Origin of the sequence: Streptomyces atratus (genome assembly GCF_014648655.1) — a bacterium.
In the GTDB taxonomy this organism is placed as follows: domain Bacteria; phylum Actinomycetota; class Actinomycetes; order Streptomycetales; family Streptomycetaceae; genus Streptomyces; species Streptomyces atratus.
On sequence record NZ_BMRN01000002.1, the window covers coordinates 285,479 to 342,606 of the forward strand.

48 protein-coding genes (2 of these 48 running past the window's edge) are annotated in these 57,128 nt (G+C 70.5%); 20 read left to right on the forward strand and 28 right to left on the reverse strand.

The features are described from left to right. From IEZ15_RS04285 to IEZ15_RS04295, 3 genes are all read right to left on the reverse strand, one after another. Positions 1-1,155, reverse strand: partial view of an ABC transporter substrate-binding protein gene (locus IEZ15_RS04285; RefSeq protein WP_189274354.1) — the 5' portion only. 180 nt of this gene lie to the left of the window's left edge; only the first 1,155 of its 1,335 coding nucleotides appear in the window; the start codon lies at positions 1,153-1,155; its stop codon lies off the left edge, out of view. 62 nt (positions 1,156-1,217) lie between these two features. After that, complete coding sequence (locus IEZ15_RS04290; protein WP_114244531.1) at positions 1,218-2,441, reverse strand: ROK family transcriptional regulator; 1,224 nt, start codon at positions 2,439-2,441, stop codon at positions 1,218-1,220. A gap of 274 nt (positions 2,442-2,715) precedes the next feature. Then, a complete protein-coding gene (locus IEZ15_RS04295; protein WP_189274356.1) occupies positions 2,716-3,783 on the reverse strand; it encodes a mechanosensitive ion channel family protein in 1,068 nt (355 codons plus the stop codon). A 329-nt stretch (positions 3,784-4,112) separates the two neighbouring features. Here IEZ15_RS04295 and IEZ15_RS04300 point away from each other — a divergent pair, with 329 nt between their 5' ends. Then, the gene (locus IEZ15_RS04300) at positions 4,113-4,649 is read left to right on the forward strand and encodes an HNH endonuclease (RefSeq protein WP_114244529.1); all 537 of its coding nucleotides are present in this window, start codon (positions 4,113-4,115) and stop codon (positions 4,647-4,649) included. 73 nt (positions 4,650-4,722) lie between these two features. Here the strand turns inward: IEZ15_RS04300 and IEZ15_RS04305 are convergent, their stop codons facing one another. Then, complete coding sequence (locus IEZ15_RS04305; protein WP_189274358.1) at positions 4,723-7,761, reverse strand: glycoside hydrolase family 84 protein; 3,039 nt, start codon at positions 7,759-7,761, stop codon at positions 4,723-4,725. Between the two features lie 311 nt (positions 7,762-8,072). On the opposite strand from IEZ15_RS04305, the gene IEZ15_RS04310 reads away from it, so the two are divergent. The 5 genes from IEZ15_RS04310 (at position 8,073) to alc (ending at position 13,113) form a co-directional block, all read left to right on the forward strand. Further along, entirely contained in the window at positions 8,073-8,345 is a 273-nt protein-coding gene (locus IEZ15_RS04310; RefSeq protein WP_114244527.1) for a hypothetical protein, read from the forward strand. Beyond that, positions 8,346-10,604, forward strand: a complete 2,259-nt coding sequence (gene malQ / locus IEZ15_RS04315; protein ID WP_189274360.1) for a 4-alpha-glucanotransferase — start codon at positions 8,346-8,348, stop codon at positions 10,602-10,604. A gap of 56 nt (positions 10,605-10,660) precedes the next feature. Beyond that, a complete protein-coding gene (locus IEZ15_RS04320; protein ID WP_114249006.1) occupies positions 10,661-10,891 on the forward strand; it encodes a hypothetical protein in 231 nt (76 codons plus the stop codon). A 103-nt stretch (positions 10,892-10,994) separates the two neighbouring features. Next, a complete protein-coding gene (locus IEZ15_RS04325; RefSeq protein WP_114244525.1) occupies positions 10,995-11,918 on the forward strand; it encodes a LysR family transcriptional regulator in 924 nt (307 codons plus the stop codon). Positions 11,919-11,973: 55 nt separating this feature from the next. Next, positions 11,974-13,113, forward strand: coding sequence for an allantoicase (alc, locus tag IEZ15_RS04330; protein WP_189274362.1), 1,140 nt, complete (start codon positions 11,974-11,976; stop codon positions 13,111-13,113). A gap of 374 nt (positions 13,114-13,487) precedes the next feature. Here the strand turns inward: alc and pepN (IEZ15_RS04335) are convergent, their stop codons facing one another. Then, positions 13,488-16,064: an aminopeptidase N gene (gene pepN / locus IEZ15_RS04335; protein ID WP_189274364.1), complete on the reverse strand. Its 2,577-nt coding sequence runs from the start codon at positions 16,062-16,064 to the stop codon at positions 13,488-13,490. Positions 16,065-16,164: 100 nt separating this feature from the next. Between pepN (IEZ15_RS04335) and IEZ15_RS04340 the strand changes: the two genes are divergently transcribed. Beyond that, entirely contained in the window at positions 16,165-16,389 is a 225-nt protein-coding gene (locus IEZ15_RS04340) for a ribbon-helix-helix domain-containing protein (protein WP_030921349.1), read from the forward strand. Continuing rightward, positions 16,382-16,729 (forward strand): type II toxin-antitoxin system PemK/MazF family toxin, encoded by a 348-nt coding sequence (locus tag IEZ15_RS04345; protein ID WP_114244521.1) that lies wholly within the window; start codon positions 16,382-16,384, stop codon positions 16,727-16,729. The genes IEZ15_RS04340 and IEZ15_RS04345 overlap by 8 nt, the downstream gene beginning before the upstream one ends. A gap of 58 nt (positions 16,730-16,787) precedes the next feature. On the opposite strand, the gene IEZ15_RS04350 is transcribed toward IEZ15_RS04345, so the two are convergent. The 4 genes from IEZ15_RS04350 to pepN (IEZ15_RS04365) form a co-directional block, all read right to left on the reverse strand. Then, positions 16,788-17,816 (reverse strand): aspartate-semialdehyde dehydrogenase, encoded by a 1,029-nt coding sequence (locus tag IEZ15_RS04350; protein ID WP_114244520.1) that lies wholly within the window; start codon positions 17,814-17,816, stop codon positions 16,788-16,790. A gap of 192 nt (positions 17,817-18,008) precedes the next feature. Continuing rightward, positions 18,009-21,314, reverse strand: a complete 3,306-nt coding sequence (locus IEZ15_RS04355) for a S8 family serine peptidase (RefSeq protein WP_189274366.1) — start codon at positions 21,312-21,314, stop codon at positions 18,009-18,011. A gap of 179 nt (positions 21,315-21,493) precedes the next feature. Further along, positions 21,494-22,564 (reverse strand): hypothetical protein, encoded by a 1,071-nt coding sequence (locus IEZ15_RS04360; protein ID WP_189274368.1) that lies wholly within the window; start codon positions 22,562-22,564, stop codon positions 21,494-21,496. A 199-nt stretch (positions 22,565-22,763) separates the two neighbouring features. Then, positions 22,764-25,379, reverse strand: coding sequence for an aminopeptidase N (gene pepN / locus IEZ15_RS04365; protein WP_189274370.1), 2,616 nt, complete (start codon positions 25,377-25,379; stop codon positions 22,764-22,766). A 131-nt stretch (positions 25,380-25,510) separates the two neighbouring features. On the opposite strand from pepN (IEZ15_RS04365), the gene IEZ15_RS04370 reads away from it, so the two are divergent. Continuing rightward, the gene (locus IEZ15_RS04370; RefSeq protein WP_189274373.1) at positions 25,511-26,161 is read left to right on the forward strand and encodes a mycothiol-dependent nitroreductase Rv2466c family protein; all 651 of its coding nucleotides are present in this window, start codon (positions 25,511-25,513) and stop codon (positions 26,159-26,161) included. A 55-nt stretch (positions 26,162-26,216) separates the two neighbouring features. Here the strand turns inward: IEZ15_RS04370 and IEZ15_RS04375 are convergent, their stop codons facing one another. After that, positions 26,217-26,750 (reverse strand): DUF4240 domain-containing protein, encoded by a 534-nt coding sequence (locus IEZ15_RS04375; RefSeq protein WP_189274375.1) that lies wholly within the window; start codon positions 26,748-26,750, stop codon positions 26,217-26,219. Between the two features lie 81 nt (positions 26,751-26,831). Between IEZ15_RS04375 and IEZ15_RS04380 the strand changes: the two genes are divergently transcribed. Then, positions 26,832-27,290: a GNAT family N-acetyltransferase gene (locus tag IEZ15_RS04380; RefSeq protein ID WP_189274377.1), complete on the forward strand. Its 459-nt coding sequence runs from the start codon at positions 26,832-26,834 to the stop codon at positions 27,288-27,290. Here IEZ15_RS04380 and IEZ15_RS04385 read toward each other — a convergent pair. Next, a complete protein-coding gene (locus IEZ15_RS04385) occupies positions 27,277-28,485 on the reverse strand; it encodes an MFS transporter (RefSeq protein WP_189274379.1) in 1,209 nt (402 codons plus the stop codon). The two genes, IEZ15_RS04380 and IEZ15_RS04385, sit on opposite strands and share 14 nt — an antisense overlap. A 61-nt stretch (positions 28,486-28,546) precedes the next feature. On the opposite strand from IEZ15_RS04385, the gene IEZ15_RS04390 reads away from it, so the two are divergent. Then, complete coding sequence (locus IEZ15_RS04390) at positions 28,547-29,524, forward strand: ArsR/SmtB family transcription factor (protein WP_189274380.1); 978 nt, start codon at positions 28,547-28,549, stop codon at positions 29,522-29,524. 798 nt (positions 29,525-30,322) lie between these two features. Next, complete coding sequence (locus IEZ15_RS04395) at positions 30,323-32,419, forward strand: LamG-like jellyroll fold domain-containing protein (protein WP_189274692.1); 2,097 nt, start codon at positions 30,323-30,325, stop codon at positions 32,417-32,419. Between the two features lie 168 nt (positions 32,420-32,587). Here IEZ15_RS04395 and IEZ15_RS04400 read toward each other — a convergent pair whose 3' ends face one another. After that, the gene (locus IEZ15_RS04400; protein ID WP_189274382.1) at positions 32,588-33,427 is read right to left on the reverse strand and encodes an MOSC domain-containing protein; all 840 of its coding nucleotides are present in this window, start codon (positions 33,425-33,427) and stop codon (positions 32,588-32,590) included. Next, a complete protein-coding gene (locus tag IEZ15_RS04405) occupies positions 33,424-34,074 on the reverse strand; it encodes a CatB-related O-acetyltransferase (RefSeq protein ID WP_189274384.1) in 651 nt (216 codons plus the stop codon). The genes IEZ15_RS04400 and IEZ15_RS04405 overlap by 4 nt, the downstream gene beginning before the upstream one ends. Positions 34,075-34,152: 78 nt before the next feature. Here IEZ15_RS04405 and IEZ15_RS04410 point away from each other — a divergent pair, with 78 nt between their 5' ends. From IEZ15_RS04410 to IEZ15_RS04420, 3 genes are all read left to right on the forward strand, one after another. Then, on the forward strand, positions 34,153-34,839 hold the full coding sequence (locus tag IEZ15_RS04410) for an O-methyltransferase (RefSeq protein WP_189274386.1): 687 nt from the start codon (positions 34,153-34,155) through the stop codon (positions 34,837-34,839). A gap of 66 nt (positions 34,840-34,905) precedes the next feature. After that, a complete protein-coding gene (locus IEZ15_RS04415) occupies positions 34,906-35,748 on the forward strand; it encodes an SCO4651 family lipoprotein (protein ID WP_189274388.1) in 843 nt (280 codons plus the stop codon). A gap of 159 nt (positions 35,749-35,907) precedes the next feature. Next, positions 35,908-36,780: an alpha/beta fold hydrolase gene (locus IEZ15_RS04420; RefSeq protein ID WP_229845735.1), complete on the forward strand. Its 873-nt coding sequence runs from the start codon at positions 35,908-35,910 to the stop codon at positions 36,778-36,780. 122 nt (positions 36,781-36,902) lie between these two features. Here the strand turns inward: IEZ15_RS04420 and IEZ15_RS04425 are convergent, their stop codons facing one another. The 4 genes from IEZ15_RS04425 to IEZ15_RS04440 all read right to left on the reverse strand — a co-directional run bounded on the left by IEZ15_RS04425 (position 36,903) and on the right by IEZ15_RS04440 (position 40,674). Continuing rightward, positions 36,903-37,544: a superoxide dismutase gene (locus tag IEZ15_RS04425; protein ID WP_114244510.1), complete on the reverse strand. Its 642-nt coding sequence runs from the start codon at positions 37,542-37,544 to the stop codon at positions 36,903-36,905. 97 nt (positions 37,545-37,641) lie between these two features. Further along, complete coding sequence (locus tag IEZ15_RS04430) at positions 37,642-38,574, reverse strand: serine/threonine-protein kinase (RefSeq protein WP_189274390.1); 933 nt, start codon at positions 38,572-38,574, stop codon at positions 37,642-37,644. Beyond that, positions 38,571-40,433 carry an ABC transporter ATP-binding protein gene (locus tag IEZ15_RS04435; RefSeq protein WP_114244508.1) on the reverse strand — a complete coding sequence of 621 codons (1,863 nt, stop codon included), beginning with the start codon at positions 40,431-40,433 and terminating at the stop codon, positions 38,571-38,573. Before IEZ15_RS04435 ends, IEZ15_RS04430 begins: the two co-directional genes overlap by 4 nt. 70 nt (positions 40,434-40,503) lie before the next feature. Beyond that, positions 40,504-40,674, reverse strand: a complete 171-nt coding sequence (locus tag IEZ15_RS04440) for a hypothetical protein (protein ID WP_189274392.1) — start codon at positions 40,672-40,674, stop codon at positions 40,504-40,506. Between the two features lie 198 nt (positions 40,675-40,872). Between IEZ15_RS04440 and IEZ15_RS04445 the strand changes: the two genes are divergently transcribed. Further along, on the forward strand, positions 40,873-41,454 hold the full coding sequence (locus tag IEZ15_RS04445) for an RNA polymerase sigma factor (protein ID WP_189274394.1): 582 nt from the start codon (positions 40,873-40,875) through the stop codon (positions 41,452-41,454). Beyond that, positions 41,447-42,151 (forward strand): anti-sigma factor family protein, encoded by a 705-nt coding sequence (locus IEZ15_RS04450; RefSeq protein ID WP_189274396.1) that lies wholly within the window; start codon positions 41,447-41,449, stop codon positions 42,149-42,151. The genes IEZ15_RS04445 and IEZ15_RS04450 overlap by 8 nt, the downstream gene beginning before the upstream one ends. Positions 42,152-42,201: 50 nt before the next feature. Here IEZ15_RS04450 and IEZ15_RS04455 read toward each other — a convergent pair whose 3' ends face one another. The 8 genes from IEZ15_RS04455 to IEZ15_RS04490 are packed head-to-tail and all read right to left on the reverse strand — an operon-like array spanning position 42,202 to position 50,877. Then, entirely contained in the window at positions 42,202-43,605 is a 1,404-nt protein-coding gene (locus tag IEZ15_RS04455; RefSeq protein ID WP_189274398.1) for an FGGY-family carbohydrate kinase, read from the reverse strand. 14 nt (positions 43,606-43,619) lie between these two features. Beyond that, positions 43,620-44,657, reverse strand: a complete 1,038-nt coding sequence (locus tag IEZ15_RS04460; RefSeq protein WP_373302490.1) for a 2-hydroxyacid dehydrogenase — start codon at positions 44,655-44,657, stop codon at positions 43,620-43,622. Beyond that, a complete protein-coding gene (locus IEZ15_RS04465; RefSeq protein ID WP_189274401.1) occupies positions 44,654-45,697 on the reverse strand; it encodes an ABC transporter ATP-binding protein in 1,044 nt (347 codons plus the stop codon). Before IEZ15_RS04465 ends, IEZ15_RS04460 begins: the two co-directional genes overlap by 4 nt. After that, complete coding sequence (locus tag IEZ15_RS04470; RefSeq protein WP_229845736.1) at positions 45,694-46,512, reverse strand: DeoR/GlpR family DNA-binding transcription regulator; 819 nt, start codon at positions 46,510-46,512, stop codon at positions 45,694-45,696. The genes IEZ15_RS04465 and IEZ15_RS04470 overlap by 4 nt, the downstream gene beginning before the upstream one ends. After that, positions 46,509-47,651, reverse strand: coding sequence for an ABC transporter ATP-binding protein (locus IEZ15_RS04475; RefSeq protein WP_229845737.1), 1,143 nt, complete (start codon positions 47,649-47,651; stop codon positions 46,509-46,511). Before IEZ15_RS04475 ends, IEZ15_RS04470 begins: the two co-directional genes overlap by 4 nt. After that, positions 47,648-48,478, reverse strand: a complete 831-nt coding sequence (locus IEZ15_RS04480; protein WP_189274403.1) for a carbohydrate ABC transporter permease — start codon at positions 48,476-48,478, stop codon at positions 47,648-47,650. Before IEZ15_RS04480 ends, IEZ15_RS04475 begins: the two co-directional genes overlap by 4 nt. After that, positions 48,475-49,446, reverse strand: coding sequence for a carbohydrate ABC transporter permease (locus IEZ15_RS04485; RefSeq protein WP_189274404.1), 972 nt, complete (start codon positions 49,444-49,446; stop codon positions 48,475-48,477). The genes IEZ15_RS04480 and IEZ15_RS04485 overlap by 4 nt, the downstream gene beginning before the upstream one ends. Before the next feature lie 3 nt (positions 49,447-49,449). Further along, positions 49,450-50,877, reverse strand: a complete 1,428-nt coding sequence (locus tag IEZ15_RS04490; RefSeq protein WP_189274406.1) for an ABC transporter substrate-binding protein — start codon at positions 50,875-50,877, stop codon at positions 49,450-49,452. A 160-nt stretch (positions 50,878-51,037) separates the two neighbouring features. Between IEZ15_RS04490 and IEZ15_RS04495 the strand changes: the two genes are divergently transcribed. Both IEZ15_RS04495 and IEZ15_RS04500 read left to right on the forward strand, forming a co-directional pair. Further along, a complete protein-coding gene (locus tag IEZ15_RS04495; RefSeq protein WP_114248998.1) occupies positions 51,038-52,465 on the forward strand; it encodes an FGGY-family carbohydrate kinase in 1,428 nt (475 codons plus the stop codon). Further along, positions 52,462-53,097, forward strand: a complete 636-nt coding sequence (locus IEZ15_RS04500) for a histidine phosphatase family protein (RefSeq protein WP_114244500.1) — start codon at positions 52,462-52,464, stop codon at positions 53,095-53,097. Before IEZ15_RS04495 ends, IEZ15_RS04500 begins: the two co-directional genes overlap by 4 nt. Here IEZ15_RS04500 and IEZ15_RS04505 read toward each other — a convergent pair. Continuing rightward, positions 53,087-54,508: an amino acid permease gene (locus IEZ15_RS04505; protein WP_189274408.1), complete on the reverse strand. Its 1,422-nt coding sequence runs from the start codon at positions 54,506-54,508 to the stop codon at positions 53,087-53,089. The genes IEZ15_RS04500 and IEZ15_RS04505 overlap by 11 nt on opposite strands. A 419-nt stretch (positions 54,509-54,927) precedes the next feature. Here IEZ15_RS04505 and IEZ15_RS04510 point away from each other — a divergent pair, with 419 nt between their 5' ends. Beyond that, positions 54,928-55,524 carry a biotin transporter BioY gene (locus IEZ15_RS04510; protein WP_189274410.1) on the forward strand — a complete coding sequence of 199 codons (597 nt, stop codon included), beginning with the start codon at positions 54,928-54,930 and terminating at the stop codon, positions 55,522-55,524. On the opposite strand, the gene IEZ15_RS04515 is transcribed toward IEZ15_RS04510, so the two are convergent. Next, on the reverse strand, positions 55,505-56,875 hold the full coding sequence (locus IEZ15_RS04515; RefSeq protein WP_189274412.1) for an FAD-binding oxidoreductase: 1,371 nt from the start codon (positions 56,873-56,875) through the stop codon (positions 55,505-55,507). The two genes, IEZ15_RS04510 and IEZ15_RS04515, sit on opposite strands and share 20 nt — an antisense overlap. A gap of 72 nt (positions 56,876-56,947) precedes the next feature. Continuing rightward, positions 56,948-57,128: the 3' end of an amino acid permease gene (locus IEZ15_RS04520; protein WP_189274413.1), read on the reverse strand. Its footprint extends 1,292 nt past the window's final position; only the last 181 of its 1,473 coding nucleotides appear in the window; the start codon falls outside the window, past its right edge; it ends in the stop codon at positions 56,948-56,950.

Here is a 57,128-nt window from a genome sequence, read left to right on the forward strand (position 1 = left end):
GAAGGTCTTGAACCGCGGGTCGTACTTCAGCTTCGGCGACTTCAGCGCCGCCAGGGTGGAGGGCACGTTGTGGATGGAGTTGGCGAAATTCACCACGGCGTCGGTGTCGGTCGTCATGAACTTCACCAGTTCCCAGGCCGCGTTCTGCTTCTTCGAGGTGGCGGCGATACCGGCGATGGTGCCGGTCAGATAGCCCTTGCCGTAGGTGTCGGCCTCGTCGTCGGCGACGGGCATCGGGGCGACGCCGATCTCGAACTTCGGCTTGGTCTCCTCGGCCATCCCGAGCCGCCACTCGCCGTCCAGCTGCATGGCCACCTGGCCGGTGTGGAACGGGTGCTTGGCGCCCCACTCGTCACCGAACGACGTGCGGTACTTCTCCAGCTTCTCGTATCCGCCCAGGTCGTCGACCAGCTTCTTCTGGGTCTTGAGCATGTCGGCGAACGCCGGGTCCTCGGCGATGTTCGACTTGCCGTCCGCGTCGAAGTACTTCGGGTCCCAGCCGCCGAGGTAGTGCTCGGTGGTCGACTCGTAGCCGTGGTAGTTCGGCATGAAGCCGAGCTGCTCGTACGAGTCGCCCTTGGTCTTCGTCAGCCGCTTGGCGGTCGCGGCCAGCTCCGACCAGGTCTGCGGGGGCCTCTTGATGCCGGCCTTCTCGAACGCGTCCTTGTTGTAGTAGAGGCCGTACGCGTCACCGAGCAGCGGCACGGTGCAGCGCACCCCGTCGAACTGGGTGTACTCGTTCATCGCCTTGGGGAAGGTCTTGTCCGGGTCGATCCCGTCCTTCTTCAGGAAGGGGTCGAGGTCGACGAACGCCTTCGACGAGCAGAACTTGCCGACGTTGTTCGTGGTGAACGACGAGATGACGTCCGGGGCCTTCGAACCGCCCGCCCGCAGCGCCTGGTTGATCTTGTCGTCGGTCATGTTGTCGATGACCTTCACATGGATGTTGGGGTGCGCCTTCTCGAAGGCGTCGACCGTCGCCCGGATTCCCGCGACCTCGTTCGGGGAGTTCCAGCCGTGCCAGAAGTTGATGGTCGTCTCCTTGGACGGGTCATCACTGGCACCGTTGCTCTGCCCCGTACAGGCCGAGGCGAGCAGAGATATGGCGGCGGTCGCGGCGAGCGCGGCGGCCGTCTTCCGGCGGTTTCCGGACATGGCGGTCTCCCGGTGAAGGAATGGGGCAGGGGTACGGAGGGAACGGGCGGGCCGAGAAGGGTTCAGCGGGACGTGTCGAAGACTTCGTCACGGGTGGTGGCGAGGGCGCTCTCCAGCGCGCCGCGCAGTACGGGCCGGTGGGTCACGTCACCGGCGATCAGCCGGGGCCGGGAGGCCGCCAGCTCGACAAGCTCGGACTCCACCCGGCCGCGCAGCGGTTCCCCGCCGGCCGCGATCAACTCGCCCGAGAGTACGACGAGTTCGGGGTCCAGTACGGCGACCATGGAGGCCAGGCCGGTCGCGAGTCCGGTGGCGAACAGATCGAGGAGCCGCGAGTACGGGCCGTCCTCGCCCGACTCCGCGGCCTCGGCGGCCCGGGCGACCAGCCGGGCCGCGACCTCGTGGTGGGTGCCGGAGCCGCGGCTCAGTGCGTCGTCGATGCCGAGCTCCCGGGCCAGCCTGGACAGCACCTGCGCGCCCGCCAGCTCCTGGAAGCCGCCGGCGTTCACCTTGGTGACCTGGCGGACCAGCGGGACGCCGGGCACCGGCAGGAAGCCGACCTCACCGGCACCACCGGTGAAGCCGCGGTGCAGCCGTCCATTGATGACGAGGGCGGCACCGAGCCCCTCCTCGTTCCACAGCAGCACGAAGTCGTCGTGCCCGCGCGCCGCACCGAGCCGTTGTTCGGCCACCGCGACCAGGTTCACGTCGTTCTCGTACTCGACCGGCATCGGCAAGAACGCGGCCAGCTCGTCCAACAGGGTGGGGGAGTGCCAGCCGGGCAGGTGCGAGGCGTACCGCAGCCGCCCGGTGCCGGGGTCGAAGGCGCCCGGGGTGCCGATGACGACCCGGTGCACATCGGAGCGGGTGAGCCCGGCGTCCTTGACCGCCCCGTCCAGCGCATCCGCCACCTGCCGCACCACGCAGTCGGCACGCCGCCCCGGGGTGCGAAGCTCGAACTCGCCGACCGTCTCACCGGTCACATCGGCGACGGCGGCGACGATCCGGTGGGCGTTCACATCCAGCCCCGCGACATGGGCTGCCCGCGCGTTCACCGCGTACAGCTGGGCATTGGGCCCCGGGCGCCCCGCCACGGTCCCGGTGGCGACGACCAGCCCGGCCGCCTCCAGCCGCGCGAGCAGCTGCGACGCGGTGGGCTTGGAGAGCCCGGTCAGTTTCCCGATCCTGGTCCGGGAGAGGGGCCCGTGCTCCAGCAGCAGATCGAGGGCGGCCCGGTCGTTCATGGCCCGCAGAACGCGGGGGGTACCTGGTGTGGTTCCGGCCATGAGCACTGCACCTGCCCTCTGTTAGGAAAGTTTCCTATTCGGTGAGAGGACGGTATGCGCACGTCACGAGGCCGTCAATGGGCAGCGCCCCGGTGGCTACCAAAGCGTTACCTGAAGTACTTCCGGAATGTGCGGGTCCTTGGTTGTGCATTCCCAACCGGGCCAATGGCGAACCGAGTTGAGGTCGCATCGACTCACTCACGAGTGAGGGGCGCCCCGCAGGCTCTGCGGGGCGCCCCTCACTCGTACGGCCGAGTCCTGCTTCGGCCGGGTCCTACTTCGACATGTTCGGCGGCGGGGTGATCGGTGTCGTGGCCAGGGACTGCGGTGACGTGGCCGACGCGTACGCCGAGGGAGCGGCCATGGCGGCCGTCGGGTCGGCCGACGAGGGCTCGTCCGCCTGGGCCGGAACGCCGCCGACCATGCGGATTCCGGCCTCGTCGAAGGACCGCTTGATCCGCCAGCGCAGCTCGCGCTCCACGCCCAGCGCCTTGCCCGGCATCGTCTTCGCGCTCACCCGGACCGTCATCGAGTCCAGGAGCACCGAGTCCAGGCCCAGGATCTCCACGGGGCCCCACAGCCGCTCGTTCCACGGGTCCTCCTTGGCCATTGCCGCGGCGGCCTCGGAGATCACCGTACGGACCTTGGCCAGGTCCTCCGTGGGGCGCACCGTCACATCGACACCGGCCGTCGACCAGCCCTGGCTGAGGTTGCCGATCCGCTTCACCTCGCCGTTGCGGACGTACCAGATCTCACCGTTGTCGCCGCGCAGCTTGGTGACCCGCAGGCCGACTTCGATGACCTCGCCGGAGGCGACGCCCGCATCGACGGTGTCGCCGACGCCGTACTGGTCCTCCAGGATCATGAAGACACCGGAGAGGAAGTCGGTGACCAGATTGCGCGCACCGAAACCGAGCGCCACACCGGCCACACCGGCGGAGGCCAGCAGCGGGGCCAGATTGATCTGGAAAGCGCCGAGGATCATCAGGGCGGCCGTGCCGAGGATCAGGAACGACGCGACCGAGCGGAGTACGGAACCGATCGCCTCGGAGCGCTGACGGCGGCGTTCCGTGTTGACCAGCAGCCCGCCCAGCGTGGTGCCCTCCACCGCCTGGGCGCTGCGGTTCATCCGGTCGATGAGCTTGGTGAGAGCACGGCGGACCGCGATGCGCAACACGATCGCGATCGCGGCGATGAGCACGATGCGCAGACCGATGCTCAGCCAGGTGGACCAGTTCTCCTCCACCCAGCTTGCGGCGTTGCCGGCCTGCTCGGCGGCCTCGTCCAGCGAGCCACCGGACCCGGGCGAGGGGGCTGCGGCCAACAGGGCGGACGGGAGCACGGCGGAACCTCCAGATGGACAACGGCGGACCAACCACACTAACGGGGTATCGGGAGTGTTCCGTTGCCACGATCGGGGTCGGAACGCGTCTCACACGGGGCGCGCGGGCGGCGTGTGGCCGATCGCACATCGGAGCGCGGCCGCTGCGAGAGAGGTCCAGAAGCGCCTGTTCCGGCGGGCGGCGAAGGTGTGAACGGCAGGAGGCGGAGAAAAATCCTCCCGGCCCGTTACTCGCACGTGGTGGCGCTTTGACCAGGCGTGAGTAGAGACTGAGATCGGATCGTCCCGGCGCGAGCCACGCGCCGCCGGCGTACAAGGAGGCATCCACCGTGCCGCATGTCCTGGTTCTCAACGCGTCGTACGAGCCGCTCGGCGTCGTACCGCTCCGCCGCGCGCTCGTCCTCGTGCTCGAAAACAAGGCCATCTGTCTTGAGGAGTCCGGCGCCTTCATGCACAGTGCCACCCGGGCCGTCCCGGCCCCCAGCGTCGTCCGCCTGAAGAGGTTCGTACGGGTTCCCTACCGGGGGCCCGTACCGCTGACCCGCAGGGCGCTGTTCGCCAGGGACGGGGGCCGCTGCATGTACTGCGGCGCCACCGCGACCAGCGTCGACCATGTCATTCCGCGCAGCCGCGGCGGGCAGCACGCCTGGGACAACGTGGTGGCGGCCTGCCGCCGCTGCAACCACGTCAAGGCGGACCGGCACCTGCCGGAGCTCGGCTGGCGGCTGCACCAGCAGCCCGCCCCGCCGACGGGTCTCGCCTGGCGCATCATCGGGACGGGACACCGCGACCCGCGCTGGCTGCCGTACTTGCAACCGTTCGGCGCGGACGACGCCATGGCCCGGATCGACGGCATATCAGCCTGAGAGATCCGGGCCTTTGTCGTCCCCGGGGCCGGACGGGGGCCTTCGGGGACGACAGCCGCGCGCGACCGGGGCGTTACTCCGTTGCGGCGACGGCGTACGCCTCAACCGACCAGAGCGAGTAGCCGAACTCGGTGGCCCGGGCATCGCCCTGCACCCTGAGGAAGCGGGTGTCCTTCGCGTCCATCCGGATCGACTCGCGCCCGCCCTGCCCGTTCCGTACGGTTGCCGCCGTGCGCCAGGTGCGGCCGTCCGCGGAGACCTGGATGCGGTAGCGGGACGCGTACGCGTCCTGCCAGTGCAGCACCACCTGGCCGACCCGGGCCGGCTGCGGCAGTTCCGCCTGCCACCAGGCGCCGTCCTCGGCCGGCGAGGACCAGCGGGTCTCCGGATCGCCGTCGGAGGCGGCCGTCGCCGGGAAGTCCGGGGTCTCGTCGCCGGACGAGGAGACGGCGGCGGTACGCACCAGGTCGGTGCCCGCGGTGCGCGGGTACGCCCGGACGGTCAGCGTGCTGCGCTCTTCGCCGAAGCCGATCGGCACCTCGTACTCGCCGGCCGGGGTGCCCGCCGGGACGGTGATCTCGACGGGGACGGCGGTACGGGAACCGCGCGGCACCCTCGTCTGCTTCGGGACGCGCACCTCGATGCCCTCGGGCGCCTCCGCGGTGAGCGTGCCCCGCACCTCGGCAGGACGCCGGGCGGCCAGCCGCGCCTCGACCCGTTGCGGCCCGCCGCCGATCTCGGCGTCCGTCTCGCCGCGTACGAGATCGAGCCGGGCGGCGGGCTCGTCGCCGAACCAGGGCACGAGCGCGCGCACCTGCGGAGCCCGGCCCCGCGCACTCCCCGAGGCACCGGTTCCGATGCTGCTTCCCATCGGGCTTTCCGGGACGATCGGCGGCATCGTGCCCGTGATGACCGGTGGTGTCGACGGACCGCCCGTGGGCCAGCTGATCCGGATCGCGTCGACCCGCAGCCCCCGGGCCGGCGTCTGGGTCCAGCCGGTGGGCGACACCGGGCCGAGGCTGCGCCAGCCCTCGCCGGGCACATGGGCCTCCAGCGTCGCACCGGCCCCCGCGCCGCTGCCGGGTACCGTCATCGCCGTCACGGTCTCCACAGGGCGGGAACGGTTCAGCCGGACCGTATGGCTGCCCGGGGCCTCGGTCACCGTACCGGCGTCGCGGTCCGCGCCCGTCCAGGCGTCCGCCTCCCGGCGCACCCGGTCCAGGAACGGGCCGAGGACACCCTTGCCGACCGTCGCACCGCTCGCCTTCGTGGCCTTGCGCACCGGCTCCAGCGCCAGCGAAGCCTGCCACGCGGCAGCGCCGTCACCGCGCGACTGGGCCTGCAGCAGATCGACGGCCAGCTCGCCCGCCCGGCCGTACCGGGACAACTGCTCCGTCCACGGCCGTACTTCGCCGTCCAGGCGCCCGTCGGCCGGCCCCTTCAGCCGCTGCGGGGTCTCCCGCATCACGGTGAACGCCGCCCGCAGACTGCGCGCCGCATCGGCCTGCGCCGTGGCGTCGGTCGTCGTACGGGACTGCCAGAACGCGGCCAGCAGCGGCTGCAGATACGCCGACTCGTCCCCGCCCAGCACGGACGTCGCACTGTTCCCGGCCAGCGCGCGCAACGCGTCCCTGGTGCGGGCGTCGTCGCCCGCCAGATCGTCGATCGCCGCCTGCCAGGACTCCTGCGGCCGGTAACCCTTCGGGTTCCAGGCGAAGTCGGCGGCGGTGAACAGCGGTATGCGGGACGCGGACGGCTGCTCCATGGCATTGGCGAGCAGTGCCGCGGAACCCATCGCCACCGCCGGGTCCCGGCCGGTGTACGGGCCGAGGAAGATGCGGTCCTGCGCGTAGTCGTTGACCGGGTAGTTGTCCATCGTGACCAGCGGATGCCGGAACGTGGCGCGGGCACCGGCCAGTTCGCCGCCCGTGATGGTCCTCGGTACGACCCCGACACCGGTCCAGGCGATCTGGACCCGGTCGTCCAGCTCCTCGGCGAGCGCCCTGCGGTAGTCGGTCGACCCGTCCTGGTAGAACTCCGTCGGCATGACCGACAGCGGCTCCGCGTCCGGATGGCGGTCCGCGAGATGCCGTGCCACCTTGCTCGCCACCCGCGCCTGCGCCCTGGCCGCCGCCTCGGGTCCGCTGCCGAAGGTGTCGGCGTCGCTGTCGCAGTGCCACTCGCTGTAGCTGACGTCCTGGAACTGCAGCTGGAAGACCCGCACACCCAGCGCCCACATCGCGTCGAGCTTCTTCGTCAGCGCCTTCACATCGTTGTCCGACGACATGCACATGGCCTGGCCGGGGGCGACGGCCCAGCCGAGCGTCACATGCTCGGCGCGGGCCCGCTCGGCCAGCGCCCGGAAGTCGGCGCGCCGGTCGGCGGGGTACGGGTCGCGCCAACGGGCCTGCCGGTACGGGTCGTCGCCCGCCGCGTACAGATACCTGTTCTGCTTCGTACGCCCCATGAAGCCGATCTGTGCCAGCCGCTCCGCACGGGTCCACGGCTGCCCGTAGAAGCCCTCGGTCATCCCGCGTACGGCGGTGCCCGGCCAGTCCCTGACGGTGACCCCGGCGACGCTCTCGTCCGTGATCAGCTGACGCAGTGTCTGCACGCCGTGGAAGAGGCCGTCCTCGCCGACGCCGTCCATGGCGACGGTGTCCCGGCCCGCGACCCGGCCCACCGCGATCCGGTAGCCACCGGACGGCAGATCGCCGCGGTCGGGGGCGTGCAGCGAGCGCAGGGCGCCCTGGGCGCCGTCGCCGCCGAGCCGGACGACGGGTCCGCGGCCCGGCAACGCCTCGTGGACGGTCCGCACGCCCGCGTCCCGCAGGATCTGCCGGAGTGCGTCGACGGCGTACGGATCCGCGTGCGCGCCGACCACGAGGGTGACCTCGGCAAAGAGCGGTACGGAGGGCCCGGACGCCTTGATGGACTGGGGCCGCGGCCATACGGCGGGCAGCGTGCCGTCGTCCGTGCGGTCGGAGGTGGCGACGGCTGGGGAGCCCGGCGCCGAAGGGGCCGCGACGGCAGCCGGTGTCCCGGCGGAGAGCAGCCCGCCGAGCACGGCGACCGCGACGGCCGTTGCCTGCTTTCTGCGCCTGAGCCGCATCGCTCTTCTCCTTCGCTCCCGCCGGTGGCCTCCGAGCCCACCACCCGCGCGCGAGGGTGTCAATGCGGGGGGCTGTTGTGCCGTAAATGCCCGATGTGGCGGGTGAGGTGAGGGGTGGTCGGCTGTCGACGGGCGACGCCAAGGATGACGCCGAATGGCCGAAAACAGCGGACAGATTACGGAGAACCGGCCTCCAGGGAACGAAATGTGACTCAGACCACGTTGAAGTCGTTGTGGTAACGCCTACGTCTGCGGTCGAGCCCGCTGGGTAGGTCTGCTGTGTCCTGTTCCCCCACGGCCGGGAGGCCACCATGCCCGCTGCCGCGCAGCTTCTGCTCTCCGCCCTCTCCAAACAGGAACCCGGTCCCGCCCCGCTGCCCGGTGCGGTCCCCGCCGCCGGGCCCGGCCCCGGTCCGCTGACGAGTGAGCCGCCGCTCGCCGATGCGATACCTCTCACCAGCGAGCCGCCGCTCGTCGACGCCACGCCACTGACCAGCGAACCCCCGCTCGCCGTCAACGCCCCGCTGACCAGCGAGCCGGCCACCTCCGGCGGCGCGTGGGGCATGGAGTTCCCAGGAGTCTGAATGGGCTTGTCCCGGCTCGCCGCTCTGCACGGCGTCGCCACCTCCTACTCCCCGTCCGCCGATGTCACGGTGTCCGTTCCCGACGACACCGTCATCGCCGTGCTCGCCGCGCTCGGTGTGGACGCCGCCACGCCCGAAGCGGTACGGGAATCGCTCGCCGCCGCCGAGTCCTCGGCCCGGTCCCGGCTGCTGCCGCCGACGCTGGTCGTGTGGACCGGGGAGCCACTGCCCCCGGCCCTGACCGCCCTGCCGCCCGGCACTTCGCTGGACATCGGACTCGATCGAGGAGGGGACGGCGGAGCGCCCCCGACCCGGCGGATGCACATTCCGGCCGACCGACCGGATCCGGCCGTTTCGGGACGGGGCGTCGCCGCCGCGGGCCCGGGTGCGGGCGGGGAGAGCGGGACGGGCGCGGCTGAAGCTGCGGGAGGCGGTACCTCGACAGGCGTGCCCCCGACCCCCGCCTGGTGGGTCGAACCGCCGCTCGGGGTGCACCGGTTGGCCGTACGCGCTCCCGGTGGCCGGAGCGCGACCGGCACGCTCGTCGTTGCCCCGCCCCGGGTGCCGCAGCCGCCCGCACGCAGCCACGGCTTCCTCGTCCAGCTCTACTCCCTGCTTTCCGCCCGCTCCTGGGGCATGGGCGACCTCGGGGATCTCGCCGACCTCGCCGCCTGGTCCGGGCGGGCCCTCGGCGCCGGATTCGTCCAGGTGAACCCGCTCCACGCCGCCGTGCTCGGCAACCCCACCGACCCGTCCCCGTACCGCCCGTCGTCACGGCGCTTCCCCGACCCCGTCCATCTGCACATCGAGTCCATCCCCGAGTACGGGCACGTGCCGGACCGGGGCACCCTCGACGATCTGCGCCAGGACGCGGCGACGCTCAGCGACACCGTGCTGAACAAGGGCGCCCTGATCGACCGGGACGCCGTCTGGGAACTCAAGCGCCAGGCCCTCGAACTCGTGACGAAGGTGCCCCTCACCCCGGGCCGCCGCGCCGCGTACTGCGACTTCCTGGCCGAGCAGGGACAGGCCCTGGAGGACCACGCCCTGTGGTGCGCCCTCGCCGAGGTGCACGGCTCCGACTGGCACACCTGGCCGGCCGCTCTCCGCGACCCGCGTTCCAAGGAGACCGCCCGCGCCCGCCGTGCACTGCTGGACCGGGTCGATTTCCACTGCCGGCTCGCCTGGCTGACCGACAGCCAGCTCGCCGCCGCCCAGCGCACCGCTCTGGACGCCGAAATGGCCGTCGGTATCGTCCACGACCTCGCCGTCGGCGTGCACCCCGGCGGCGCCGACGCCTGGGCCCAGCAGGACGCCTTCGCACACGGCATGTCCGTCGGCGCGCCCCCGGACGCCTTCAACGCCCGCGGCCAGGACTGGGGCCTGCCGCCCTGGCGCCCCGACGTCCTCGCCGCGTCCGGCTACGCCCCGTACCGAGGACTGCTGCGCGGACTCCTCGCCCACGCGGGAGCCCTGCGCATCGACCACGTCATGGGTCTGTTCCGGCTCTGGTGGGTGCCCGAGGGACGCCCGCCCACCGAGGGCACGTACGTCAGCCACGACGCCGAGGCGATGCTCGCCGTCCTCGTCCTGGAGGCGCACCGGGCCGGTGCGGTCGTCATGGGGGAGGACCTCGGCACCGTCGAGCCGGGGGTACGCGAGGCGCTGGCCCGGCGCGGCGTGCTCGGCACTTCCGTGCTCTGGTTCGAACGGGACTGGGCGGGCACCGGCCGCCCGCTGGCCCCCGAGAAGTGGCGCGAGGGCTGCCTGGCCACCGTCACCACGCACGATCTGCCGTCCACCGCGGCCCGGCTTACCGGCGGCCATGTGACACTGCGCCACCGCCTCGGCCTGCTCACTCGCAGCCTCGCCGAGGAGCTGACCGCGGACGCGACCGACACCGCCGAGTGGCTGGGGTATCTCGCCCGGCTCGGCCTGCTTCCCGAGGGGGAGGGTGACGAGGAGGGTGCCGTCCGCGCCGTGCACCGCTTCCTGCTGCGCACCCCCGCCCGCATGGTCGGAGTCTGGCTGCCCGACACGCTGGGCGACCGCCGCCCGCAGAACCTCCCCGGCACCTGGGACCAGTACCCCAACTGGCGACTGCCCGTCGCCGACGCGGAGGGCCGCCCGGTCACCCTGGAGGCGCTGGCCGCCGCACCCCGCCCGCACCGGCTGATGGAGGTCTTCGAACCTCGTGGGAACCGCCCGGGAACCCGCCCGGAACCCCACCGGGAAATCCACCCGGAATCCCGTCCGTGACCCCGTACGGCACCCCCGGGCGCGCGCCCGTCCCGGGCGTTCGCTACGTTTGCACCGTGGACAAGAAGAACGCTATGCGCGCCGGCGCCGTCGCGGCCGGAACGACGCTGATGATGCTGCTCATGTCGTCCCCTGCGCTCGCGCTCACCCGCGACGACGGTGACGACCCCGGTCCGGGCCTGAGCGTGATGGAGACCATCGTTCAGTTCGTCGTGGCTCCCATCGCCCTGTTCGTGGTCATCGCGGGCCTGGTCATGATCTTCGACAAGTCCAAGAAGCAGGTCTAGCGCCCACGCTCTTCCCGAGTGCGCCGCAGGTACCCCGTACCGTGCGGCGCACACGCATGTCCGGACCCGGACGCCCGGTCCGGGCCCCGGGTAGGTTGCGGCCATGATCGAGTGGGACGTCAAGAAGCTCCGCATTCTCCGCACCCTGCGCGACCGGGGCACGGTCACCGCGACCGCGCAGGCCCTGCTGATGACCCCGTCCGCAGTCTCGCAGCAGCTGTCCAACCTGTCCGGACAGCTCGGCGTACCGCTCCTGGAGGCCCAGGGCCGACGGGTCCGCCTGACCGACGCGGCGCACCTCGTGCTGCGCCACGCCGAGGCCGTCTTCGCCCAACTGGAGCGCGCCGACGCCGAACTGACCGGCTATCTGCGCGGCGAGGCCGGCGAGGTACGGATCGCGGCGTTCTCCACGGCGGTGCCCGCCCTCGTCGTACCGGCGATCCGGCGGCTGCGCGCCGAGGAGCGCCCGGGACCGGACATACGGGTGCGGGAGGCGGAGGCCGCGCAGGCGTACGAACTCCTGGCCGCCGGTGACGTGGACCTCGCTCTGTCCCTGGCCGCCCACGCCCCGACGGCCCGCGACCCCCGGTTCGCGGTGCTGCCCCTGCTGGCGGACCCCCTGGACGTGGCCCTGCCCGCGGACCACCGCCTCGCCGCGGCACCCGCCCTCCGTCTGGCGGATCTCTCCGGCGACCCCTGGATCTTCGGCGGCTCGGGCCCCTGGTCACAGATCACGACGGCCGCGTGCGAGGCCGCCGGATTCGTGCCCGAGCAGGCGCACAGCGCCTCCGGCTGGACGGCGATCCTGGCCATGGTCGAGGCGGGCATGGGGGTTGCCCTGATCCCGCGCATGGCATCGGCGGAACGGCGCAGCCGGGGCGGCGTGGTGATGCGCGCACTGGAAGCGGACCAGCCGCGACGCCATGTGGTGGCGGCGGTACGGCAGGGGGCCGAACGGGGTCCGGCGGTGGCCAGGGTCCTCGCGGCACTCACCGAAGCAGCCTCATCGTTCACTTCAACTGAATAAATAATGCAAAAACTTTCGATGGACCTCATGGGTTGTCCGCCGCGACAGTAGGCGCATGACCTCCGAACAGAATGAGAACCGGCACGAGGACCCCCACGCCAACGACGCGGCTCCGTACAGCGGTGGCGACCCGTACGCCGACTACCGCACCACCGACCTCCCCTTCACCGACCTCGTCGACCTCGCCGACCGCCGCCTCGGCGCGGGCGTGATCGCCGCCAACGACGAGTTCTTCGCCCAGCGCGAGAACCTCCTGGTCCGGGAGCGCGCGGTCTTCGACCCCGAGCACTTCGGCCACAAGGGCAAGATCATGGACGGCTGGGAGACCCGCCGCAGGCGCGGCGCGGACGCGGCCCATCCGTTCCCGGCCCCCGAGGAGCACGACTGGGCCCTGATCCGCCTCGGCGCTCCCGGCATCATCCGCGGCATCGTCGTCGACACGGCCCACTTCCGCGGCAACTACCCGCAGCGCGTCTCGATCCAGGCGACGGCGGTCGAGGGCTCACCCGGGCCCGAAGAACTCCTCGCCGACGACGTGAAGTGGGAGGAGATCGTCCCGCCGACCCCCGTACGCGGCCACGCCGCCAACGGCTTCGAGATCACCGGCGGCCGCCGCTGCACCCACGTACGCCTCCGTCAGCACCCCGACGGCGGCATCGCCCGCCTCCGCGTCCACGGCGAAGTCCTCCCCGATCCGTCCTGGCTCGCCACGCTCGGCACGTTCGACCTGATCTCGGTCCTGAACGGCGGCAGTTACGAGGACGCCTCCGACCGCTTCTACTCCTCGCCGACCCAGATCATCCTGCCCGGCACCTCCCGCAAGATGGACGACGGCTGGGAGAACCGCCGCCGCCGGGTCCGCGACACGAACGACTGGGTCCGCTTCCGCCTCCCCGCCCAGGGTGCGGTCCGCGCGGTCGAGATCGACACGGCCTACCTCAAGGGCAACGCGGCCGGCTGGATCGCTCTCCAGGGCCGCAACGGTGAGACGGGCGAATGGTTCGAGATCATCCCCCGCACCAGGCTCCAGCCCGACACCCTCCACCGCTTCCCCCTCCGCGACCGGGCGATCGTCACCCACGTCCGTCTCGACGCCTTCCCGGACGGTGGAGTCGCCCGTATGCGCCTGCACGGCAGCCTGACGGAGTCGGGTGCGGCCGAACTGGCCCGGCGCTACGAGGAGTCGGGCGCATGACTCCCTTCCCGCAGCGCCTTCCCGCCGTAACCGCCTTCCTCCCGTAGCCCCCTTTGCTCCCGCCCGTCGGACGGCTGCGCGACGGCGCCCGCCCGACGGGCGGTTTCCAAGGCCGACGGCCCCCGGACCAAAGCCTGTTCGCGCGAATGTGCCACGGGCCACGGCGACCGCGGAAGTCATCGGGGCCGGCCCTCGAGGCCGGTTGTCTCATGCCCCACGGCGTGGCGGGAGCGACTGCGGGCGCGGAGATCAAGGCCGTGGTCGACCCGGGCGGCAAGGCGTTCCGGCTGCTGTGATCCGACAGCCGGGTCGGAGAGAGGAGGGGCGCCCCCGTCATCACGGGAGGCGCCCCTCACTGCTTCACCGTTCAGCCGTTATGCCGTGGCCGCCGCAGCGTCCGCGGCCTGGGCCTTCAGCGCGCGCTCCACACCCGAACGCGACTCGGACATCAGACGGCGCAGGGCCGCGTTCGGCTCCGCCGAGGACAGCCAGGCGTCCGTGGTGTCCAGGGTGGCCTGCGAGACCTGGACGGCCGGGTAGAGGCCGACGGCGATCTGCTGTGCCATCTCGTGGCTGCGCGACTCCCAGACGTCCTTGACCGCCGCGAAGAACTTCTCCGTGTACGGAGCGAGCAGTTCGCGCTGGTCGGTCTGGACGAAGCCGGCGATGACCGCCTCCTGGAGGGAGTTCGGCAGCTTGTCGGACTCGACGACCGAGGCCCACGCCTCCGCCTTCGCCTCCTCGGTGGGACGGGCCGCGCGGGCGGTCGCCGCGTGGCGCTCGCCCGCCGCCGTCTTGTCGCGCTCGTACTCGGCGGCGATCTCGTCCTCTTCGAGCAGGCCGTTGGCGGCGAGCCGCTCGACGAACGCCCAGCGCAGCTCCGTGTCGACGGCGAGGCCCTCGACCGTCTCCTTGCCGTCGAGCAGCGACTGCAGCAGGTCCGTCTGCTGCGGGGTGCGGGCCGTCGCCGCGAAGGCGCGGGCCCAGGCCAGCTGGTGGTCGCTGCCCGGCTCCGCCGCGCGCAGATGCGCCAGCGTGGCCTCGGTCCACTGCGTCAGCCCGGCCTCGCGCCACTCCGGCGCCGCGTACAGGTCCAGCGCCAGCTTCACCTGACGGTGCAGCGACTGGACGACACCGATGTCCGACTCCTTGCCGATGCTGGAGAGCACCAGGGAGAGGTAGTCCCGGGTCGCCAGCTCGCCGTCGCGGGCCATGTCCCAGGCGGAGGCCCAGCACAGGGCGCGCGGGAGGGACTCGGTGAAGTCGCCGAGGTGTTCGGTGACGACGCGCAGCGACTCCTCGTCGAGACGGACCTTCGCGTACGAGAGGTCGTCGTCGTTCAGCAGGATCACGGCGGGGCGGGCGGTGCCGGCCGGGAACGGCACGGTCGTGCGCGCGCCGTCGACGTCCAGCTCGATCCGGTTCGTGACGACCAGCTTGCCGGACTCGTCGTGGTCGTAGCAGCCGATCGCGATGCGGTGGGGCCGCAGCGTCGGCTCGCCCTTCGCGCCGGCAGGGAGGGCCGGGGCCTCCTGGAGGACCGTGAAGGACGTGACGTGGCCGTTCGCGTCCGTCTCGATCTCAGGGCGCAGGATGTTGATGCCCGCCGTCTCCAGCCATGCCTTCGACCAGGTCTTCAGGTCGCGGCCGGAGGTCTCCTCCAGCGCGCCCAGCAGGTCGGACAGCCGGGTGTTGCCGAAGGCGTGCGCCTTGAAGTACGCCTGGACGCCCTTGAAGAACTCGTCCATGCCGACGTACGCCACCAGCTGCTTCAGGACCGAGGCGCCCTTGGCGTACGTGATCCCGTCGAAGTTGACCAGCACATCGTCCAGGTCACGGATGTCCGCCATGATCGGGTGCGTGGACGGCAGCTGGTCCTGACGGTACGCCCAGGTCTTCATGGAGTTGGCGAACGTGGTCCAGGAGTGCGGCCACTTCGAGCCCTCCGCGTACGCCTGGCAGGCGATCGACGTGTACGTGGCGAACGACTCGTTCAGCCACAGGTCGTTCCACCACTCCATGGTGACGAGGTCGCCGAACCACATGTGGGCCAGCTCGTGCAGGATCGTCTCGGCCCGCGTCTCGTACGCCGCGTCCGTCACCTTCGAGCGGAACACGTACTGGTCGCGGATGGTGACCGCGCCCGCGTTCTCCATCGCGCCCGCGTTGAACTCCGGGACGAACAGCTGGTCGTACTTGGCGAACGGGTAGTCGTAGTCGAACTTCTCCTGGAACCAGTCGAAGCCCTGCCGCGTGACGTCGAAGATCGCGTCCGCGTCGAGGAACTCGGCGAGCGACGGGCGGCAGTAGATGCCGAGCGGAACGGACTGGCCGTCCTTCTCGTAGCTGCTGTGCACCGCGTGGTACGGGCCGACGATCAGAGCCGTGATGTACGTCGAGATGCGCGGCGTCGGCTCGAAGGACCAGACGTCGTCCTGCGGCTCGGGCGTCGGCGAGTTCGAGATGACCGTCCAGCCCTGCGGCGCCCGCACCGTGAACCGGAACGTCGCCTTGAGGTCGGGCTGTTCGAAGCTGGCGAAGACGCGGCGCGCGTCCGGCACCTCGAACTGGGTGTAGAGGTAAGCCTGCTGGTCGACCGGGTCGACGAAGCGGTGCAGGCCCTCGCCCGTGTTGGTGTACGAGCAGTCGGCGACGACCTTCAGCTCGTTGGAGCCCGCGACCAGGTGCGGGAGGCTGATGCGCGAGTCGCGGAACACGGCCGCGACGTCCAGCGACTTGCCGTTCAGCTCGACCTCGTGCACGGCCGGGGCGACCAGGTCGATGAAGGTCTCCGCACCGGCTTCGGCGGAGTCGAAGCGCACGGTGGTCACGGACCGGTAGGTGCCGCCCTCCTGCGCTCCGGAGAGGTCGAGATCGATCTCGTACGCGTCCACGGTCAGCAGGCGCGCCCGCTCCTGTGCCTCTTCGCGGGTCAGATTGGTGCCAGGCACGCGGTCATCTCCTTGGTATGTGACGTTTTCCGGTCATCCTTCCACGTCGCGTGCCCGAGCGGAGTGGCTATGGGTATGCCACTGCGGTAGCATCGATGGTATGAAGATCAGTGTGAGCCTGCCGCAGGAGGATGTCGCCTTCGTCGACGAGTACGCCATGAAGACCGATGCGGATTCCCGGTCCGCGGTGATCCATGCCGCCATCGAGCTGCTGCGTGTCGCCGGTCTGGAGGCTGAGTACACGGAGGCGTTCGAGGAATGGGACGCGAGCGAGGACGCCGCGCTCTGGGACCGTACGGTCGGAGACGGAATCGCCGATGCGTAGAGGCGACATCCACCTGGTCGATCTGGAGCCGGCCAGGGGCAGCGAGGCCAACAAGGTCAGGCCGGCCGTGATCGTCTCCAACAACGCCGCCAACCAGTCGGTCGAGCTCAACGGCAGAGGCGTGATCACCGTGGTGCCTCTGACGTCGAACACCGCACGTGTTCTCACGTTCCAGGTCCTTCTCAGGGCCGACGAGAGCCGTCTGCCGAAGGACTCGAAGGTCCAGTGCGAGCAGGTCCGGGCGGTCGCCCCGGACCGTGTCCTGAAGCGGATCGGTACCGTCCCGCGCCGGCGCATGGCCGAGATCGACGCCGCCCTGCGACGGCATCTCGCCCTCTGACGGATACGAAAGGGCGGCCACCTCACTGCGGTGGCCGCCCTTTTTGTACGTACAGGCGTCAGCCGTTCAGCTCCGCCGCCACCAGTTCCGCGATCTGTACCGCGTTCAGCGCCGCGCCCTTGCGCAGGTTGTCGTTGGAGACGAAGAGCGCGAGGCCGTTGTCCACGGTCTCGTCGACCCGGATCCGGCCGACGAACGAGGCGTCCTTGCCGGCCGCCTGCAGCGGGGTGGGGATCTCGGAGATCTCGACGCCGGGGGCGTCCTTCAGCAGCTCGTATGCGCGCTCGACGCTGATCGGACGGGCGAAACGTGCGTTGACCTGGAGCGAGTGGCCGGAGAAGACCGGCACCCGGACGCAGGTGCCGGACACCTTCAGCTCCGGGATCTCCAGGATCTTGCGGGACTCGTTGCGGAGCTTCTGCTCCTCGTCGGTCTCGAAGGAGCCGTCGTCGACGATCGAGCCGGCCAGCGGCAGCACGTTGAAGGCGATCGGACGCTTGTAGATGTCCGGCTCGGGGAAGTCGACGGCCTCGCCGTCGTGGGTGAGCTTGTCGGCGTCGGCGACGACCTTGGAAACCTGGCCGTGCAGCTCGGCGACACCGGCCAGTCCGGAGCCGGACACCGCCTGATAGGTGGCGACGGTCAGCGTCTGGAGGCCGGCCTCGTCGTGCAGCGGGCGCAGCACGGGCATGGCGGCCATCGTGGTGCAGTTCGGGTTGGCGATGATGCCCTTGGGCCGGTTCGCGATCGCGTGCGCGTTGACCTCGGAGACGACCAGCGGGACCTCGGGGTCCTTGCGCCAGGCGGAGGAGTTGTCGATCACGACGGCGCCCTGCGAGGCGACCTTCTCGGCGAGCGCCTTCGACGTCGCGCCACCGGCCGAGAACAGCACGATGTCCAGCCCGGAGTAATCGGCCGTCGAGGCGTCCTCGACGGTGATCTCCCGGCCCTCCCACTCGATGGTGGAGCCCGCGGAGCGCGCGGAGGCGAACAGCCGCAGCTCGTCGGCCGGGAACTTCCGCTCGGCCAGGATCCTGCGCATGACTGTGCCGACCTGACCGGTGGCGCCGACGATTCCGACCTTCACAGGGACTCCTTCAAACGTACGAACTGGCGCGGTTGCCGTTCCATGATGCGTATGTCCACGGCTTCCTTGTCCAATCCATTGTCCGCGCTGCGGACAGCGGCCGCCCGGCCGGGCGGGCAGAGCAGTGGGGCGGGAGCTCCACAGAGCACCCGCCCCACTGTCGTACGGATCACACGGCGACAGCAGTCACCGCTACGGCGTGACCTTCTCGATCACGACGCTGCCGGTGCCCGCCGCGGTCCCGCGGCTGTTCACCAGATGGACCTCGCCGAAGAACTGCCGGCCCTCGGGGGCCGCCCCGGCGACCGAGACCTCGGCACCGATCTGGGCCGAAGCGCCGTTGGCCAGGTTCACGGCCTTCGACTCGTCGACCTTGATCGTGCCGAGCGACGGCGCGTAGTACACATCGCGGTAGTCGTACGTGGTCGTCCCGGCCGGAACGCTGTAGCCGTCGATCACGACGGTGTACGTACCGGCGGCGGGCTTCACCAGGCTGACCGACTCCTCGGAGCCGGCCGTGGTGGACTTGCCGACCTCGGTGGTGCCCTTCTTGACGTACAGGTCGATGTCGGCGTTGGCGTCCGACGTACCGCCGATGGCGATGTCCAGCTTCTCGACGCCCTCACCGATGGTGACCGTGTACTCCTGCTCGTCGCCCGTCTTGATCGACGGCTTGTCGACCTTGGCCGAGCCCAGCGAGCCGCCCTTGAGCGTGCCCTGCAGGTCACCGGCGTTGTTGGTGACCTTCCAGTTCACCGCGGCCGGCGTGCCGACCTTCGCCTCGGCGATGGTCTGCACCGCCGGGTCGAAGGTCGCACCGAGCAGCGAGACGTCCAGCTTGTACGGGTTGTCCAGCAGCGGCGACGTACGCCGTGCCTCGACCTCGATCTCCCAGACGCCCGCCTGCGGGTCCTTGTAGGAGCGCACATCGGGGCGGCAGGTGTTGGCCGGGTTCTCGTAGTTCGGGTAGCAGAAGATCGTGGAGCTGTCCTCCATCTGCACCCCGTACGGGTGGATGGAGATGAAGCGGGTCTGGCTGCCCGAGCGCAGCGCGCTCATCGCGACCTCAAGAGTCTTGGCGCCCTCCGGCACGGTCAAGAAGTACGACGTGGTGCTGTTGCGCTGCACCGAGCCGGACGCCTTGAACGCGTAGGCGGGCTTCACGAGCGGCGTGGAGACGACGACCGTGGAGAGGATCTGCTGGTCCACGCCGACGGTCTTGCTGTCGTCCACCTGAAGGATCGCGCTGTGCACGCCCGCGCTGCCCGGCTTCGCCTGGACCTTGACGGTGACCGGCTCGCCGAGCGGCAGGGAGACCGTGCCGGGACCGGTCAGCTGATACGTGCCGTCGTTGTTCTTCCACGACAGCCGGTGCTTGACGGCCTTGTCCGGACCCGTGGTGCGGGTGATCGTGACGTCGTACGACTTCTTCTGGCCGACCTTCAGGCCGCCCTCGCGGTCGTACAGACCGGTACCGAAGCCGGGGGTCTTCAGCGCGAAGTCGATCGCGGTGTCGACCGGGGCCTTCACCGAGTACTCGTGTGCCGGGGCGCCCTGCTTCTCGATCTGCTTCCAGGCACCGACGATGTTGATCAGACCGGAGCCCTGGGCGTGCGCCGGCACACCCTTGATGTGGGTGGTGGTGCTGGTCAGCGCCGTACGCAGATCGGCCGGCGGCAGCTCGATGTGCTTCTGCTTCGCGGCCGACAGCAGCAGCGCGGTCGCACCGGCGGCCTGCGGCGAGGCCATCGAGGTGCCCTGCAGCATGGAGTAACCCGCCGGCAGGCTGTAGCCCGCCTCCTTGACCGGGCCGCCGGGCAGCCAGGTCTGGGTGGTGTTGATGGACGCACCCGGGGCCGTCAGGGTCGGCGTGAAGCCGCCGTCCTCACGCGGGCCGCGCGAGGAGAACGGCATCATGTCGTACTTCTTGGTGACGTTCGAGCCGTAGTTGGCGGCCCAGGTCTCCTTGGAGATGGACGCGCCGACGGAGATCACGTGGTCGGCGAGGCCGGGGTCGCCGATGGTGTTCACACCCGGGCCGTCGTTGCCGGCCGAGATGACCAGCTGGACGCCGTGCGTGTCGATGAGCCGCTTGTACAGCTCCGCGCGGGCGTTGCTGCCGTCGTTGAGCGGCGGCAGGCCACCGATCGACATGTTGACGACATCGACACCGCGGTTCACGACGAGGTCGAGCATCCCCTCCATGAGCGCGATGTTGGTGCAGCCGCCGGACCAGGTGCAGGCACGCGAGGAGACGATCTTCGCGCCGGGCGCGGCACCGTTCATCTTGCCGCCGAACAGGCCGTTGGCGGAGGTGATGCCCGCGACGTGGGTGCCGTGCTCGGACTCGATGACACCGATGTTGACGTAGTCGGCCTTGTCGCCGGCCGCGTTGTACACGACGTCCTTGCGGGTCTCGACGACGAACGGGATGCGCTCGACGACATCGGTCGCCGGGTTGTCCGTGCCGAAGTAGCCGACCTGGTGGCCGTCCTTGTACGGCTTCATGACGGCGTCGTCTCTGAAGTCGGCGTCGTTGTCCAGGTCGACGCGGGTGGTGCCGGTGACCGGGTCGTAGAGCACGGCCCAGACGTCGGTGGTGTCACCGTCGCGGTTCAGGTCTCCGGCCATGTCGCCACCCTTGGTGGCGGCCTCGGAGAAGAGCTGGATCTTGTACGAGCCGGCCGGCGCCGAGTAGGTGCGGCCGCCGATGGTGAAGGTCGGGCCGGTCACCGAGGCCGTCATCCGCAGCCAGGTGCGGTCGCCGTCGCTGACCGGGTCGGTGGCCGTCACCCAGTCGACGATCTTGCGCTCGCCGGTGGTGGTCTTCTGGAGCGCCGGGTGACCGAGGTCGACACCCGAGTCCAGGATGCCGATGGTCACGCCCCGGCCGTCGGCCTTCGGGTGCTGCTTGACGAAGTCGACCGCGCCCGTCTCGAAGGACGGGTTGTACGGGTTCTTCGCCGGCGTCTTCTTGCCGGGCGCCGGGTAGGTGCCCGTGGATTTCGTCGTCGCCCCGGCGGCCCGGTCGCCCGTGGGAGTCGGGTCGTCCAGCTTGATCTCCTGCTTGAGATCGATGCCGTGGACGGACGACAGCTTGGAGGCCGCCTTGATGGTCGCCTCGGCGGACGCGGTGGGCACGGTGGCCCGTACGTAGCCGAGCTTGTCGTACGCACGCCCCAGCACGGACCCCTTGACGGCGTCCAGTTGCTCGGTGACCTGCTCGGTCGCACCGGGAGCGGTGGCGACCATCATCGTGACGTTCTTCTCGCCCTTGGCCTTGGCCTTGGCCAGAACATCGGCATCGGCCGAGCCGAGCTTGTCGGCCGTGGCGCCGTCGGCGGCGGACTTGACGGGAGCGGGGGCAGGGTCATCGGCGGCGAAGACCGGGGCGGCGCCGGTGGCGGCCAGTGCGGCCACCAGGCCGGCGGCAGCCGCGACTCGGGCCACGCGTCTCGCCCCGGGTATGGAACTGGGGGACTCGGAGGTCATCAGCATCCCTGAAGTGAAAGAGAGAGTCCGGAATTCGGTACCGGATGACCGCTCACCCTTTCGTAAATGACAGGGGTTTGTGGAGAGTTGAGGTGGGCGAGATGTGGACATGGCGGACTTCCGCCAGTGGTGCTGATGTGCCATCAGGGATGAAGGGGTGAATAAGTGGCCTCCGTGGCCCGTCCTCAACGAGGCAGGATCATCACATACGCGGCCGGTTCGCGGTCGGCCGCCGCCATCAGCGCCGTACGCACCACGACCGCCTGCTGCTCCCGCGCGTCGCGGAGCTTCTTCGGCGAGAGATGGACGACGGTGATGCCGAGCCGCTCCAGATGTTCCCGCTCGGCGGCGTACGCGGACCACTGCGCGTCGTGATCCTCCTGGTGCCGGGCGTCGTCGGGCCTGCTGTGCCGTGGCGCCCTGGTGTCGAGCACCACGGCGACCGCCTCCTCGAGCCAGTAGGCGTCCACCCCGCCCAGATGCGGGCCGCCGGGCAGCCGCAGGTCCACGTTCCAGAGCGGCTCCGGCAGGCCGTACGTCCGCACCATGTCGTACAGCCGGCCCTCCGTCAGTGCCCGGCCCTCGGCGAGCAACGAGTCGACGGCGGTCACCACCTGGGGGCGGCCCAGCAGTCCGGCCCGGCTCAACTCGCCCACGACGGCGGCCGGCTCGCAGTGCCCGCCGCGGACCGCCTCGGTGAACAGACGGCATACGGCCGAGGCGTCCCCGAGCCCGGCGACCGCGTCGGCGAGTGCCCGCTCCACCGGGGCCACGGGCAAGCCGTGCACCTGCTCGGGGCGGGGCGGCTCGGAGGTCCGTACCAGATGTACGTACCGAACCGAGCGCAGTCGCCGGATGCGCGGCACCAGTACATCGATCCGGTCCGACGACGCGGGCGGCGGCGCGGCCGCGAAGCCGTGCAGGGCGAGCGCGGCAAGCCCGGTGACCATGGCCTCGCCGTACTCGGGCTCCGTGTCCGGCCCGGGCTGCGCGGGTACGCCCCGGCGGCCGGAGGCCGGTGGCCGGCCCGCGTACAGCAGGGCGGAACGCAGCCGTTCCTCGCCGGTGGGCGGTCCCGGGTGCAGGACATACACGCCGGGCAGCGGCTGCTGCCACGGCCCACCGGTCCTGCACCGCGCGGCAACCTCCGCGGCGGACACGCCGCCTGCCCTCAACTGCGCTGCGGACAGCACGCGTTGACGGACATCGCCGGTGATGCGGAGGTGGCAGGGAGAGGGCGGTGTGTTCTGGCTCATGTTCCGGGGTATCCCGCACGCGGTCGCGTCACTAACCCCTGTTACACGCCCGTCGACAATTCAGGACAACGCCGTCCTGAAGTGCGCACGTTCGACAACCGAAAAGGACTGTCCTGGCGGGAGTTTCCTCCCGCCAGGACACGTCCGGCCCGTCCGGTGTCCGAGGACGGAGCCGGGGCGTACGGCCCCGGCGCATCCGTCAGATCCCGGCCCCCGCTGCCGCCGTCGCGTCACACGCCTGCGCCCGCAGCGCCCGGGCCAGATCGTCCCGGGCCTCCAGCACCAGCCTCCGCAGCGCAGGCGCCGCATCCGCGTGCGTGGTCAGCCACGCGTCCGTGGCCGCCAGCGTCGACGGGTCGTCCTGCAGGGCCGGGAACAGGCCCCTGACCACAGCCATCCCGATCTGGATCGACCGCTCGGCCCACACCCGCTCGATCGCCTCGAAGTACTTCTGCGCGTACGGCGCCAGCAACTCCCGCTGCGACGACTGCTCGAACCCCGTGATCGTCGCCTCGACCAACGCGTTGGACAGCGCCTGGGACTCCACGACGCTAGCCCAGGCCTGTGCCTTCACCGCAGCCGAGGGCCGCGAGGCCAGGCACCGCACCTGGTGCCGCTTCCCGGACGCCGTGTCGTCACGGGTCAGTTCGGCGTCGATCACCGACTCGTCGGCCACCCCGTGCGCGGCCAGCGGGGACAGCAACGCCCACCGCAGCTCCTGGTCGACATCCAGCCCGTCGATCCGGGCCGAACCGTCGAGCAGCCCGGACAGCAGCTGGAAGTCCGTGGCCGAGTCGGCGACCGATGCGAAGAACCGCGCCCAGGCCAGCTGGTGCTCGCTGCCCGGCTCGGCGATCCGCAGCTCCCGCAGCGCACCCTCGGCCAGCGCCCGGCCGCCCTCCTCGCGCCACCCGGGCGCCACGTAGTGCACGAGCGCGGTCCGGGTCCAGGCGTGCAGCATCTGCAGGACGCCGATGTCGGACTCCCGGCCGGAGAAGGACAGCACGAGGGAGATGAAGTCACGGGCCGGCATCAGCCCGTCCCGGGTCAGGTTCCACAGCGCGGACCAGCACAGCGCCCGAGCCAGCGGGTCGGTCATGTCACCGAGGTGCGCCCGCAGCGTGGCCAGGGACACCTCGTCGAAGCGGACCTTGCAGTACGTGAGGTCGTCGTCGTTGACCAGGATCAGCTCGGGCCGCTCGGCCCCCGCCAACTCTCCGACCACCGTGCGCGGCCCCGCCACATCCACCTCGGCACGCGCGTACCGCACCAGGTTGCCGTCGGCGGCGCGCCGGTACAGGCCGACCGCGACCCGGTGCGGCCGCAGCTCCGGGTGGGAGTCGGCCGCCTCCTGGAGGACCGCCAGCTCCGTGATCCGGTCAGCCGAGTCGTACGTCGCCACCGGGGTCAGCGAGTTGACGCCCGCGGTCTGCAGCCACGACCGGGACCAGGCGGTCATGTCACGCCCGGACGTCTCGGCCAGGACCGACAGCAGATCACCCAGCTGCGTATTGCCGTAGGCGTGCTTCTTGAAGTAGCGCCGGGCGCCCTCCAGGAACGCGTCCCGTCCCACGTACGCCACCAACTGCTTCAGCACCGAAGCGCCCTTGGCGTACGTGATGCCGTCGAAGTTGAGCTTGGCGTCCTCCAGATCACGGATGTCGGCCGTGATCGGGTGCGTGGACGGCAGCTGGTCGGCGCGGTACGCCCAGGACTTGCGGTTGTTGGCGAAGGTGATCCAGCCGTCCTTGAAGCGGGTCGACTCGACCATGGCGAAGACGCCCATGAAGTCGGCGAACGACTCCTTCAGCCACAGGTCGTCCCACCACTGCATGGTGACGAGGTCGCCGAACCACATGTGCGCCATCTCGTGCAGGATGACGTTGGCCCGGCTCTCGTACGACGCCTGCGTCACCTTGCCGCGGAAGATGTACTCCTCGCGGAACGTGACACAGCCCGGGTTCTCCATCGCGCCGAGGTTGTACTCGGGCACGAACGCCTGGTCGTACTTCCCGAACGGGTACGGGTAGTCGAAGTTGTCGTGGAAGAAATCCAGGCCCTGCTTGGTGACGAGGAAGACGTCGTCCGCGTCGAAGTGCCGGGCGAGCCCCTTGCGGCACATCGCGCCGAGCGGGATCTCCAGCTCCGTGCCGTCGTCGAACGTGCGGGTGTAGGAGTCGGTGACGTAGTGGTACGGACCGGCCACGATCGCGGTGATGTACGTCGAGATCGGCTTCGTCTCGGCGAACCGCCGCGTCTCGCCGTCCCGCGACTCCTCGGCCCCGTTGCTCCAGACCGTCCAGTCCTCGGGCGCCGTCACCTCGAAGCAGAAGGGGGCCTTCAGGTCGGGCTGCTCGAAGTTCGCGAAGACCCGCCGCGAGTCGGCCGGCTCGTACTGCGTGTAGAGGTAGACCTCGCCGTCCTCGGGGTCGACGAACCGGTGCATCCCCTCGCCGGTCCGGCTGTACGCGCACTGCGCGTCGACCACCAGGACGTTGTCACCCTCCGGCAGCTCCTCCAGCGCCACCCGCGTCCCGTCGAAGACGACGGCGGGGTCGAGCGGCTGCCCGTTCAGCGTCACCGTGTTCACGCTCGGCGCCACCAGATCAGCGAAGGTCGACACCCCCGCCCGCACGGTGCGGAACCGGATCGTGGTCACCGAGCGGAAGGTCCGCGGACCGGAGGAGGCCCCGTCGCCGTCCCCGTCGGGCCCACCGAGGGCGGAACGCAGATCGAGAGCGACCTCGTAACCGTCGACGGTCAGCAGCTCGGCCCGCACACGGGCCTCGTCGCGGGACAGGTTCTCACCGGGCACGGCACACTCCTTTGTGTCACGTTCGAATAGTTTGATCCTCCCATGTCGCTACTCGGCCCGGCATGCGGGAATGGCCGATGCGTCCTGAGGCGTTCTCGCGCACAGGTGCGAACGCCCTTAAGAGGAGAGACATGTCTGAGAACAGCACGGCGACCGGCAAGACCCCTGCCGATTTCTGGTTCGACCCGCTCTGCCCCTGGGCCTGGATGACCTCCCGCTGGATGCTGGAGGTGGAGAAGGTCCGTGACGTCGAGGTCCGCTGGCATGTGATGAGCCTTGCTGTTCTCAACGAGGACAAGCTCGACGAGCTGCCGGAGGAGTACCGCGACCTCCTGGAGAACAAGGCCTGGGGTCCGGTACGCGTCGTCATCGCCGCCCAGCAGAAGCACGGCGACGAGATCGTCGGCCCGCTCTACACCGCGCTCGGCACCCGCTTCCACAACCTGGGCGAGGGCCCCACCCGCGAGGCGATCGTGGGCGCGCTCCAGGACGTCGGCCTGCCGGCCGAGCTGGCGGACTTCGCGGACTCGGACGTGTACGACGCCGAGCTGCGCGCCTCCCACAAGGAGGGCATCGACAAGGTCGGCCAGGACGTCGGCACCCCGGTCATCGCCGTCCCGGGCTCGGACGGCGAGCAGATCGCCTTCTTCGGCCCGGTCGTCACCCCCGCCCCGAAGGGCGAGGAGGCGGCGAAGCTGTGGGACGGCACGATGCTGGTGGCGTCGATCCCCGGCTTCTACGAGATCAAGCGGACCCGGACCCAGGGTCCCATTTTCGACTGATCGCACACGGTGCGGTGCGGGGTCCGGCCGCCGTCCGGGCCCCGCACCCCTCACCTCACGCGTACAACGCGTCCAGCTTCGGCAGCCGCAGCGCCACCCGCTCCGCGTCGTCGAAGTCGAAGTCCCACTCCGGGTCCAGGTCGGGGTAGTTGATCGTGAACGAGTCGCCGGGCAGCTCCTCACCCGCCGCCGCGCGATGTGCGTCCCAGGCGATCCCGAGCATCCGCTCGCACTCCATCTCCAGGCCCTCGGGCGCCGCGGCCCCGATCACCGGCAGCTCGGCCAGCGTGTCCGGATCGGCGACGACCCGCTCGAACACCTCACGCCCCTGCGCTATCAGCCAGCCGCGGAAGTAGTCGAAGCCGTCGTCGGAACAGCCCCCGTTGATCGTGTACGCCGCCGCCCAGAGCGGAGCCCGGTAGGAAGCGGCCATCAGGTCCCAGAGAAGCTGCTGCGCGGCGACGATCTCGTCCCGGGGCCGGGCGGCGAGCAGCGCGGAGGCCCGCTCGACGACGGCCTCCGCATCCGTCGGGTCGGTGACCTGTGCGCGGGCGTCGTCGATCAGATTCCAGAAGTCCGTCGTGTCCATACGGTGCAGCATGGCGGGGAGGTCTGACAGTCTGGGCGCGGTGAGCTGCCGAGGGAGCCGAGGGAAGGGATTCGGGCGGACATGAACGTACGGCCGGCACGGCGGTCCGAGGCCGCGGCACTGACCGAGCTGGCCCTGGCATCGAAGGCCCACTGGGGCTACGACGAGGCGTTCCTCGCCGCCTGCCACGACGAACTCACCATGCACCCGGCAGACATCGCCCGCCGCCGCACCGCGGTCGCCGAGGAGGACGGCCGCGTCCTGGGCTTCACCACCCTGGACGGCGCCCCGCCCGAGGGAGCCCTCGGCATGATGTTCGTCGCCCCGGACGCCCTGGGCCGGGGCATCGGCCGAATGCTGTTCGAGCACACCATGACGGAGGCCCGCCGCCTCGGCTTCGTACGCCTCACCATCGACGCCGATCCGAACGCGGAGCCGTTCTACCTCGCGATGGGCGCGGTACGGATCGGGGCGATCCCGTCGGGATCGGTCCTGGGCCGTGAGCTGCCGCTGCTGGAATTCACCCTCACGTCGCGGTGACCCCCTGCCGGGGCCCGGTAGCCTTCTCGACCGGTTCAGCAGCCCGGCGCCCGGCCGAGGCAAGGGCCAGGGTGACCGCGAGAGAGGCCGTCGCCATCACGGTCATGGCCGTCCCCGGTGAGGTTCGCTGGGCGATGGCACCGGCGAGCGCCGCCGCGACGCCCTGCATGGTGAGCATGCCGGAGGAGTGCAGTCCGAGTGCCTGACCGGTGATCTCGTTCGGGGTCAGGGCCATCAGGCGTTCCTGGAGCAGCAGACTCGCCGAGAAACCGACCGAGGCGAGCGCGGCCAGAGCGAACGCCACGGGCAGTGCCGGTCGCGCGGCGAAGATCAGATACGGGGCGGCCAGGAGCAACTGCATCGGCATGGCCAGCCGTCCCCGCCAACGCTGTGCGATGAAACGGCCCGCCACGGTGTCCCCGACGAGCATCCCCAGCGCGGCGAAGGCGAAGAGAAGCCCCGCGTGTTCGGGGGCGTACGGGACGAACAGCGACTCGCAGCCGACGATCAGCCCGTTCGGTACCCAGAGCAGGAGATAGACCCGGCGGCGTGGGCCCGAGGACCACAGAACGGCGTTGGTCCGCCACGTCTGCGCGACCGACGGCCGCCCGGCGGCGCGCGGCGGACGGCGTGCCAGCCCGAACCGGGCGACGGCCGCACCGATGAGATACAGGGCGGCGGCCACCAGCAGCGTGCCGCGCGCGGACAGCATCGTCACCAGAAGGCCGCCGAGCGCGAACCCGCCGATCTGCATCAGGCCGACGCACATGTTGAGTACGGAACGCCCCAGCAGATAGCCGTCCTTGGGCAGGACCTCATTGAGCAGGCCGTACCGCACACCGCCGCCCACCGCGGCGACCACGCCCTCGATCAGGATGATCGCGAAGACGGCCGGCAGTGGAAGTCCGGGGACGGCGAGAACGGCGGTGGCCAGCCCGAAGGCGAGCGCCATGCCGGTCATCGCGGCCCGTGGCGGCAGCCGGTCCGCCGCCGACATCAGCACGGTCGCCCCGATCACCTGGGCGAGCGAGGAGCCGAACATGGACAGGGCGGCGAGCAGCGGCGAGTCGGTCGCGGCGTAGACGAGGGTGCCGAGGGCCAGTCCGCTCATCGTCGACCCGGCGACCTGCACGGCACTGGTTGCGAAGAGCGGTCCGAACTGCGGCGTTCGGAAGAGTTCCCGGTAGGTGCGCATGCGGGGAGTCTCAGTGGCAGCCCGCGGCGATCGTTACTGTTTCGCGTGGAGGCGAAACATCATGGGCTTGTGGCAGATCAACACGGACACGCTCGCGGGGAGCCGGTTCGTCGTCTCGCCGCTCGCCGAGACCATCTCCGCCCTGAACTCCCTGGAAAGGGGACGGGCCGAGCACCCCGGAGAACGGGCCTGGCTCGACGCCCATCTGCCCGCCCACCGTGCACGGCGGGCCGCCGACCCGATCGCCGCCCGGCTCGTACCGGCGGCGCTCGGCGGCAGCTGGAACGCGGACTTCATCACCCCCACGCCGACGGGCGAGGGCACACCGTCCTTCGAGGAGGAGCTGGCCCCCGTCCGGGCGACCTCGCCGGAGCGCGCCCGAGCCGACCTGGTGGTGTCCCTCGGCGGCGGCCCCCTCCCGGCCCTCCTGGACCGCGACGACCTGGCAGAGCGCGCCGCCGACGTACTGGACTGGGTCTGGCACCGGACCGTGCTGCCGGACTGGCCGCGCCGCCGCCGGATCATCGAGGCGGACATCGTCGCGCGGACCGGACAGCTGAGTCAGGGCGGCTGGGCCGCCGCCCTGAGCGGCCTGCGCCCGGGAATGCGGTGGCTCGGCGGTAGCCGGCTCCAGATCAACGCACACGACTACCCGCCGAAGCAACTGGCGGGTGTGCGGCTGCTGTTCGTGCCGGTCACCCAACGCACGGGCTGGGTCTCCTGGAACGACGACGCCCAGCGGTACGCGGTCGTCTACCCGTGCTCGGGCGCCCTGGCCGATGCGGGGCGGGCGCGGGTGCCCGACAGTCTGGGCCGTCTGCTGGGCCCCGCGCGGGCGTCGGTCCTCATCCTCCTCTCCAGCCCGAAGAGCACCACCCAGCTGGTGGCCCTGACCGGCCAGGGGCTGGGGTCGGTGGGCCGCCACCTCAAGGTGCTGCTGGACGCCGGCCTGGCGGGCCGCCGAAGGGCCGGGCGATCGGTGCTGTACTTCCGTACGGACGTGGGTGACGTGCTGGTGGAGGCGCAGCGCCACGACTGAGGGGGGTGGGGGCGTTTTGGCCGCCGGGGGCGGGCATAGGCTGCGGAAAGAGCAGGGGAGCCGGGACGCGGCGGGCGACAGCGGGTGCGCTGAACTCGCTTGCTGTCAAGGCGATGTGAGAGTGAGCGGTCGCGGTTCTCCGCGTCGAACCCGGAGAGCAGGGTCCGTACGGAGACCCGCAACCTGATCAGCGCCTGCGTGGGGGTGGCGGCGTGCTCGGCCCGTGCGAGTAGCCCATCGACGGTGACCTCGCAGCGCCAGGCGGTCTTGAGGTGCCGCCTCACATCAACTCCGCTTGACCGGTGGTCAGATGCACCCAGGCGGTCCTGCCGGGGTCACGCGGCCGTACGCCCCACTTCGCCGCGATCGCGTCCACGACGACCGGGCCCCGGCCGGAGAGGTCGTTCCCGCGCCTGCGCGGCGGCTGCGTCCGACCCCGCCCCGCCGGCCGCCCATGCGACCGCCGCCCGGCTGAATCGCCCCAACTCGTCCGCGAGACCTCGCTTCCCGACGCCAACCTGCACGGTCGGGATCCCGCACGCACGCGCGTTTTCCCGGCCCACGTCGTTCAGTCGGCCCCGGGCACTGTCGTCGGACTGCCGTCTGCCGCGCGGCGGGTGTGGTGGCGGACAGGTCCGAAGCTGCTACCTGCCAACAGCGCCTGAGTGAAGGGAAAAGCTCTCGGGCACTGTCAGTGGTCTCTGTTAGCTTCGCACGGCTCGTGTGATCCACGAGCCTCAAGCGATCACAGGGGAGGGCCACTTGACCAGGTTCGGAAGAACGGGCAGACGCAGACGGATGGTGGTGGGGGGCTGCGCGGCGGCGCTGCTGGCCACGGCCGCCGGTCCGGCGTATGCGGTGGACAACCTGCCGCCGAAACAGCCGCTGGTCCAGGACCTCCAGTCGGGGGGCAAGGCCTGCGCGACCGGGGACGACGCGCCATATGTCTCGGAGCCGCCCAGGCTCAGTGCCCTGCTGTACGACCCGGAGGAGGACAACCAGCCCGCCGAATCCAGCCCGGTCAAGGGGGAGTTCGAAGCCTGGTGGACGGACGGAGCAGGGGTGGAGCAGCGCCGTACCCACACCACCCGCACGTTGCGGTCGGGGTCGCGCCACTACTGGACGATGCCGGACGATATCCCGGCCAACACGGTCATCTCCTGGCACGTTCGCGCGAACGACGGCGAGGCGAACTCCGCATGGAGCGATGAGGGCGACGGCTCGGTCTGCTCGTTCGTGTACGACGACGTGAGCCCCGAGAAGGCGGTGATCAGCTCCCCCGAATATCCCGATGACGATTCCTGGACGGACGGGGTCGGCGTCTACGGCCACTTCAGCATGGCCTCGCCCTCCGACGACGTGGTGTCGTACATGTACGACTTCGTGGGTGGCTCTCCCAGGACAGTCTCTGCCGAGCACCCCGGCGCGGCCGTGACCATTCCGTACCTGCCGCTCGGCAGCGGGTACGATCGGCTGAGGGTCCGTGCGATCGACCGGTCCGGCCGAAGCAGTGGGGATTCGTACTACGAATTCCTGGTGACGTCCGGGCGTGCCCCCGTCGCCCGCTGGAAGCTGGACGACCCGGCGGGCTCCCGCTCGGCGGCTGCCGAGACGGGCACCGCCGCCCGGGCCGGTACCGGCGTGACCTTCGGCGGCCCGGCGCCCTCGGGCACCGGAACCACCGCCACGGTCGGCCTCGACGGCAGCGGCCACGGCTTTCTCACCACCGACGCCCCGGCCACCGACATCCGCAAGTCCTTCGCCGTCAGCGGCTGGGCGCGGCCCGCCGAAACCGGCCGGAACATGACCGTCGCCAGCCAGGACGCGGACGAGGAGCCCGGCTTCACCCTTGGGCTGCGCAACCAGGAAACCGGCCCTGCCTGGTCGTTCGCGATCGGGGACGCGACGGTGTCCGGCGGCGCGCCCGAGACCGGCGAATGGGCACATCTGCTGGGGCTGTACGACGCGGAGACGGGCCGCGCCCGGTTGTACGTCAACGGCCATGAGGTCGGCACCGCGGCGGAGGCGACTCCCACCGAGGCGGCCGGCGCGTTCCAGATCGGCCGCGCCCGCGGGGCCGTCGGCTACCGCGACCGGTGGCACGGCGACATCGGTGACGTACGGGTCCACGACCGGGTCGTGGTACCGGACGAGGTGACCGAACTGGCACTGCGCAAGCCGAGGTTGCTCGGTCGCTGGTCGCTGGAAAACGCGACGGACGGCACGAGCCCCGAGCAGTCGGGCGGCGCACCGCTGCGGCTCGGCGCGGGAGCTTCGATCTACCGGGACTCCGACGGTCCCTGCCGCCCGGAAGAGGACCCTGACTGTCCCCCCGTGCCGCCGGCACTCGTCGGCCAGGGGCATCTCAGCCTGGACGGCGCGACGGGATACGCCGCTGCCGACGGGCCCGTCGTGGACACCGGGGACAGTTTCACCCTCGGCGTCGTGGTACGCCTCGCGGACTCCGATCCGGCCCGCCCGATGACCGTGCTCTCGCAGGCCGGCGAGTACACCGACGTGTTCAAGGTGCGCTACGAGCCGTCCACGTACACCTGGCAACTGGTGATGCCGGAGAAGGACGAGATCGGAGCCCCCGAGAAGGTGGTGGCCCAGATCAAGAGCTCGGAGGGTGGTCAGGAGCGTCGTCTCGCCGTGGTCTACGACGACGGGACCGACTCGATCACGCTCTACCTCGGCGGCTCCACCAAGGCGACTGCGAGCCTCCCGCACGGCCTGCGCAGCACCGGTGCCCTCCAGATCGGCCGGGCCAAGGCCGGTGACGGCTGGGGCGAGTACTTGCACGGCGATGTGGACGAGGTGCAGGCCTACTCCGGTGCGCTGCGGGACAGGGACCTGCCCTTCCTGGGCACGGGTACGGATTTCTGCCCGTGCTGATCCGTCCGTACTGAGGTGAGAGGTCCGGCCTCACGACAGCCCGCAGGAACCGCCGAGGTTCCTGCGGGCCGTCGGGCCCCGGTCAACCGCCGGGTGTCACCACCAGAACTCGACGAAGCGCTACTGGCAGCAGCCCGGCCATCGCCGGGGCGGTGGGCTCCGGAGGCTTCACGTGCTGAGCCACTCCGCGACCTCCACCACGTCCCCGACGCTCACCGCGCCCTCGCACACCACCGCGTTCTTCGCGCCGAAGCTGACCTTGTTGCCGTACTCCGGCTCGCGCCGGTACGTCGACAGGGTGCGGATCGGTTCCGGGCCCGCGCGGTGGCCGGTGGTCTGGTCGACCATGGGGACGGCGCACCGCGTCGCCCGTACGGAGTGGGCGAGTTCGACGCAGCCGATGGTCATCCGGCGGACCCGGTCCTCGAAGTGGGGTTCGTCGTTGCCGGTCAGGACGATGTTGGGGCGGAAGCGGTTCATGGGTACGGGCGTGGCGTCGCCCCGGGCGGTGATGCGGGCGTTGAGATCGTCCAGGGAAGCCGTCGAGGCGACCAGCACCGCGTGCGCGTCGGCGAAGTTGACCTTGCCCGGGGTGTCGCCCCAGCCGTCCCGGTCGAAACCGGGGGCCACCCGTACCAGGCGGGACTTCGCACCGAGCGCGTCGGAGAACCACTCCGCGACCGCGTCCCCCTGGTCGACGGCCGCGCCGAGCGGGCGGTCGAACATGCTGACGTCGCGTCGCGGGCCGTCCCGGTCGATGTCCACGCGCAACGGCTCGACGTCCTGGGCGGACAGGGCCAACACCGCCCCGCCGTCCAGGACTTCGACCTGGATCGCAGCCATGGCGGGATGCGTGCGCTGGCTGCGGAAGGCGCCGTCCGTCGCGTCCACCACCATGAACGTACGGTCGTGTTCGAGGCCGGTACCGAAGACCTGCGCGGAGTCGACCGTGGTCCCGGCGCAGCCCTTGACCGGGTAGTAGGCCAGTTCGCGGACGGTGATCGTCATGGTGTCCCCTCCGGGGCAGCCGCTTCGAGCGCGTCGACGCTGCCGGACATGATGGTGCGGATGTGGCGGGTGAGGTGGTCGGTGGGCCAGTCCCACCAGGCGACGGCGAGCAGCCGGGCAACCGTTTCTTCGTCGTACCGGGTGCGGATCAGCCGGGCCGGGTTGCCGCCGACGATGCCGTAGTCGGGTACGTCGGCGGTGACGACGGAGCCGGCACCGATGATCGCGCCGTGCCCGATCCGTACGCCCGGCATCACCATGGAGTTGTAGCCGAACCAGACGTCGTTGCCGACGACCGTGTCACCCCGGCCCGGCAGCCCGGTCAGCAGATCGAAGTGCTCGGTCCAGGAGCCGCCCATGGTGGGGAACGGGAAGGTGGACGGGCCGTCCATCCGGTGGTTGGCGCCGTTCATGATGAACCGCACCCCGGTCCCCAGCGCGCAGAACTTCCCGATGACGAGCTTCTCCGGGCCGTAGTGATACAGCACATTGCGGGTCTCGAACGCGGTCGCGTCGTCGGGGTCGTCGTAGTACGAGTAGTCGCCGACCTCGATCAGTTCGGACTTCACCAGGGGCTTCAGCTGGACGACCCGGGGCTGGCCGGGCATCGGGTGCAGAACGGTGGGGTCGGCGGGAGCGGAACTCATGCCGCCCATCATCGCATTCACCTCGTATGAGGTAAGTTCCTTTTAGGAACTCGCACGCTGTCGAGAGAGGGGCCTGCCGTGACGCTGGCACAGTGGACCGAGGTCGACGACTACTTCAACGGTCTGCTGGTGGGCCCGGACGAAGCCCTGGACGCGGCCGTGGAGGCCGGCGACGGGGCCGGGCTCCCGGCGATCCAGGTCGCCGCCAACCAGGGCAAGCTGCTGAACCTGCTGGCCAGGCTCCAGGGCGCGCGCACCGTGCTGGAGATCGGCACCCTGGGCGGCTACAGCACCATCTGGCTGGCCCGCGCGCTGCCGGAGAGCGGCAAGGTCGTGACGCTGGAGGCCGATCCGGCGTACGCGGAGGTCGCACGGGCCAACATCGAGCGGGCCGGGCTCGCGGACGTCGTCGAGATCCGGGTCGGTCGCGCCCTCGACACACTGCCGGAGCTCGCGGCGCAGGGGCACGGGCCGTTCGACGTCGTGTTCATCGACGCCGACAAGCCGAGCAACCCCGACTACCTGGCCTGGTCCCTGAAGCTGACCCGGCCCGGCAGCCTGATCATCGCCGACAACGTCGTACGCGACGGAGAGGTGGTCGACGGCGCCAGCGAGGACCCGAAGGTGCAGGGTGTGCGCCGGTTCACCGAACTCGTCGCGGCCGAGCCGACGTTGACCGCGACCGCGCTGCAGACCGTCGGCAGCAAGGGGTACGACGGGCTGATGATGGCGCTGGTCACCGGGCAGGCCCCGGAGTCGCGTTGATACGATCGCGCGTTCGACGCGCGTCGGTGGTGCCTCGGCACCCGGCCATCACCTTGTGGAGAGACCATGCAGCGCCCCCTTGTCCCGCTTGTCGTCGCCGCGGCACTGTTGTGCGCCGGATGCTCCGGAGGATCGGGATCGGGATCGGGATCGGGATCGGCACGAGAGGCGGAGAAGCCCGGGAAAGCCTCGCCGTCCCGCTCGGCGGAGGACCACGGGGCAGCGGTACGGGCCGCGGTGGCCGCGACGAAGAAGAGCAGCGCCCGGATCGATGAGCAGATCGAGATAGGGGACGGCACCACCGAATACGTCGTCTCGATCAAGGGCGACTTCGACTGGGCCGGCGCCAAGGGGCGCCTCGCGGTTGCCCTCCGGAATGCGGCGAGTCCTGGGAAGACATCGCCCCGCATGGACGAGATCTTCGACGGAGGCACCGTCTATGTGGGCGGATTCGCCGAGATGGACGGCTCCTGGGGATCGATTCGCCGGGACAAGGCCGAGGCTCACTATGTGTTGCGGGCGCCGATGAACGACCCCGAACACGTCTTGCGCCAAGTGGCGGAGATGCGCCGGATCTCGAAGGTCGGCGAGGAGACGGTGCACGGCACGCCCGCGGTCCACTACCGCGGGGTACTCCCCGATGAGACGGTCACGCTGCGGATGGCGAAGGACATGCGGGCCAAGATCGACTCCGTGCGGGAGCAGACCGGTGGGATGACCGTGTACGCGGATGCCTGGATCGACCGGAACGGGCGGATCGTGCGCACCAGGCTCGACTGGCACATGGGAGCGGCGGGTGCCAAGGCGACGATGAACCTGGCGGACCACGGCAAGCCGGTGCGGGCGAAGGCTCCGGACCCCGGCAGGGTTGTCCCCATGCCGGATCTCGGCGGTCCGCTGCCAGGCTGACCTGCCCCCTGCAGCACAACATGACGGAACGGCCCCCGTCTGTCACGTTCGAGCGGGGGCTCCACGGCGCTCCGGACTGCTTGCCCGGCTTGGGCGGCGTCCGGCTGCCGGCGGGAAACCCCTTCGACACGGGCAGCGGATCCGGCCATGATCGGGCGCATGGCTTTGAGTGTGATTGAACCGGTTCGCGTCGGTACGGAACAGCTCCCGGGAGGGCGGTTGCTGGGCTGGGCCGAGTGGGGGCCGGGAGACGGGGTGCCGGTGCTGCTCTCGCCCGGTGCGGCCACCAGCAGGCACCTCGGCTTCGGTGCCGATGTGCTGGACGGGCTCGGGGTGCGGCTGATCTCCGTGGACCGCCCCGGTCTGGGCGTCTCCTCGCCCGCGCCGGGGCGTACGTTCGGTGACTTCGCCGACGACGTCCGCGCGTTCGCCGGTCTGCGCGACCTTGGCCGGCCTCTGATGGTCGGCAACTCGCAGGGTGCGCCCTTCGCGCTGGCGTGCGCCGCTGCAGGAGCGGTCCGGGCGCTCGCGGTTGTCTCCGGTGCCGACGAGGTCGCCGAGCCGCGCTTCGCCGACGCGCTTCCGGAGGAGCTGCGGCGCCTCGTCGGCCTGGCCGTGGCCGATCCGGCCGCCGCCGAGCAGGTCTTCGCCGGGTTCACCCCGCAGGGCATGTGGGACATGGTCATGTCCGGCAGCCCGGAGTGCGACCTCGATGTGTACCGGCAGCCCGCGTTCGCGGCCGCCTACCGGCGCGCGCTCGACGAAGCCTTCGCGCAGGGAGCGGCCGGCTATGCCCGGGACACCGCGCTGGCCATGGGGCGCTGGGGGATCGGGCTGTCGGACATCGCCGTGCCCGTCGACCTCTGGTACGGGGAGAAGGACACCGGTCACTCGCCCGACCAGGGAGTGCGGCTGGCCTCGCGCATCCCGGGCGCGGTCCGGCACCTGGTGCCGGAGGCCGGCGGATCCCTGCTCTGGACCCATGCCGAGCAGGTGCTGAGCACCTTGCTGGGGCGCGCCCCGGCCCTCTGAGTCCTCGAACGTGACAGAAGGGCCCTCACCTGTCACGTCCAGGCGAGGGCCCTCCCTTCATCCGCCTGCCCGGTGAAGGTTGAGAAGACGATCACGAGGCAGGACGTATGTGCGCCTCCCGGTCAGGGGGCGAGCAGCAGCACGTCGGCGCGCTCCTTGGCGGCCGCGTAACGCTTCGCCACGTCCTGCCAGTTGACGACGGCCCACATCGCCTCGATGAAGTCGACCTTCTGGTTCTTGTACTGGAGGTAGAAGGCGTGCTCCCAGGCGTCGAAGACCAGGACCGGGACGGAGCCCTGGCCGACGTTGCCCTGGTGGTCGTAGACCTGCTCGACGATCAACTTGCCGCTGACCGGCTCGTACGCGAGGACGCCCCAGCCGGAGCCCTGCGTGGTGGCCGCGGCCTTCGTCAACTGGGACTTGAAACCGGCGAACGAGCCGAACGACTCCGCGATCGCGTCCGCGAGGTCACCGACGCCGTCCGCCGCGAGGGGCTCGCCGCCGCCGTCGCCGGTCATGTTGTGCCAGTAGATCGAGTGCAGGATGTGGCCGGAGAGATGGAACGCGAGGTTCTTCTGGAGTCCGTTGATCGCTCCCCAGGCCTCCTTGTCGCGCGCCTCCGCCAGCTGCTCCAGGGTGTCGTTCGCACCCTTCACATAGGCGGCGTGGTGCTTGTCGTGGTGGAGCTCGATGATCTGCGGATTGATGACCGGTTCGAGCGCCGCGTAGTCGTACGGGAGTTCCGGGAGCGTGTACGTGGCCATGTGGTCGAACCCTCCAGCTGCTTTCCTGTTGTTATTGCAAAGAATACGCAAGAGCAGGCTAGCAGCAGGAGGGATCGAAAGTGATCAGCCCTTCGCACTAGGACTCGTCCCTTCGATCAGTCGGTGATGGAGCGACGTGGCGCCGCTGCCACGGCAGAGTCGCATCGAGGGCGGCAGCGAGTTCGGTGATCGTGGGCCTGGCAGCCGGGTCGAGCCGGAGGCAGCTGTCGATGGCCGTGGCGAGATCATGCGGGAGTCGTCGGCGGGATCTGATCGGTGGAGCCGGTTCTTCGAGCTGCGGATACCAATCGTCCCGGCCGTCCGTTTCGTCGTCGCCGTCGGCCAGGTCGCTGCCATCGGTCTCGTCCATGGGGCCGCCGTTGTCGAATGGCACGTCGCCGGTGGCGACTTCGTACAACGTGATGCCGATGCCCCACACGTCGGCCGTGGCCGACAGCGGTCCACCGCGTGCCTGTTCGGGAGCCAGGTAGGAGAAGGTGCCGACGCCCGGAGGGGCGATTCCGGGCGGCTGCGCGACGCTGAGATCGAGCACTTTGGCAAGCCCGCGGTCGACCACCACGTTGGACGGCTTGAGGTCCAGATGCAGCAGGCCGTGACCGTGGAGGTAGTGGACCGCGGAACACAGCTGCACGCCGAGGAGGGCGACGTCCTCGGCGGCCGGGCCCCGGGACAACCGGCCGACGAGGTGGGACAGCGTCTCGCCTGTCAGCGTTTCCAGCACGACCAGTGGCTCGGGCGAGTCGAAGGTCTCGTACGCGCGGACGAGGTGCGGATGGGTGAATGTCCGCAGCCAATGGCCCTCTTGCAGCAGCCGGTCGCGCAGCTGCTCGTCGTGGCGGTGGTCGGGGCGCAGGACCTTCACGACGCACCGGCAGTCCCGCTCCTCGCTCCAGGCGTCATAGAGGTCGAGCCAGCCCGTCCGGGCCAGGTGCGCCAGGACCTCGTACCCCGGCGCGGGTTTCGTTCCGGGCGCGAGGGGCGGAGCCGGTCGCGTGATGATGCGGTTCATGACAGAACCTTTCGCGCGGGTGGGGAGCCGGCGAGGGCGGAGCCGGTCACTTCGTTCAGCCGGTGCAGCCGGGCGTAGGCCCCGCCGCGCAGGAGCAGGTCTTCGTGCGTTCCGTACTCGACGACCCGGCCGTGGTCCAGCACCACGGTGGAGGTGGCGTCGCGGACGGTGAGCAGGTTGTGGGAGATGACGATGGTGGTCCGCCCGGCCATGAGCCGGCGCAGCGGTTCCATGATCCGGCGGCCCGACCGGGCGTCCAGGCCGGTGGTCGGTTCGTCCAGGAGCAGTACGGGTGCGTCCCTGACCATCGCGCGGGCGATCGCGAGGCGCTGGGCCTGCCCGCCGGACAGTGTTCGGCCACGCTGGCCCACCAGGGTGTCGTAGCCCTCGGGCAGCAGCTGGATGAAGTCGTGGGCGTCGGCGGCACGGGCCGCCGCGACGATGTCCGCCTCCGACGCGTCCGGGCGGCCGTAGGCGATGTTCTCCCGTACGGTGCCGTGGAGGACCAGCGTCTCCTGGAGGACCACCGCGACGTTCTCGCGCAGCTCGGACAGCTGGAGGTCCCTCAGATCGGTGCCGTCGAGGAGGATCGCGCCCCGGTCCGGGTCGTAGAAGCGCAGTTGAAGCTTCCCGACCGTGGATTTACCGGCACCGCTCGCGCCGACCAGTGCCAGCGTCGTGCCGGGCGTCACGTGGAACGATACGTCGCACAGTGCCCACCGGGGCGTACCCGGATAGCGGAAGCAGACGCCGCGGAACTCGATGTCGCCCCGGGCGCGCCCGATCCGTCGGGCGTCGGCGGCTTCGACGACCTGGGGGCGCTGGTCGAGCAACTCGATGATCCGCTCGGCGGAGGCGGACGCCGCGTAGAACGTGTTGGCCAGGTGGGACAGGTCGCGGATCGGACCGTAGAGATTGCCCAGCAGCGCGAGGAAGACCAGCAGCCCGCCCAGCGTGAGCTGACCCTGCGCCAGCTTCCATGTGCCCAGGCCCATGACGGCCAGCCCGCCTGCCAGCTCGATGACATCGACGATCGGGCCGTAGACGGCGCGGATGCGCGCCGAGGTCATCGCCGCGCGGAACTTGCCCACACTCTCGCGTTCGAACCGTCGATCCTCCGACTCCTGCCGGTTGTACGCCTGCACCAGCGCGATGTTGCCGAGTGACTCCTCGGCGATCGCGCTGATGGAACCGCTGCGCCGCCGCCGCTCGCGCGATGCGGCCTTGATCAGCCGGGAGAAGCGCCGGGCCGCCCACCAGAAGAGCGGCACGATGACGAGCGCGAGGAGGGTCAGATCCCACCGCAGGTAGAACAGCAGACCGAGGAAGACGCCCAACCGGATCACGTAATACAGGCCGTCCGCCACCCCCGAGAGGAGGAACGTCTCGACCGCGTCGACATCGCCGGTGATGCGCGACAGCACGTCCCCCAGCCGTCGCCGTTCGAAGAACCCGAGTGAGAGGCCCTGGACGTGCCGGAACACATCCGACCGAAGGGTCAGCAGAAAATGCTCGCTGACCCAGGTGGAGGTCACGTCGTCGGCGAATCCCAGAACGCCGGAGCAGACGATGAGCCCTGCGTATGCCAGGGCGATCCAGAGGAAGGGACGCAGATCACGCGGAACGAGGACGTCGTCCACCACGACTTTGAAGAGCCAGATCTCGGCCGCGTCGATGACGGGTCCGGTCATGCTGAAGACGAGTACCGGAATGAGCCAGCGCCGGCCACCGCGTGTATAGGGCCAGAACCGCCGGAACGCCTCACGCGGCGTTACGGGCGGCGCGGCGGCGACGACCGCGTCGGGATCATCGGCCACCGACAGCAGCCGCCGCAGCACATGAAGCGAGACACGCCTCATAAGACGCGTTCCTCAAGGATTGCCGGCCGGGCGGACCAAGAGCCCGGGCCCGCTCGGCCGTCCTGCGCGATCACCAGCGGTGATCGCCGTGGCCGCCGTGGTCATGGCCGTGGTCGTGGCCGTGGTCGTGGTCGTGACCACGGTGGCCACGATGGTCCCTTCCGTTGTCGTCGAAGCGCCGCGACGTGTCCCTCATGTCGTGACGGCTTTTCGCGGGGATGAGATGACTGAAGATCGCCATGAGCTTCCCTCCTGAAGAGGCTTCCAGACGGAATACGCTCCGGAGCGCTCAGGGGATTGCCTTTTTCAGGAAATTTTCGTATCCGGGTCCGCCTGCGGTCTTCGCCACGCACGGATGCCGGGCTCTGTGCCATTCCTTCCACCGCGCCGGGGTTGCCCGGCGCAGGCAATCCCCGCGGGCCCGTGTTACGTAAGGAGTATGGGCAGGATCGGCATACCCCTGGAGCGGGTGCCCGACGAAGCGCTGCTGGCCGGGCTCATGACCGGCGACCCCGAGATCGCCGTGGCCTTCGTCCGGCGGTTCCAGCGTCGGGTCTTCGGCGTGGCCATCGCCGTGGTGGGTGATGTCCAGCTCGCCGAGGACATCGCTCAGCAGACCTTCGAGCGTGCCTGCCGACACGCTCAGGTCTACGACCCGCGCCGGGGATCGGTGCCCACCTGGCTGGCGGCCATCGCGCACAACCTCGCGATCGACGCCGTACGCGCGCGCAAGACCACTCCGGTCGACCCCGCAGACCTGGAGAACATGATGGAGACCATCACGGACACACCGGAGCGGCATGCACTCTCCACCGAGACCGCGGTGGAACTGCGCCGCGCGGTCGGCACGCTGCCGCGGGAGCAGGCGCGTGCTCTGGTGATGGCAGGGATCTACGGGATGACGGCTCAGCAGGTCGCCGACTTCGAGGAGATACCACTCGGTACCGCCAAGACCCGGATAAGGACAGCCATGGGCAAGGTCCGGGCGTCGCTCGCGGCCAGGCAGGTGGACCATGACTGACAACAGCGGGTTCAGCTGCGAGCAGCTCCGGGAGATCGGCGCGGAGCTGGCGCTCGGCGTGCTGCCCGCCGAGGACCGGGCCGGGGTGATGGACCACCTGGAGCACTGCCCCGCCTGCCGCGAATACGTCCACGAGCTGACGGCCACGTCGGACGCGCTGCTGGATCTCGTCCCCGGCAGCGAACCGCCGGTCGGCTTCGAGGACAGGGTGATCGACCGGCTCGGGCTCTCCTCGGTGCGACGGCCGCGCCGGCGCGTGCAGTGGCGGCGGTTCGCCCTCGCTGCGGCGGCAGCGGCAGCGGGCCTCGCCCTCGGTGGCGGCGGTTGGGTGCTCGGCGCATCCGTCGGCCGTCCGGCCCCGGTCGCGCCCATCGTCTCCCCGGTGCAACCGCACCTGCTCACCGCCCAACTCGCCCACGCGGGACAGTCGTTCGGGCAGGTCTACCTCTACACCGGTTCCTCGCCCTGGTTGTACATGGCGGTGGACGCCGACGGGCACTCCGGCACCGTCCGCTGCCAGTTGCAGCGGGCCGACGGCTCCATCGTCAAGGTCGGTTCCTTCACTCTCAACGACGACGGCTACGGCTCCTGGGGCGGGCCCTACCTCGCCGGCACATCACCGGTCACCGGCGTCCGCCTGCTCAACGCGGACGGCTCCCTGCTCGCAAGTGCCACCTTCAACCAGTCCTACGGCTGAGGGGGCGGGGATCGGCCGGCGGGCCGCGCCCCCGGACCGGGAACGAGCGCTCATGCGCGGGCGTGCGTACGGGCCGCGGCGAGCCGGGCCAGATGGTCCTCGTACGCCTTCGCATAGAACACCGCCCGCTCCGGGTCCGGTTCGACGACCGTCGTCGGGGCCGTCCAGGCAGCCGTGTCCAGCTCCGCACCGAAGCGCTGCGCCGCCGCGAGCACCGCGCCCCGCGCACCGACCTCGCCCTCCACGATCCGGACCGGCCGGCCCAGCACATCGGCGAACAGGCGCATCCAGGCAGGGGAGCGGGTGCCGCCGCCGCACAGGGCGAGGGTGCCGGTGAGGCCCGCGGCCTCCAGGCAGTGGCGGGCGGCGAAGCCGATGCCCTCGCAGACCGCGCGGATCAGATCCGCCGGGGTGGTCTCCAGGGACACACCGGTCAGCTCGGCCCGCAGGCGCGGCTCGACGAACGGGGCGCGTTCGCCGGACGGGGCGAAATACGGGAGCACGCGGACACCGTTCGCGCCGGGCGCAGTGGCGGCGAGGAGCGCGTCGACCTCCGCGTGGCGTACGCCGGTGGTGGTCAGGATCCAGTCGAGGGCCGCGGTGCCGACCATCGCGGGCATGGCGCGCAGCCAGTGGCCCGGGCGGTCGGTGGAGATGTGCAGACCCGCCGGCTCGCCGTCCAGATCGAGCTGCTCCGTGGCCACCAGCGCGGCCAGACAGGTGCCGACGATCAGCAGACCGTCGCCGGGACGGGTGACGCCCGCGCCCAGGGCGGAGGCCGGCAGATCGTACGGGCCATTGGATATCCGTACCCCGGAGGGGAGTTCGGCGGTGGCGACCGGATCGCTGACCGGGGCGAGGAGCGAGGCCCGGTGGCCGAGGCCGAGCGCGGCCACGACATCCGAGGAGTACATACGGGTCATCGGGTCCAGGAACGGCATCGACGCATCGGAGACATCCGTGGCCCGGACCCCCGTCAGACGCTGGAACACCATGTCCTTGCAGTAAAGGGCGGTCGTCGCCGCGTCGAGCGAGGCCGGGTCGTGACGGTCGAGCCAGGCCAGCACCGGGCCCGGACAGCCCGGGAACATCGCGCTGCCGGTGCGCCGGTAGACGGCTCCGAAGACACCGGACGCCAGCCAGGCGTCGACCAGTTCATGGGCTCGGCCGTCCATCCAGGAGATCGCCGTACGCACCGGCCGGCCCGCCGCGTCGACCAGCCAGACACCGTCGCCCTGACCGGTGAGGCCGGCGAACGCGATCCCGTCGGAGCCCAGCGCGGCCAGGACCTCGCAGACCGCCCCGTACACCTCGTCCATGTCCTGCTCCACGAAACCGCCGCGGATCGTGAGCCCCACCGGGCGGGATTCGACGGCCAGTGTGCGGCCCTGCGGGTCGAAGGCCGCGGCCTTCACCATGGATGTGCCGACATCGATGCCGATGTACCTCGTCATGGGACAGGCTCCCCTCACAGTGCGTGGGCGAGCGGTTCGCCCCGCACATAGCGCGCCACCTCGGCCGCGGCGATCCGGGCCGCCTTCTGCGCGACCGACCGGCTGGCGCCCGCCACATGCGGGGTCATCAGCAGATGCGGGGTGCGGAAGAGCCGTGACGTGGGCGGGGGCGGCTCCTGCTCGTACGTGTCGAGCGCCGCGGCCCGCAACTGCCCCGAGTCCAGGGCGTCGCACAGCGCGTCCGTGTCCAGCAGCCCGCCCCGGGCCGCGTTCACGAGGACCGCGCCGCGCGGCAGCAGGGCCAGTTCGCGGGCGCCGATGAGATGCCGGGTCTCCGGGGTGAGCCTCGCGTGCAGGGTGAGTACGCGGGAGCGGTCCAGGAGCGCCTCCAGCGAGGTGGCGCGCATGCCGTGGACATCGCCGCGCACATACGGGTCGTACACCTCGACCTCGGCGCCGAACGCGGAGAGGACCCGGGCCACCCGGCTGCCGACCGCGCCGTAACCGATCAGGCCGACGGGGGTGTCCTCCAGCTCCAGGCCGCAGTTCTCGTACGTGTAGTGGGAGGCGTCCCAGCGGCCGTCGGTGGCGAGGGAGCGGTGGGCCTCGGGGATGCGGCGCAGGGCACAGAGCATCAGCCCCACGGTGAACTCGGCGGTCGCCGCCGCATTGCGTCCGGGCGCGAAGCACACCCGCACCCCCTGGGCCCGTGCCGCGGCCGCGTTCACATTGACCGGGCCGCCCCGGCAGACCACGACCAGCCGCAGATCGGGTGCGGCGGCCAGGACCCGTTCCGTGAACGGGCCCATCTGCGTCACACACACCTCGACCCCGTCCAGGGCGCGGATCAGTGCGTCCTCGGCGTCGCTCGCCTCGTCGACCTCGGCGACCTTGCCGAAGGGCTCCAGGGGCCAGCGGAGGGTGAGTTCGGTGAGATGGGGCTCCGGGCCGAGAGCGTGGTGCAGGGCCTCGGCGATCAGGGAGTTGCGGACGAAATGGTCACCGGCGACCAGAATCCTCGTCGCGGGGCGGACCGTCATGGGGCGGGTCATCGCAGAGCGTCTCCTGTCCGGGCGTCGAAGACATGGATGTGCCGGGGATCGGCGGTGATGCGTACGGTGTCGTCCCGGTCGAGCCGTACCTCCGGACCGGTCGCGACGACCAGCGGCTTCGTCAACCCGTCGAGCGAGAGCGTGGCGATGCCGGATTCCAGTAGGGGTTCATGGGCGGCGACCCGGGCCCGTACACCCGTGTCGTCCAGGCGCAGGTCCTCCGGGCGGATGCCGAGCACCACCGCGCGCCCCGCCGCGGGCCGCTGCGGTACGGGGACGCGCACGGAGTCCGAGAGGCGCACCCCGCCCGCCCCGTCGGCCGTCCCCGGCAGCAGATTGATCGCCGGTTCCCCGACGAAGTCGGCGACGAACAGATTCACCGGGGCGTCGTAGATCTCCTCGGGCGTGCCGAGCTGCTGGATCTCGCCGTCCCGCATCACCGCGATCCGGTCGGCGAGCGACAGCGCCTCCTCCTGGTCATGTGTGACGAGGATGGTGGTGTGGCCGCTGTCCCGCTGGATGCGTTTCAACTCGCGCCGGGTGGTGTCCCGTTGGGCTGCGTCCAGATGGGAGAGCGGTTCGTCGAGAAGCAGCACGTCGGGGGTGCGGATGCCGCTGGAGAGTCCGGCAGGCCGGGCGTCCAGGATGTCCGTGATCCCGATGCGTTCGGCCATGTCGGCGACCCGGCGGCGGATCTCGGCCCGCCCGTACCGGCGCCGGGCGGAGAGTCCGAAGCCGAGATTCTCCGCCACGGTCAGCGGTGGATACAGGGCGTAGTTCTCGAACGCCACCCCGATGTTGCGCTGTTGGGCCGTCAGTGGCACCACGGACGAGCCGCCGATGAGGATGTCGCCGTCGGTGACCGACTCCAGTCCGGCGATCATCCGCAGCGTTGTGGACTTGCCGCAGCCGGACGGGCCGAGCAGCCCCAGCAGCTCGCCGGAGCGCAGCTCGATGTCGATGGAGCGGACAGCTTCCACGGCGGCCCGGCCGCGTCCGGTGTAGGTCTTGCGCAGTGCGCGCAGGGTCAGTTCAGTCACCCGTCATCGCCGCCTCCCGCTCCGGGTTCCCTGCCGGTGCCGCAGACCTCGTAGGGCACCTTGTGCTCGTCGAGTTCGCGCAGTGCCCGGTCGGACGCCCCGTCGTCGACCAGCAGCAGATCGAAGCGGGAGAGCGGGGCGAGCCGGTGCAGGGCCACCCGGCCCAGCTTGGAGTGGTCGAGCAGCAGTACATTGCGGCTCGCCGAGTCGAGCATCGCCCGCTTGACGGAGATGATGTGCTGCTCCTGGTGGTAGGCGTAACCGCCGGACACGGCGGAGGTGGAGGTGAAACAGATGTCGACCTGGAGCGACTGCACCGCCTCCACGCACGAGACGCCGAGGAACGAGGAGTGCAGCGGGTCGAAGTCACCGCCGAGGCCCATCAGATGGATGCCGCGTTCCCGCGACAGCAGGTTGATCGCTTCGAGGAAGTTGGTGACGACCGTCAGCGGAGTGATGGAGCGCAGCCTGCGCGCGATCTCCAGCGTGGACGTCGAGTCGTCGAGCATCACCGCCATGCCCGGCTCGATGAGCTGCAGGGCCCGTTCGGCGACGGCGGCCTTCTCGGCGCGCATCGTCTTCAGCCGGTAGGAGACGTTCGACTCGAAGACGCCGGAGGGCTGGGCGGTGACACCGCCGCGGAACTTGCGGACGATGCCCTGTCGTTCCAGCTCGTCCAGATCGCGGTGGATGGTCATCAGGCTGACGTCGAAACGCTCCGCCAGTTCGGCGGCGCTCACCTCGCCCTGCGCGAGGACGTACTCGGCTATGGATGCCTGGCGCGGGGCGGGACCCCGCTGCGGAACGTTGCTCACGTGCTGATCCTTCGTCCTGGACGTGCCGGCCGGTCGGCCTCGAACAGCAGCAGACTCTCAGGCGGCACGGAGAGCCGGACCGGACGGTCGGGTCTCAGGCCCGCCGCGTCGGCGCGCGGGACGACGAGGGACAGCTGCTGTCCGCCGATCCTGACCGTGACCTCGGTGGCCCGGCCCAGCAGCTCGCTGACGTGAACGGTGCCGGTCAGCTCCAGGGCCGTGCCCCTGTCGGTGCCGGCCGGCTCCACGCCTGAGCCCTTGCCGGGCCCCAGGAGGCCGATGTCCCTCGGCCGTACGCCCAGTTGGACCGCGGCGCCCGGCGGCGCGGGCACCGTCAGCGGCAGCTCGTACGCCCCGTCCGGCGACCGGAAGTGTCCCTCGGCCGTCACCGTTCCCGGCAGCAGATTGATCCGGGGTCTGCCGAAGGACCGGGCGACGAAGGTGTCGTACGGGCGGTGCCACAGCTCCTCGCGGGTGCCGGTCTGCACCATGCGGCCGTCCCTGATCACCCCGATCCGGTCCCCGAGCGCCAGCGCCTCCACCGAGTCGTGGGTGACGTACAGCGTGGTCGTGCGCCGGACCGAGCCGATCGCCCTCAGTTCCGCGCGCATCGCCTGTCGCAGCTTCGCGTCGAGATGCGACAGCGGCTCGTCGAGCAGGAACGCCCGGGCCGGCCGCACCAGCACCCGGCCGAGCGCCACCCGCTGCCGCTGACCGTTGGAGAGCCGGCCCACCGGACGGTCCAGCAGGGCCCCGATACCGAGGAGTTCGGCAATATCCCCGATCCGCTCGCGCGCCTCGTGCGCGGGGAGGCGGTGGCGCGGTGAGCGGAGCGGGGACGCGAGATTGTCGTACGCGGTGCGGTGCGGATACAGGGCGTACGACTCGAAGCACATGGCCACGCCCCGGTCGTACGGCTCCACGCCCGCCATGTCCACCCCGCCCAGTTCGACCGCACCGGAGTCCGGCTCCTCCAGGCCCGCGATCGTCTTGAGCGTGGTCGTCTTCCCGGCGCCGGACGGCCCGAGCAGGCAGAAGAACTCGCCCTCGGCCACCTCCAGGTCCAGGCCGTCGAGCGCGGTGCTCTTCCCGTACCTCTTGTGCACGGAACGCAAGCCGATGGCTGCGGGACGGGTCACGACTTCACCGCCCCGAACGACAGGCCGCGCACCAGGTAGCGCTGGATGGTGAGCGCCAGCAGCAGCGGCGGGACCACCGAGACCAGGGCCGCCGCGGCCGTCAGGTTGTACTTGGGCCGGTCGCCGCCGAGGAAGGACAGCGCGCCGACCGTCACCGTCTGCGCGTTCGACGAGGTGAGGATCAGCGGGAAGACGAAGTTGTTCCACGCGAAGATGAACGCCAGCAGCGAGACGGCCGCGATCCCCGGCTTCACCAGCGGCAGCGCGACCTTGAAGAACGCCTGCTTGCGGGTGTAGCCGTCCAGCAGCGCCGCCTGCTCCAGCTCGGGGGAGAGGTCCGAGAAGTACGACCGCATGATCCAGACGATCAGCGGGAGGGTCACCAGCTGCAGCACCCACACCATGCCGACATACGTATCGAAGAGTCCGAGCTTCTGGTAGAGCACGAACAGCGGGATGACGACGGTGAGTTCGGGTGCGAAACGGAACGAGAGCAGGGTGAACATCAGGTTCTCCGAGCCGCGGAACCGCCACCGCGCAGCGGCGTACGCGGCGGGCAGCCCGATCGCCAGCGACAGCGCGACCGCGCCCACGGACACGACCAGGCTGTTCACGAAGAACCGCACGAACGGCACGCCCTGGTCGCCACCGGCGCCGAGGACCGTGCGGTAGGAGTCGAAGGTCGGGGAGAACGAGAAGTACGTACTGAACAGCTCGTTCGTCGGCTTCAGCGACAGGATCACCATCCAGGCGACCGGGAACAGCGCGAAGACGAAGTAGAGGATCAGCGCCAGGTCGGCGGCGACGGCGAGCACCCTGCGCTTCATCCCGGCACCTCCGACGCCCGGTTCTGGATCCGGCCGAGATAGCGCACCAGCACCATCGTGACCAGGTAGACCGCGGCCCAGAGCGTGATCATGTAGCTGATCCCGAACGAGTAGCGCTGGAAGCGGATCGCCTCCAGATAGGCCCGAATCTGGAGCACCATCGTCGAGTCGCCGGGGCCGCCCTCGGTCAGCGCGTAGATGATGTCGAAGACCTTCAGCGAGTCCATGAACCGGAAGATCACGGCCACCAGGACGTACGGCCAGAGCATCGGCAGGGTCAGGCGCCGGAAGGTGAACCACCAGCCCGCCCCGTCGACCGCCGCCGCCTCGAACGGCGAGACGGGCAGCGAGCGCAGACCGGCCAGCGCGAGGATCGCGACGAACGGTGTGTAGACCCACACGTCCACGGCGATCGACGACAGCAGGGCGCCCGTCGGGGTGTCCGTCCACTGCACACCGCCGAGGCCGAACGGTTCCAGGAGATGGTTGATGACGCCGACGGACGGCTGGAGCATCAGCTTCCACATGATCGCGGCGATCACCGGCGCGATCATCAGCGGCAGGATCAGGATCTTCTCCAGCACCCGGCCCACGAAGCTCGCCCGGTGCAGCAGCAGGGCCACGGCCACCCCGAGCACCGTCTCGACGGCCGCAGCGCCGACCGCGTACGCCACCGTCACCCGCGCCGAGTCCCAGAACGAGGACTGGGCGAAGATCCGCCGGTAGTTCTCGATGCCCACCAGGTCCGGCTGCGGTTTGCTCGCCGCGAAGTCGAACACCGTGTAGTAGAGGCCGAGCCCGAACGGATAGAGGATGCCGCCGGTCAGCAGCAGTGCGGGCACGATCAGCAGATACGGCCGCAGCGAGCGGCGCCATGCCGGTACCGCCCGCACCGCCCGCTTCCCGGCCCCCGTGCCGGAGGCCGCCCCGTGGCCGGCCTCCGGCACGGGCGACGCGCGTCCTGACATCGGTCAGCCGACCTTCGACGCCAGATCGCCGGCCAGCGAGTTCAGTACGGAGGAGGCGTTCTTCCCGCCGTAGATCTCCTGGAGCGCGGCGGCCCAGCTGGTCGTCGCGTCGAAGAACTGCTCCTGCGGGGTGAACTGGATCTCCGTCCGGTCGACGACCGTCTCGAACGTCTCGATGAAGCCGGGGATGGCCCGCATCCTGTCCTTGTACGCGGGGTCCTGGCTGACCGACTTGCGTACCGGGTCGATGTGGTTGTACTCGATCGCGCCCTTGCGCAGATGTTCCTTGCCGGTCGCCCACTGGAGGAACAGCCAGGCCGCGGACTTGTTGCGGCTCCTGGCGCTCATGCCGAGCGACCAGATCCACATGTTCGTGGCGAGCGAACCGTCGGGGCCCTTGGGGCCGGGGTGGAAGGCGATCTTCCCGGACGCCGGAGAGGCCCCCTTCACCGCCTGGAAGTAGGCGGCGGTGTCCGCGTCGAAGAGCATTCCCGCCTTCTTCGCGCCGAGGTCGCTGGAGCACTGGTACCAGGTGTACGAGGTCCAGGACGGCGGCCCGCCCTTCTTGACCATCTCCGCCCAGTCCCGGGTGAACGCGATCGCCTCCGGGGAGTTCATCGCGGGCTTCACCTTCCCGCTCTCGACGGTGAAGTCCTTCAGCCCGTTGCGGGCGTACATCGTCATGAAGCCCGGGTGGATCGTCGCCCAGCTGCGCGAGCCGCGCACCGCGACCCCGTACATCCCGTCGAAGCCCGCCCCCGGCGCCCGGCGGGTGATCGCCCCGGCGACCTCGCGCAGCTCGTCGAAGGTCTCGGCGGGCTTCAGGCCGAGCTTCCTGAACACCTCGGTGTTGTACGCGACGACATTGGTCTCCCAGCCCCACGGCAGCGCGTACTGCCCGCCCTGCCCGAGCGGGGCGCCCGCCTTCAGCGACCACTGGTCCGCAGAGAGGAGATTGGGGAAGAAGTCCGCTTGGTCCCATTCGGCCCCGGTCGCCGAGGAGTTGCGCATCCACGGGCCGAGATCCTCCAGCCAGCCCGGCGGCCCGTACTGCCACACCATGTATGCGCCGAGCATGAACACGTCGTAGGAGGCGCGTCCGCTGGAGAGGTCGACGGTGAGCTTGTCGAAGTAGTTGTCCTCGGGGAAGACGTCGTACTCGACCTTGATGCCGGTCTTCTCGGTGAACGCCTTCAGATCGGCGATCAGGGCATCGGTGTACGGATGCTTGTTGAGCAGCGCCTTGACCGTCCTGCCCTTGGCCCGCTTCCAGTCGAAGGAGCCGGTGACATCGTCGGCCGCGGAGCCGCCGCCCTTGCTGTTGTCACTGCCGAAGCCCGCGCCGCAGGCGGTGAGCAGCGGGGTGGCGGACGCGGCCGCCGCCGCGCCGATGGCGAGGAACCGTCGCCGGTCGTGCGCGTGCATGTCCATCCGTGACCTCCACGGTCCGGCCGGAGATGAGTTGGGGCGGTGCCCATTCACACGTTGAGTCGACTGGTTAACAGAGCTTGGAACAACGGAAGTTGGCCGTCAATCCCTCGCGCAACGGAAATTCTCGGTGCAGAGTGAGAAGTTCACAGAGAGGGCCGATATGTGGATGGGCATCGATCTCGGCACGCAGAGCGTCCGTGCGGTGGTGGCAGGAGACCGCGGCGAGATACTCGGCAGCGGCTCCGCCCCGCTCGCGGGCAGACGCGACGGTGTACGGCATGAGCAGCGGCCCCTCGATTGGTGGACGGCCGTGTGCGCGGCCAGCCGCCAGGCGCTGCGCGACTGCCCCGCACCGCGTGCGCTAGCCGTCTGTGCCACCTCCGGCACCGTTCTGCTCGGCGACCGGGCCGGCCGGCCGCTGACCCCGGGAGTGATGTACGACGACGGGCGCGCCGTGACCGAGGCGGCCAGGGCCCGGACCCCGCCCAGCTGGGCGCTGCCCAGGGTGATGTGGCTGCTGCGGGAGTACGGGGGAGGGGCGGGCGAGGCCGTACGGGTCATGCATCAGGCCGATCTGGTCCTGGCGCGGCTCGCCGGAACCCCTCTGCCCACCGACTCCAGCCACGCCCTGAAGACCGGCTACGACCTGGAGCGGGACGACTGGCCGCGGCGGAGATTCGGCAAGCTGGGCCTGCCCGACGGTCTGTTCCCGGACGTGGTGCGGCCGGGAACACGGATCGGTGAGGTGGGCCGGGCGGCGGCCGAGGAGACCGGGATTCCGGCGGGCACGCTCCTGGTGGCCGGGATGACGGACGGGTGCGCGGCGCAGATCGCCTCCGGTGCGCTCACCGTGGGCTCCTGGAATTCGGTGCTCGGTACGACGCTGGTCCTGAAGGGGGTCACCTCGTCGCCGGTCGTGGACCGGGCCGGGGTGGTCTACAGCCACCGTGCTCCGGACGGGAGCTGGCTGCCGGGTGGGGCCTCGGGGGTCGGCGGCGGGGCACTGACCACCGCCTTCCCGGACGCGGACCCGGCCCGCATGGACGCGCTGGCCCGCGCGCACGAGCCGGCCCGTGTGGTGGCGTATCCGCTGGTGGCCACGGGTGAACGCTTCCCCTTCGTCGCGCCGCAGGCCACCGGGTTCCTGCTCGGCGAGCCCGCCTCCGACGCCGAGCACTGGGTGGCCCTGCTGACCGGGGTGGGCCTGGCCGAACGGCTCTGCCTCGACTACCTCGACCTGCTCGGCGCCCCGCTGCACGGCAGGCTCACCTTCACCGGTGGCGCGGTCCGCAGCGGCTACTGGAGCCGGCTGCGCGCCGACATCCTGGGCCGGTCCGTGTACATCCCCCAGTACAGCGAACCCGCGCTCGGCATGGCCGTCCTCGCCGCGTACGGGGCGCCGGCCACGACCACGCTGCAGGAGGCGGCGAGCCGGATGGTACGACTGCGGCACGTACTGCGCCCCGACCCGGCGCGTACCGCGCGATACACCGAGCCGTACCTCACGCTGGTGGACGAACTGGAGCGACGCGGCTGGCTCCCCGGCCCGGTCGCCGCACACGCCCGTACTCGAACGGAGAGACCATGACAGCCCGTCCGAGCGCCACCCTGCTGCTCGCCCGCCACGGTCAGACCGTCTGGCATGCGGAGAACCGCTATGCCGGGGTCAGTGACATCGCCCTCACCGACGAAGGACGCCGCCAGGCCGGGCAGCTGGGTGAGTGGGCGGTCCGGCACCCGGTCGACGCGATCTGGACGTCGACGCTCACGCGCGCGATCGAGACGGCAGAGCCCGCGTGCTGGGCGCTCGGTCTCGTCCCCCGGCGCGAACACGACCTGCGCGAATGCGATTTCGGTGAGGTGGAGGGGCGCACCCTTGCTCAGTTCGCGTCCGAGCACCCGGAGCGGGCCCGGGAGTACCGCGCCGACCCGGTGACCCACCCCTTCCCCGGTGCTGAGGACCCCCGGTCGGCGGCGGCCCGCGGGGCGATGGCGCTGCGCCGGATCGCGGACGGGCACCCGGGGCAGCGGGTGCTCGTCGTTGCGCACAACACACTGCTGCGGCTCGTGCTGTGCGAACTGCTGTCGATTCCGCTGGGCGCCTACCGCCGGGTCTTCCCGCGGTTGCGGAACACGGCCCTGAGCGAGGTGCGGATCGGGGAGGAGGGCGGTGCGCTGCTCTCGCTCAATGTGCCGTGCGCACCGGACGTCAGCCCTTGACGGCCACGGACCGCCGCTGCCGTACGACACCGATGGCCGCCAGTACGACGGTCAGGGCGCCGGACGCCACCAACTGGTCACGGGTGTCCGGCTCGCGCAGCATCAGGACGAAGATGCCGAGCATGGCCAGGAGCGCCACCACCGTCAGGACCGGGAAGAGCCACATCCGTACGACGAGCTTCTCCGGGGCCTCGCGCTCCAGCCGGTCGCGAAGGACCACCTGAGAGAGGGCGATGAAGATCCAGACGACGAGGATCACCGCGCCGATCATGTTGAGCAGCCACGGGAAGACGTCGTCGGGGCGCCAGTAGCTGAGCAGCACGCACAGGAAGCCGAACACGGACGAGACCAGGACGGCCGTGCGCGGGACGCCCGAGGAGATCCTGCCGAGCCGCTTCGGGCCCTGGCCACGGGCGACCAGCGAACAGGCCATGCGCGAGGCGCCGTAGATGTTGGCGTTCATCGCGGAGAGCAGGGCGACCAGGATGACCACGTTCATGATCTCCGCGGCGCCGCTGATGCCGAGGTGGTCCAGGGCCGCGTAGAACGGGCCGACCTCCACGACCTTCGGGTCGTCCCACGGGACCAGCGTGACGATGACCGCCATCGAGCCGACGTAGAAGAGCGCGATCCGCCACATCGCCGTGCGCACGGCCTTGGCGACACCCTGCACCGGGTTCTCGGACTCGGCCGCTGCGATGGTGACGGTCTCCAGACCGCCGTACGCGAAGACGGAGGCGAGCAGTCCGATCACCAGGCCCTCGGCGCCGTTCGGCATGAAGCCGCCCTCGCCCTTGAGGTTGGTGGTGCCGGGGGCGTCCGTGCCCGGCAGTACACCGAGGATCGCCAGCACACCCAGGACCAGGAAGAGCGTGATCGCCACGACCTTGAGGGCGGCGAACCAGAACTCGAACTCGCCGAACTTCTTCACCGAGGCCAGGTTCGTGCCCAGGAAGACCACCATGAACAGCGCGACCCAGGCCCACTCCGGCGTACCGGGCAGCCAGCCGGTGACGATCTTCGCCGCGCCGATGCCTTCCAGGCCGACGGCAACACAGAGCAGCACCCAGAACGCCCATCCCACGGTGAACCCCGCCCACGGCCCTATCGCCCGCTCCGCATGGACGGAGAAGGAACCGGAGGCCGGGTTCGCGGCCGACATCTCGCCGAGCATCCGCATCACGAGCATGACCAGCAGCCCGGAGACGGCGTACGCGATGACGATCGACGGGCCCGCGGCGGCGATACCCGCGCCCGAGCCGACGAAGAGTCCGGCGCCGATGACACCGCCGAGGGCGATCATCGAAAGATGGCGCTGCTTGAGCCCGTGGGTGAGCGCCGAATCGGTCTTGGCGTCGGAGACGGCGACCGGGGAGCCGTCGGTGGGGGGAGACGCGGAATTCCGGGACATGGACAAGCTCTGTTCGGTAGGTGAGACGTGGGGGGACGTGCGCGCACAGTCTGAGCGCGCACCCCGTTCACAGGGAACCGCTGTCCGCTATACGGGCACGATGCTCACACAAGGTGCACACCCGGGCACGGGGCGACGGCCGGTGCGGTCGCCGGCCTGACCCCAGGAGGGTGCTGGACGGTTTTTGGCAGGAACCTACAGTCTCTCCCGACAGTCTCTCCCGGCAAAAATATGAGCAGTTCCGCACCCACCTCAGTGACGAGCATCACGCCATCACGTGATTGTGCAAGCCCCTTTGTGTGAACCCCACCAATGCCTCAACCACCGCTTTGTGGGCCACTGATGGTGATCGAGCGTTAACCCTTGGGCTAACGTCAGCCTCAGTCTGTCCCCACCTGCCCTCACCCCGCGGAGTCCCGATGAGTACTGCTGCCGCCGCCCCTGCCCGTACCGGAGCGGTCCTCGCCGACCTGCTGCCCGCCGCCAGGCACCGTTACGCCGTCGACACGGCGCTGGTCCTCGGTGGCGCCGCGCTCACCGGTATCGCCGCCCAGATCGCCGTCCCGGTCCCCGGCTCCCCGGTCCCGGTCACCGGCCAGACGTTCGCCGCGCTCCTCGTCGGCACCGCGCTGGGCGCCCGCCGCGGCTTCCTCTCCCTCGCCGTGTACGCGCTCGTCGGCATGGCGGGCATGCCCTGGTTCTCCGAGGGCACCTCCGGCATGGGCTTCCCCTCGTTCGGCTACGTCCTGGGCATGCTGCTGGCCGCTACCGTGGTCGGCGGCCTCGCCCGCCGCGGCGGCGACCGCTCCGTGCTGCGCACCGCGGGCACGATGGTGCTCGGCTCCGCGATCATCTACGCGGTCGGCGTCCCGTACCTGGCGCTGTCCACCGGCATGTCGGCGAGCGCCGCGATCGCGGCCGGCCTGGTGCCGTTCCTGCTCGGCGACGCGCTGAAGGCGGCACTGGCGATGGGCGCGCTGCCCGCTTCCTGGAAGCTCATCGGCCGTCGCGGCTGATGCCGTAGCTCCCTCCGAAGAGGCTCGCCGGGTCGTGACGCGACACCAGACCGGCGAGCCTCTTCCGTGTCCGCGCCTCGTGGAAGCCGTCGGTGCGGTCCCCGCCGCCGAAGGAGAAGTTCAGTGAACGGCCCAGGGCGAGCGGGGCGAGCACAGCGGCCACCTCCGCGTACAGGGCCCGTACCGACGCCACATCCGTGCCGTCGAGCGGCGACAGCAGCCGCAGCAGGAATCCGGCCTCGCGGTAGGGCACCGCGTTGTCGACGGCGGGCCGTACGGCCAGCGCGCCGCCCAGGTGGTTGAGCTGGACCACAGTCATCATCGGCGCCTTCGGCCCGGTCAGCTCCAGCGTGCGCACGGCACGCTCCGCGTCCAGATCTCCGAGCACCACGCTGTCGCCGTAGTAGGCGTGCGGGAACGGCGGGTCGCTGTGAATGGTGTGGCTGTCGGTGTACGGCATCTCCCGCAGCGAGTCCGCGAGTGCGGGCCCGACCTCCCGAAGCGGCGCGACCAGGCGCTCGCCCTCCGCCGGGCTGCCCGTGTACGCGACCCGCACCGAGACCACATACCGGCCGCGCATCGGCTCCGGCATCTGCGGGACGTCGGGGAACCGCAGGGCGGACAGCGATGACGTCAGTGCGTCGGGGACGGTCCGGGTCCACTCCAGATAGCGGTGGATCACCTCGGCGGCCGTCACGCCGTCCCGGTCCCCATCTCCGTCGCGGCCTCCGCCTCCGCCTCCGTCGAAGGCGATGGAGCCGCCGTACAGCCGCCCGGCCTCGACCAGCCCGATCTCCATTCCGGTCACGACACCGAGCCGGTGCCCGCCGCCGCGCAGCGCCCAGAAGAGATCGGGCTCGCTGTCCGGGGAGACATGGCGCAGTACGCCGTCGGCGGTCACCACGTCGAGTGCGCGCACATGGTCGGCGGCGTACCCGAACTCCCTGGCCAGTACGCCCAGACCGCCGCCGAGGGTGTAGGAGACGGCGCCGACACCCGGGGAGGAGCCGTTCAGCGGGGCGAGTCCGTGCGGTGCGGCGGCCTCGATGACCCGGCCCCAGGTGACGCCCGCGCCGATCCGGGCCGTGCGGTGCACCGGGTCGACCTCGACGGAGTCCATCCGGCGGGTGCTGATCAGTACCCCGCCCTCGACGGCCCCGGGCAGCCCGTGGCCGGTGGCGTGGACGTGGACCGGGAGGCCGCGCCCGGCGGCGTCGGCCACGGCGGTCCGTACGTCATCGGCGTGGGCGGCCTCGACGACGAGGTCGGGACGGATGGCGAAACCGGTCTGAAAGCCGGTCTCGAAATCGGCCGGGACATCGGCCGGGACATCGGCAGGGGCACAAGACATGAGAAGGCTCTCCGTTCGCTCGCTCGGTGGCGTTGCGACGGAGAGCCTTCCCGGTAAACCTGACATCTGCCGTCAGGTATTGCTGGGGGTTTCCACAGCGGTGCGCTTCTTGCGGTTCCGGACCTCACGGATCAGCGAGATCGCCACCACAACGGCCGCTACGAGCAGTGAGAGCAGCACCTGCTCGCGTCCGCTGTCGTCGGTCAGCATGTAGACGAGGACGAACGAGATCATCGCGATGGTCGCCCAGGTG

Coding starts and splice junctions, on each gene's coding strand:
- IEZ15_RS04345 (WP_114244521.1), top strand. CDS start 16,382: ATGCGTAGAGGCGACATCCACCTGGTCGATCTGGAGCCGGCCAGGGGC.
- IEZ15_RS04390 (WP_189274380.1), top strand. CDS start 28,547: ATGGGCTTGTGGCAGATCAACACGGACACGCTCGCGGGGAGCCGGTTC.
- alc (WP_189274362.1), top strand. CDS start 11,974: ATGACCTCCGAACAGAATGAGAACCGGCACGAGGACCCCCACGCCAAC.
- IEZ15_RS04425 (WP_114244510.1), bottom strand. CDS start 37,544: ATGGCCACGTACACGCTCCCGGAACTCCCGTACGACTACGCGGCGCTC.
- IEZ15_RS04490 (WP_189274406.1), bottom strand. CDS start 50,877: ATGGACATGCACGCGCACGACCGGCGACGGTTCCTCGCCATCGGCGCG.
- IEZ15_RS04495 (WP_114248998.1), top strand. CDS start 51,038: ATGTGGATGGGCATCGATCTCGGCACGCAGAGCGTCCGTGCGGTGGTG.
- malQ (WP_189274360.1), top strand. CDS start 8,346: ATGGGCTTGTCCCGGCTCGCCGCTCTGCACGGCGTCGCCACCTCCTAC.
- IEZ15_RS04455 (WP_189274398.1), bottom strand. CDS start 43,605: ATGACGAGGTACATCGGCATCGATGTCGGCACATCCATGGTGAAGGCC.
- IEZ15_RS04515 (WP_189274412.1), bottom strand. CDS start 56,875: ATGTCTTGTGCCCCTGCCGATGTCCCGGCCGATGTCCCGGCCGATTTC.
- IEZ15_RS04360 (WP_189274368.1), bottom strand. CDS start 22,564: ATGAGCCAGAACACACCGCCCTCTCCCTGCCACCTCCGCATCACCGGC.
- IEZ15_RS04460 (WP_373302490.1), bottom strand. CDS start 44,657: ATGACCCGCCCCATGACGGTCCGCCCCGCGACGAGGATTCTGGTCGCC.
- IEZ15_RS04340 (WP_030921349.1), top strand. CDS start 16,165: ATGAAGATCAGTGTGAGCCTGCCGCAGGAGGATGTCGCCTTCGTCGAC.
- IEZ15_RS04355 (WP_189274366.1), bottom strand. CDS start 21,314: ATGCTGATGACCTCCGAGTCCCCCAGTTCCATACCCGGGGCGAGACGC.
- IEZ15_RS04405 (WP_189274384.1), bottom strand. CDS start 34,074: ATGAGTTCCGCTCCCGCCGACCCCACCGTTCTGCACCCGATGCCCGGC.
- IEZ15_RS04435 (WP_114244508.1), bottom strand. CDS start 40,433: ATGAGGCGTGTCTCGCTTCATGTGCTGCGGCGGCTGCTGTCGGTGGCC.
- IEZ15_RS04485 (WP_189274404.1), bottom strand. CDS start 49,446: ATGTCAGGACGCGCGTCGCCCGTGCCGGAGGCCGGCCACGGGGCGGCC.
- IEZ15_RS04370 (WP_189274373.1), top strand. CDS start 25,511: ATGTCTGAGAACAGCACGGCGACCGGCAAGACCCCTGCCGATTTCTGG.
- IEZ15_RS04395 (WP_189274692.1), top strand. CDS start 30,323: ATGGTGGTGGGGGGCTGCGCGGCGGCGCTGCTGGCCACGGCCGCCGGT.
- IEZ15_RS04480 (WP_189274403.1), bottom strand. CDS start 48,478: ATGAAGCGCAGGGTGCTCGCCGTCGCCGCCGACCTGGCGCTGATCCTC.
- IEZ15_RS04385 (WP_189274379.1), bottom strand. CDS start 28,485: ATGCGCACCTACCGGGAACTCTTCCGAACGCCGCAGTTCGGACCGCTC.
- IEZ15_RS04430 (WP_189274390.1), bottom strand. CDS start 38,574: ATGAACCGCATCATCACGCGACCGGCTCCGCCCCTCGCGCCCGGAACG.
- IEZ15_RS04445 (WP_189274394.1), top strand. CDS start 40,873: ATGGGCAGGATCGGCATACCCCTGGAGCGGGTGCCCGACGAAGCGCTG.
- IEZ15_RS04290 (WP_114244531.1), bottom strand. CDS start 2,441: ATGGCCGGAACCACACCAGGTACCCCCCGCGTTCTGCGGGCCATGAAC.
- IEZ15_RS04305 (WP_189274358.1), bottom strand. CDS start 7,761: ATGCGGCTCAGGCGCAGAAAGCAGGCAACGGCCGTCGCGGTCGCCGTG.
- IEZ15_RS04310 (WP_114244527.1), top strand. CDS start 8,073: ATGCCCGCTGCCGCGCAGCTTCTGCTCTCCGCCCTCTCCAAACAGGAA.
- IEZ15_RS04415 (WP_189274388.1), top strand. CDS start 34,906: ATGCAGCGCCCCCTTGTCCCGCTTGTCGTCGCCGCGGCACTGTTGTGC.
- IEZ15_RS04440 (WP_189274392.1), bottom strand. CDS start 40,674: ATGGCGATCTTCAGTCATCTCATCCCCGCGAAAAGCCGTCACGACATG.
- IEZ15_RS04375 (WP_189274375.1), bottom strand. CDS start 26,750: ATGGACACGACGGACTTCTGGAATCTGATCGACGACGCCCGCGCACAG.
- IEZ15_RS04505 (WP_189274408.1), bottom strand. CDS start 54,508: ATGTCCCGGAATTCCGCGTCTCCCCCCACCGACGGCTCCCCGGTCGCC.
- IEZ15_RS04380 (WP_189274377.1), top strand. CDS start 26,832: ATGAACGTACGGCCGGCACGGCGGTCCGAGGCCGCGGCACTGACCGAG.
- IEZ15_RS04500 (WP_114244500.1), top strand. CDS start 52,462: ATGACAGCCCGTCCGAGCGCCACCCTGCTGCTCGCCCGCCACGGTCAG.
- IEZ15_RS04510 (WP_189274410.1), top strand. CDS start 54,928: ATGAGTACTGCTGCCGCCGCCCCTGCCCGTACCGGAGCGGTCCTCGCC.
- IEZ15_RS04325 (WP_114244525.1), top strand. CDS start 10,995: ATGATCGAGTGGGACGTCAAGAAGCTCCGCATTCTCCGCACCCTGCGC.
- IEZ15_RS04420 (WP_229845735.1), top strand. CDS start 35,908: ATGGCTTTGAGTGTGATTGAACCGGTTCGCGTCGGTACGGAACAGCTC.
- IEZ15_RS04400 (WP_189274382.1), bottom strand. CDS start 33,427: ATGACGATCACCGTCCGCGAACTGGCCTACTACCCGGTCAAGGGCTGC.
- IEZ15_RS04450 (WP_189274396.1), top strand. CDS start 41,447: ATGACTGACAACAGCGGGTTCAGCTGCGAGCAGCTCCGGGAGATCGGC.